At 62.2% G+C, this 55,840-nt stretch carries 55 protein-coding genes, 1 tRNA gene and 1 pseudogene (1 of these 57 cut by a window edge); 29 read left to right on the top strand and 28 right to left on the bottom strand.

Annotated features, from left to right (window positions below):
• Positions 1-149, bottom strand: partial view of a tRNA (cytosine(32)/uridine(32)-2'-O)-methyltransferase TrmJ gene (trmJ, locus tag FFS12_RS00280; RefSeq protein WP_137885015.1) — the 5' portion only. Its footprint begins 631 nt before the window's first position; the window shows 149 of its 780 coding nt (coding positions 1-149); it begins with the start codon at positions 147-149; the stop codon falls past the left edge of the window.
• A 145-nt stretch (positions 150-294) separates the two neighbouring features.
• On the opposite strand from trmJ, the gene suhB reads away from it, so the two are divergent.
• The gene (gene suhB / locus FFS12_RS00275; protein ID WP_137885014.1) at positions 295-1,110 is read left to right on the top strand and encodes an inositol-phosphate phosphatase; all 816 of its coding nucleotides are present in this window, start codon (positions 295-297) and stop codon (positions 1,108-1,110) included.
• Between the two features lie 96 nt (positions 1,111-1,206).
• Here suhB and FFS12_RS00270 read toward each other — a convergent pair whose 3' ends face one another.
• The 6 genes from FFS12_RS00270 to queA form a co-directional block, all read right to left on the bottom strand.
• Positions 1,207-1,749 (bottom strand): glycine zipper 2TM domain-containing protein, encoded by a 543-nt coding sequence (locus FFS12_RS00270; RefSeq protein ID WP_137885013.1) that lies wholly within the window; start codon positions 1,747-1,749, stop codon positions 1,207-1,209.
• 128 nt (positions 1,750-1,877) lie between these two features.
• Entirely contained in the window at positions 1,878-2,789 is a 912-nt protein-coding gene (gene secF, locus FFS12_RS00265; protein ID WP_137885012.1) for a protein translocase subunit SecF, read from the bottom strand.
• A 9-nt stretch (positions 2,790-2,798) separates the two neighbouring features.
• A complete protein-coding gene (gene secD / locus FFS12_RS00260; RefSeq protein ID WP_137885011.1) occupies positions 2,799-4,667 on the bottom strand; it encodes a protein translocase subunit SecD in 1,869 nt (622 codons plus the stop codon).
• A gap of 62 nt (positions 4,668-4,729) precedes the next feature.
• Entirely contained in the window at positions 4,730-5,068 is a 339-nt protein-coding gene (yajC, locus tag FFS12_RS00255; RefSeq protein WP_137885010.1) for a preprotein translocase subunit YajC, read from the bottom strand.
• Positions 5,069-5,107: 39 nt separating this feature from the next.
• Positions 5,108-6,223 (bottom strand): tRNA guanosine(34) transglycosylase Tgt, encoded by a 1,116-nt coding sequence (tgt, locus tag FFS12_RS00250; protein WP_171011812.1) that lies wholly within the window; start codon positions 6,221-6,223, stop codon positions 5,108-5,110.
• 14 nt (positions 6,224-6,237) lie between these two features.
• Positions 6,238-7,287 (bottom strand): tRNA preQ1(34) S-adenosylmethionine ribosyltransferase-isomerase QueA, encoded by a 1,050-nt coding sequence (queA, locus tag FFS12_RS00245; RefSeq protein WP_137885008.1) that lies wholly within the window; start codon positions 7,285-7,287, stop codon positions 6,238-6,240.
• Between the two features lie 109 nt (positions 7,288-7,396).
• Here queA and FFS12_RS00240 point away from each other — a divergent pair.
• From FFS12_RS00240 to FFS12_RS00230, 3 genes are all read left to right on the top strand, one after another.
• Positions 7,397-7,481, top strand: a tRNA-Leu gene (locus FFS12_RS00240).
• A 330-nt stretch (positions 7,482-7,811) separates the two neighbouring features.
• Positions 7,812-8,024, top strand: coding sequence for a cold-shock protein (locus FFS12_RS00235; RefSeq protein WP_119955978.1), 213 nt, complete (start codon positions 7,812-7,814; stop codon positions 8,022-8,024).
• A gap of 115 nt (positions 8,025-8,139) precedes the next feature.
• Positions 8,140-8,637 (top strand): RDD family protein, encoded by a 498-nt coding sequence (locus FFS12_RS00230; protein WP_137885007.1) that lies wholly within the window; start codon positions 8,140-8,142, stop codon positions 8,635-8,637.
• Between the two features lie 55 nt (positions 8,638-8,692).
• Here the strand turns inward: FFS12_RS00230 and lptG are convergent, their stop codons facing one another.
• Together lptG and lptF are read right to left on the bottom strand one after the other, a co-directional pair.
• Positions 8,693-9,754, bottom strand: coding sequence for an LPS export ABC transporter permease LptG (gene lptG / locus FFS12_RS00225; protein WP_137885006.1), 1,062 nt, complete (start codon positions 9,752-9,754; stop codon positions 8,693-8,695).
• Positions 9,747-10,868 (bottom strand): LPS export ABC transporter permease LptF, encoded by a 1,122-nt coding sequence (lptF, locus tag FFS12_RS00220; RefSeq protein WP_137819555.1) that lies wholly within the window; start codon positions 10,866-10,868, stop codon positions 9,747-9,749. Before lptF ends, lptG begins: the two co-directional genes overlap by 8 nt.
• Before the next feature lie 140 nt (positions 10,869-11,008).
• Here lptF and FFS12_RS00215 point away from each other — a divergent pair, with 140 nt between their 5' ends.
• The 9 genes from FFS12_RS00215 to rlmF all read left to right on the top strand — a co-directional run bounded on the left by FFS12_RS00215 (position 11,009) and on the right by rlmF (position 18,930).
• On the top strand, positions 11,009-12,496 hold the full coding sequence (locus tag FFS12_RS00215; RefSeq protein WP_137885005.1) for a leucyl aminopeptidase: 1,488 nt from the start codon (positions 11,009-11,011) through the stop codon (positions 12,494-12,496).
• Positions 12,497-12,551: 55 nt separating this feature from the next.
• On the top strand, positions 12,552-12,971 hold the full coding sequence (locus FFS12_RS00210) for a DNA polymerase III subunit chi (RefSeq protein WP_137885004.1): 420 nt from the start codon (positions 12,552-12,554) through the stop codon (positions 12,969-12,971).
• A 9-nt stretch (positions 12,972-12,980) separates the two neighbouring features.
• A complete protein-coding gene (locus tag FFS12_RS00205; protein WP_137885003.1) occupies positions 12,981-13,388 on the top strand; it encodes a DNA polymerase III subunit chi in 408 nt (135 codons plus the stop codon).
• A gap of 138 nt (positions 13,389-13,526) precedes the next feature.
• Positions 13,527-16,376, top strand: a complete 2,850-nt coding sequence (locus FFS12_RS00200; RefSeq protein WP_137885002.1) for a valine--tRNA ligase — start codon at positions 13,527-13,529, stop codon at positions 16,374-16,376.
• A 56-nt stretch (positions 16,377-16,432) separates the two neighbouring features.
• Entirely contained in the window at positions 16,433-16,741 is a 309-nt protein-coding gene (locus FFS12_RS00195) for a hypothetical protein (protein ID WP_256657233.1), read from the top strand.
• Positions 16,722-16,898: a hypothetical protein gene (locus tag FFS12_RS20060; protein WP_256657232.1), complete on the top strand. Its 177-nt coding sequence runs from the start codon at positions 16,722-16,724 to the stop codon at positions 16,896-16,898. The genes FFS12_RS00195 and FFS12_RS20060 overlap by 20 nt, the downstream gene beginning before the upstream one ends.
• Positions 16,899-16,912: 14 nt before the next feature.
• Positions 16,913-17,206, top strand: coding sequence for a helix-turn-helix domain-containing protein (locus tag FFS12_RS00190; protein WP_137819560.1), 294 nt, complete (start codon positions 16,913-16,915; stop codon positions 17,204-17,206).
• Between the two features lie 100 nt (positions 17,207-17,306).
• Positions 17,307-17,867 carry a VTT domain-containing protein gene (locus FFS12_RS00185; protein ID WP_218568956.1) on the top strand — a complete coding sequence of 187 codons (561 nt, stop codon included), beginning with the start codon at positions 17,307-17,309 and terminating at the stop codon, positions 17,865-17,867.
• 46 nt (positions 17,868-17,913) lie between these two features.
• Positions 17,914-18,930: a 23S rRNA (adenine(1618)-N(6))-methyltransferase RlmF gene (gene rlmF, locus FFS12_RS00180; protein WP_137885001.1), complete on the top strand. Its 1,017-nt coding sequence runs from the start codon at positions 17,914-17,916 to the stop codon at positions 18,928-18,930.
• 272 nt (positions 18,931-19,202) lie between these two features.
• Here the strand turns inward: rlmF and FFS12_RS00175 are convergent, their stop codons facing one another.
• Positions 19,203-19,832, bottom strand: coding sequence for a glutathione S-transferase (locus FFS12_RS00175; protein ID WP_137885000.1), 630 nt, complete (start codon positions 19,830-19,832; stop codon positions 19,203-19,205).
• Positions 19,833-19,982: 150 nt separating this feature from the next.
• Here FFS12_RS00175 and FFS12_RS00170 point away from each other — a divergent pair, with 150 nt between their 5' ends.
• Positions 19,983-20,363, top strand: a complete 381-nt coding sequence (locus FFS12_RS00170) for a hypothetical protein (protein WP_137884999.1) — start codon at positions 19,983-19,985, stop codon at positions 20,361-20,363.
• A 47-nt stretch (positions 20,364-20,410) separates the two neighbouring features.
• A complete protein-coding gene (locus FFS12_RS00165) occupies positions 20,411-20,980 on the top strand; it encodes a DUF1415 domain-containing protein (RefSeq protein WP_137884998.1) in 570 nt (189 codons plus the stop codon).
• Between the two features lie 284 nt (positions 20,981-21,264).
• Here the strand turns inward: FFS12_RS00165 and FFS12_RS00160 are convergent, their stop codons facing one another.
• Genes FFS12_RS00160 through FFS12_RS00150 form a run of 3 tightly spaced genes read right to left on the bottom strand, consistent with a single transcriptional unit; the run spans position 21,265 to position 26,368 of the window.
• Positions 21,265-24,723: an AAA family ATPase gene (locus tag FFS12_RS00160; protein WP_137884997.1), complete on the bottom strand. Its 3,459-nt coding sequence runs from the start codon at positions 24,721-24,723 to the stop codon at positions 21,265-21,267.
• The gene (gene sbcD, locus FFS12_RS00155) at positions 24,720-25,940 is read right to left on the bottom strand and encodes an exonuclease subunit SbcD (protein ID WP_137884996.1); all 1,221 of its coding nucleotides are present in this window, start codon (positions 25,938-25,940) and stop codon (positions 24,720-24,722) included. Before sbcD ends, FFS12_RS00160 begins: the two co-directional genes overlap by 4 nt.
• An 8-nt stretch (positions 25,941-25,948) precedes the next feature.
• On the bottom strand, positions 25,949-26,368 hold the full coding sequence (locus tag FFS12_RS00150) for an Lrp/AsnC family transcriptional regulator (protein WP_137884995.1): 420 nt from the start codon (positions 26,366-26,368) through the stop codon (positions 25,949-25,951).
• A 131-nt stretch (positions 26,369-26,499) separates the two neighbouring features.
• On the opposite strand from FFS12_RS00150, the gene yjeH reads away from it, so the two are divergent.
• The 4 genes and pseudogenes from yjeH to FFS12_RS00130 all read left to right on the top strand — a co-directional run bounded on the left by yjeH (position 26,500) and on the right by FFS12_RS00130 (position 30,187).
• Positions 26,500-27,777, top strand: coding sequence for an L-methionine/branched-chain amino acid transporter (gene yjeH / locus FFS12_RS00145; protein ID WP_137884994.1), 1,278 nt, complete (start codon positions 26,500-26,502; stop codon positions 27,775-27,777).
• A 32-nt stretch (positions 27,778-27,809) separates the two neighbouring features.
• Positions 27,810-28,103: pseudogene (locus FFS12_RS00140) on the top strand (C4-dicarboxylate ABC transporter substrate-binding protein); the annotation flags it as partial.
• Between the two features lie 41 nt (positions 28,104-28,144).
• Entirely contained in the window at positions 28,145-29,152 is a 1,008-nt protein-coding gene (yejK, locus tag FFS12_RS00135; protein WP_137884993.1) for a nucleoid-associated protein YejK, read from the top strand.
• A 192-nt stretch (positions 29,153-29,344) separates the two neighbouring features.
• Positions 29,345-30,187, top strand: coding sequence for a DUF4344 domain-containing metallopeptidase (locus tag FFS12_RS00130; protein WP_137884992.1), 843 nt, complete (start codon positions 29,345-29,347; stop codon positions 30,185-30,187).
• 22 nt (positions 30,188-30,209) lie between these two features.
• Here FFS12_RS00130 and FFS12_RS00125 read toward each other — a convergent pair whose 3' ends face one another.
• The 3 genes from FFS12_RS00125 to FFS12_RS00115 form a co-directional block, all read right to left on the bottom strand.
• Complete coding sequence (locus tag FFS12_RS00125; protein ID WP_137884991.1) at positions 30,210-31,145, bottom strand: glutathione S-transferase family protein; 936 nt, start codon at positions 31,143-31,145, stop codon at positions 30,210-30,212.
• A gap of 65 nt (positions 31,146-31,210) precedes the next feature.
• A complete protein-coding gene (locus FFS12_RS00120; RefSeq protein WP_137884990.1) occupies positions 31,211-31,510 on the bottom strand; it encodes a GIY-YIG nuclease family protein in 300 nt (99 codons plus the stop codon).
• Positions 31,507-32,205, bottom strand: coding sequence for a glutathione S-transferase family protein (locus tag FFS12_RS00115; RefSeq protein ID WP_137884989.1), 699 nt, complete (start codon positions 32,203-32,205; stop codon positions 31,507-31,509). Before FFS12_RS00115 ends, FFS12_RS00120 begins: the two co-directional genes overlap by 4 nt.
• Positions 32,206-32,293: 88 nt before the next feature.
• Between FFS12_RS00115 and FFS12_RS00110 the strand changes: the two genes are divergently transcribed.
• Positions 32,294-32,782, top strand: a complete 489-nt coding sequence (locus FFS12_RS00110; RefSeq protein ID WP_137884988.1) for an asparaginase domain-containing protein — start codon at positions 32,294-32,296, stop codon at positions 32,780-32,782.
• A 227-nt stretch (positions 32,783-33,009) separates the two neighbouring features.
• Here FFS12_RS00110 and FFS12_RS00105 read toward each other — a convergent pair whose 3' ends face one another.
• Positions 33,010-33,480, bottom strand: a complete 471-nt coding sequence (locus tag FFS12_RS00105; protein ID WP_137884987.1) for a nuclear transport factor 2 family protein — start codon at positions 33,478-33,480, stop codon at positions 33,010-33,012.
• Positions 33,481-33,597: 117 nt separating this feature from the next.
• Between FFS12_RS00105 and FFS12_RS00100 the strand changes: the two genes are divergently transcribed.
• Positions 33,598-34,602 (top strand): GlxA family transcriptional regulator, encoded by a 1,005-nt coding sequence (locus FFS12_RS00100; protein ID WP_137884986.1) that lies wholly within the window; start codon positions 33,598-33,600, stop codon positions 34,600-34,602.
• Positions 34,603-34,864: 262 nt separating this feature from the next.
• On the opposite strand, the gene FFS12_RS00095 is transcribed toward FFS12_RS00100, so the two are convergent.
• The 4 genes from FFS12_RS00095 to FFS12_RS00080 all read right to left on the bottom strand — a co-directional run bounded on the left by FFS12_RS00095 (position 34,865) and on the right by FFS12_RS00080 (position 39,080).
• Complete coding sequence (locus FFS12_RS00095) at positions 34,865-35,632, bottom strand: amino acid ABC transporter ATP-binding protein (protein ID WP_137884985.1); 768 nt, start codon at positions 35,630-35,632, stop codon at positions 34,865-34,867.
• 25 nt (positions 35,633-35,657) lie between these two features.
• Positions 35,658-36,755: an amino acid ABC transporter permease gene (locus tag FFS12_RS00090; protein WP_137884984.1), complete on the bottom strand. Its 1,098-nt coding sequence runs from the start codon at positions 36,753-36,755 to the stop codon at positions 35,658-35,660.
• Between the two features lie 10 nt (positions 36,756-36,765).
• Positions 36,766-37,950 (bottom strand): amino acid ABC transporter permease, encoded by a 1,185-nt coding sequence (locus FFS12_RS00085; RefSeq protein WP_137884983.1) that lies wholly within the window; start codon positions 37,948-37,950, stop codon positions 36,766-36,768.
• 101 nt (positions 37,951-38,051) lie between these two features.
• Positions 38,052-39,080, bottom strand: a complete 1,029-nt coding sequence (locus FFS12_RS00080; RefSeq protein ID WP_137884982.1) for an amino acid ABC transporter substrate-binding protein — start codon at positions 39,078-39,080, stop codon at positions 38,052-38,054.
• A 483-nt stretch (positions 39,081-39,563) separates the two neighbouring features.
• Between FFS12_RS00080 and FFS12_RS00075 the strand changes: the two genes are divergently transcribed.
• From FFS12_RS00075 to FFS12_RS00040, 8 genes are all read left to right on the top strand, one after another.
• Entirely contained in the window at positions 39,564-40,220 is a 657-nt protein-coding gene (locus FFS12_RS00075; protein WP_137884981.1) for an alpha/beta hydrolase, read from the top strand.
• Between the two features lie 174 nt (positions 40,221-40,394).
• Positions 40,395-42,296, top strand: a complete 1,902-nt coding sequence (locus FFS12_RS00070; RefSeq protein WP_137884980.1) for an acyl-CoA synthetase — start codon at positions 40,395-40,397, stop codon at positions 42,294-42,296.
• A 286-nt stretch (positions 42,297-42,582) separates the two neighbouring features.
• Positions 42,583-43,521: a GGDEF domain-containing protein gene (locus tag FFS12_RS00065; RefSeq protein WP_137884979.1), complete on the top strand. Its 939-nt coding sequence runs from the start codon at positions 42,583-42,585 to the stop codon at positions 43,519-43,521.
• Between the two features lie 113 nt (positions 43,522-43,634).
• Positions 43,635-44,798, top strand: a complete 1,164-nt coding sequence (locus tag FFS12_RS00060; RefSeq protein ID WP_137884978.1) for a dipeptidase — start codon at positions 43,635-43,637, stop codon at positions 44,796-44,798.
• 114 nt (positions 44,799-44,912) lie between these two features.
• Positions 44,913-46,382: an ATP-dependent RNA helicase RhlB gene (gene rhlB, locus FFS12_RS00055; RefSeq protein ID WP_137884977.1), complete on the top strand. Its 1,470-nt coding sequence runs from the start codon at positions 44,913-44,915 to the stop codon at positions 46,380-46,382.
• A gap of 284 nt (positions 46,383-46,666) precedes the next feature.
• Positions 46,667-47,629 carry an ornithine cyclodeaminase family protein gene (locus FFS12_RS00050; protein WP_137884976.1) on the top strand — a complete coding sequence of 321 codons (963 nt, stop codon included), beginning with the start codon at positions 46,667-46,669 and terminating at the stop codon, positions 47,627-47,629.
• An 11-nt stretch (positions 47,630-47,640) separates the two neighbouring features.
• Positions 47,641-48,765: an FAD-binding oxidoreductase gene (locus FFS12_RS00045; RefSeq protein WP_137884975.1), complete on the top strand. Its 1,125-nt coding sequence runs from the start codon at positions 47,641-47,643 to the stop codon at positions 48,763-48,765.
• Between the two features lie 83 nt (positions 48,766-48,848).
• The gene (locus tag FFS12_RS00040; protein WP_137884974.1) at positions 48,849-49,484 is read left to right on the top strand and encodes a transcriptional regulator; all 636 of its coding nucleotides are present in this window, start codon (positions 48,849-48,851) and stop codon (positions 49,482-49,484) included.
• 172 nt (positions 49,485-49,656) lie between these two features.
• Here the strand turns inward: FFS12_RS00040 and FFS12_RS00035 are convergent, their stop codons facing one another.
• The 7 genes from FFS12_RS00035 to FFS12_RS00005 all read right to left on the bottom strand — a co-directional run.
• On the bottom strand, positions 49,657-51,018 hold the full coding sequence (locus FFS12_RS00035) for an ATP-binding protein (RefSeq protein ID WP_137884973.1): 1,362 nt from the start codon (positions 51,016-51,018) through the stop codon (positions 49,657-49,659).
• Between the two features lie 220 nt (positions 51,019-51,238).
• Positions 51,239-52,015 carry an ABC transporter substrate-binding protein gene (locus FFS12_RS00030; RefSeq protein WP_137884972.1) on the bottom strand — a complete coding sequence of 259 codons (777 nt, stop codon included), beginning with the start codon at positions 52,013-52,015 and terminating at the stop codon, positions 51,239-51,241.
• 417 nt (positions 52,016-52,432) lie between these two features.
• The gene (gene moaE / locus FFS12_RS00025; RefSeq protein WP_137884971.1) at positions 52,433-52,888 is read right to left on the bottom strand and encodes a molybdopterin synthase catalytic subunit MoaE; all 456 of its coding nucleotides are present in this window, start codon (positions 52,886-52,888) and stop codon (positions 52,433-52,435) included.
• A 2-nt stretch (positions 52,889-52,890) separates the two neighbouring features.
• Positions 52,891-53,139, bottom strand: coding sequence for a MoaD/ThiS family protein (locus FFS12_RS00020; RefSeq protein ID WP_137884970.1), 249 nt, complete (start codon positions 53,137-53,139; stop codon positions 52,891-52,893).
• Positions 53,139-53,627 carry a cyclic pyranopterin monophosphate synthase MoaC gene (gene moaC / locus FFS12_RS00015; protein ID WP_137884969.1) on the bottom strand — a complete coding sequence of 163 codons (489 nt, stop codon included), beginning with the start codon at positions 53,625-53,627 and terminating at the stop codon, positions 53,139-53,141. Before moaC ends, FFS12_RS00020 begins: the two co-directional genes overlap by 1 nt.
• Positions 53,628-53,749: 122 nt before the next feature.
• Complete coding sequence (locus FFS12_RS00010; protein ID WP_137884968.1) at positions 53,750-55,141, bottom strand: PhoH family protein; 1,392 nt, start codon at positions 55,139-55,141, stop codon at positions 53,750-53,752.
• Between the two features lie 273 nt (positions 55,142-55,414).
• Positions 55,415-55,840, bottom strand: a 426-nt coding sequence (locus FFS12_RS00005) for a cation transporter (RefSeq protein WP_137884967.1), incomplete at its 5' end; no start/stop codon positions are given.

Below are 55,840 nucleotides of genomic sequence, written 5' to 3'. Positions count from 1 at the left end.
GCCCGGGAGACAGCCTCGGCGCTGGGAAAATCTTCCGGATCCACCAGCACCAAACGCGACAAACCCATGTTCTTCATGGCGCGCGCAGCCCCGCCGATATTGCCGGGATGGCTGGTATTGACCAAGATCACGCGAATATTTTGCAGCAACGCAGGCGCTCACACAGACGGCAAAGGGGAGCAAATCTTACAGAACCCCCCCAGCAAACGCCATGCAAGGTACAGGCAGGCCTTCTTACTTGGGGGTTTTCTGCTAGAATGTTCGGCTTTCTTTAACGACCCAGGTGAAACCTCCATGCAGCCCATGCTGAATATCGCGCTGCGCGCAGCCCGCAGCGCCGCAGAACTGATTTTCCGCTCCATCGAGCGCCTGGACGTCATCTCGGTCGACGAGAAAGATGCCAAGGACTATGTGACCGAGGTCGATCGCGCCGCCGAACAAAGTATCATCGCCGCCCTGCGCAAAGCCTACCCCACCCATGGCTTCCTCGGCGAAGAAGGCGGCCTGATCGAAGGCAGCGGCGATGGCGCCGACTACCTATGGATCATCGACCCACTCGACGGCACCACCAACTTCGTGCGCGGCGTGCCGCACTTTGCCGTCAGCATCGCCTGCAAATACCGCGGCCGCCTGGAACACGCCGTAGTGCTCGACCCGGTTCGCCAGGAAGAATTCACCGCCAGCCGCGGCCGTGGCGCCGCCCTTAACGGTCGCCGCCTGCGCGTCAGCCCACGCAAAAGCCTGGAAGGCGCCCTGATCGGCACCGGCTTCCCGTTCCGCGACAGCCAGATCGACAACCTGGACAATTACCTGAACATGTTCCGTAGCCTGGTCGGCCAGACCGCCGGCATCCGCCGCGCGGGCGCCGCCAGCCTGGATCTGGCCTACGTCGCTGCAGGACGTTTCGACGCCTTCTGGGAGTTCGGCCTGTCCGAGTGGGATATGGCTGCCGGCGCACTGCTGATCCAGGAAGCCGGCGGCCTGGTCAGCGACTTCAGCGGCGGCCACGAATTCCTTGAGAAAGGTCATATCGTTGCAGGCAACACCAAGTGCTTCAAGGCCGTGCTGACAGCCATCCAACCGCACCTGTCACCCTCGCTGAAACGCTAGATCCGGCAACTTACAAGAAACCCGGCCTGACGCCGGGTTTTTGCTGCCCACAAAAAAGCGCCCCGCAGGGCGCTTTTCTATTTGGATCCAAGCCACCTACTGAGCAACCTGCCCCAGCACCAGCTGACCTTCTTTGGTGACCGGAATCTGGGCGCCCGGGTCGTGATCCATACGGACCTGCCCGACCTTACCGTCCAACTCATATTTAACGTTGTAACCAACCAGCTTGTCACTGGTATCGGTCACCGTATTGCAGCGCGTTTCGGTGGTGGTGTAAGTGTCGTTGGCCTGCATGTTTTCCTGGACTTTGTTGCCGGCATAGCCGCCGCCCACAGCACCAGCAACGGTGGCAATCTTCTTGCCACTGCCACCACCCACTTGATTCCCGAGCAAACCACCAGCTACGGCACCCAGCACGCTACCAACGACCTGATGCTGGTCCTTGACCGGTTTTTGCCGAGTCACGGTGACATCTTTGCAGACCTGACGCGGAGTCTTGATGGTTTCCTTGATCGGCTCTACAGCAAGCACCTCTGCATACTCGGGGCCGCCACTAACCAAACTGTAAGTAGCTACAGCACCACCGGCGGTAACTCCTACCGCACCCAGCACCGCACCAACGAGCATCGACTTGTTCACTTGAACCTCCTGACTGCACTCAAACAGGTATTTACACACCTTAGTCCCAGGGTTTGAGCGCAATAACACTCACCAAGTTCCCTACCCCTGCCCGCCGCTACGCCACCAGCGAGTTAAAGATCACAATCCTAGGGGCGCTCATCGACTTCCTCGGCGGCAACCGGCGGAATCAGATCCTCAACACCCAGACTCAGCCAGATCAGCACCACGTTGGCGATATAGATCGACGAGTAGGTACCCGCCATCACCCCCACGAACAGCGCGATGGAGAAGCCGAACAAGTTATCGCCACCCCACACCAACAAAGCCGCGATCGCCAGCAGGGTGGAGATCGAGGTCGCCATGGTCCGCAACAACGTCTGGGTGGTCGAGATATTGATGTTCTCGATCAGGTTGGCCTTGCGCAGCACGCGGAAGTTCTCGCGCACCCGATCGAATACCACGATGGTGTCGTTCAGCGAGTAACCGATGATCGCCAGCACCGCCGCCAGCACCGTCAGGTCGAAGGTGATCTGGAAGAATGAGAGGATACCGAGAGTGATCACCACGTCGTGTACCAGCGAGACGATGGCGCCGACGGCGAACTTCCACTGGAAGCGGAACGCCAGGTAGAGCATGACGCCGCCCAGGGCCAGCAGCATGCCCAGACCACCCTGATCGCGCAGCTCCTCGCCCACCTGCGGGCCGACGAACTCGGCGCGCTTGACCTGCGCCGGGTTGTCGCCATCCACCCGCTGCAACGCCTCGGCCACCTGACTACCCAGCTGCGGGTCGTCGCCCGGCATCCGCACCAGCACGTCGGTAGTGGCGCCGAAGCTCTGCACCACGGCCTCCTCGAAACCGGCCGCGACCAGCTGCTCACGCACCTGGCCGAGGTCCGCCGGCCGCTCATAGGTCAGCTCGATCAGCGTGCCGCCGGTGAAATCCAGGCCGTAGTTCAGCCCCTTGGTGAACCAGCTGAACAGCGCCAGCAGGGTCAGGAACAGGGTCACGGCGAACGCAAGATTGCGCACGCCCATAAAGTTAATCGTACGTTTCATGTTGGCCCCTTAAATCCACAGCTTCTTGAAGTCACGACCACCGAAAATCAGGTTGATCATGCCGCGGGTCACCATGATGGCGGTGAACATCGAGGTGAGGATGCCGAGCGACATGGTCACCGCGAAGCCTTTCACCGGGCCGGTGCCCATGGCGAAGAGGATGCCGCCGACCAGCAGGGTGGTCAGGTTGGAGTCGAGAATCGCCGAGTAGGCTCGATCGAAACCCTCATGGATAGCGCGCTGCACCGACATGCCGTTGGCGATCTCCTCGCGGATCCGCGAGAAGATCAGCACGTTGGCGTCCACCGCCATGCCCATGGTCAGCACTATACCGGCGATCCCCGGCAGGGTCAGGGTGGCGTTCAGCGCCGACATCAGCGCCAGCAGCAGGACCATGTTGAAGGCCAGCGCCAGGGTCGCCAGCACACCGAAGAACCGGTAAATGGCGATGATGAACAGGGAAACCAACAGCATGCCCCAAAGCGACGCATCGATCCCCTTGGTGATGTTGTCCGCACCCAGGCTCGGGCCAATGGTGCGCTCTTCGGCGAAGTACATCGGCGCCGCTAGACCGCCGGCACGCAGCAGCAGAGCCAGCTCAGAGGACTCACCCTTTCCCTCTAGGCCAGTGATGCGGAATTGGCTGCCCAATGGCGACTGAATAGTGGCCAGGCTGATGATCTTCTTCTCTTCCTTGAAGGTCTGTACCGCAACCTCCTTCTCGACGCCGTCGACCACCTGCTTAACGTAACGGGTCAGCGGTTTCTGCTCGATAAAGATCACCGCCATGCTGCGCCCGACGTTATTGCGGGTCGCGCGGTTCATCAGCTCGCCACCATGACCATCCAGACGGATGTTCACTTGCGGACGACCATTCTCATCGAAGCTCGCCTGGGCATCGGTGACCTGATCCCCGGTGATGATCAGACCACGCTCCAGCGGCACGGCCGGCCGGCCAGGCTCACGAAATTCGAAGGACTCGGTGGTCGCCTTGGTCGCATCCTGGCCAGCCGCCAGACGGAACTCCAGGTTGGCGGTCTTACCGAGAATCCGCTTGGCCTCGGCCGTATCCTGCACGCCCGGCAGCTCGACCACGATGCGATTGGCGCCTTGGCGCTGCACCAGGGGCTCGGCGACGCCCAGTTCGTTGACGCGATTGCGTACGGTGGTCAGGTTTTGCTTGATCGAGTACTCACGAATCTCCGCCAGCTTGGCCGGAGTCATCTCCAGGCGCAGCACCTGCAGGCCGTTACGCTCGCTCGACGTCAGCTGAAAGTCGGTGAAGTCCTTACGGATCAAGCTCTGCGCCTTTTCCAGCGTCGCCTCATCGGTAAAGCCCAACTGAATCGCACCGCCCTGCTCCGGCAGGCTGCGATAACGCAGACGCTCCTTACGCAGCAAGCTCTTTACATCACCCTCGTAAACCTTACGGCGCGCATCGAGCGCCTTGTCCATGTCCACTTCCAAGAGGAAATGCACACCACCGGACAAGTCCAAGCCCAGCTTCATCGGGCTCGCACCCAGACTACGCAGCCAGTTCGGCGTGGTTTGCGCCAGGTTCAGGGCCACCACATAGTCGTCGCCCAAAGCCTTACGCACGACATCCTTGGCCGGCAGCTGATCTTCTTTCTTGAGCAGCCGCACCAGCCCGCCCTTACCTTCTTTGGCCAGGGTCGCGACCTTGACCGCGATGCCGGCGTCATTCAGCGCCTTGCCCACGCGGTCCAAGTCAGCCTGCTCGACCTGCAACGCCGTGCTCGCCCCTGTGATCTGAATGGCCGGATCGTCCGGGTACAGGTTGGGCGCAGAATAAATAAAGCCGATCGCCAGCACTGCCAGGATCAGCAGGTATTTCCACAGAGGGTATTTGTTCAGCATGACGCCGCCCGCTTATGACGCGGGGCGCCTTTAGCGCCCCGTCGAATGGTAAAAATGTGAAGTTAGATGGCTTTCAGCGTGCCTTTGGGCAGCGTTGCGGCAATCGCCGCTTTCTGAATCTTCAGCTCGACGGTGTCGGACACCTCAATCACCACAAAGTCATCGGTAACCTTGTTGATCTTGCCCGCGATGCCACCGGAGGTGACCACTTCGTCGCCCTTTTGCAGGTTGCCCATCAGGCTCTTGTGCTCTTTGGCGCGCTTAGCCTGCGGGCGCCAGATCATCAGATAGAAGATCACCAGGAAGCCAGCCAGGAAAACAAACGACATGTAATCGGGAGCGGCGGCAGCGGCAACCGGCGCAGCAACATCCGCATAAGCGGCGGGAATCAGAAAGCTCATGTAACACTCCTGTTAAAAGGTCTTGGAAAGGTTGATTTATCAGTCCAGCGGCGGTGTGCTAAGGCCGCGTCGGGCATAGAAGGAATCGACGAAGGCGGCCAATGTACCCTGTTGAATAGCCTCACGCAAACCAGCCATCAGGCGCTGGTAATGGCGCAAATTGTGGATGGTATTCAACATGCTACCGAGCATTTCATCGCATTTATCCAGATGATGCAGATAGGCGCGGGAGAAGTGTTTACAGGTGTAGCAATCACAGGTCGGATCGAGCGTCGAGTCGTCGTGCTTATGCGCCGAATTACGAATCTTCAACACCCCGGTATCGACGAACAGGTGACCGTTACGGGCATTCCGGGTCGGCATCACGCAGTCGAACATGTCGACCCCACGACGCACGCCCTCGACCAGATCCTCCGGCTTGCCGACCCCCATCAGGTAGCGCGGCTTATCGGCCGGCATCTGTCCTGGTAGATAGTCCAGCACGCGAATCATCTCCTCCTTCGGCTCCCCCACCGACAGGCCGCCGATCGCCAGACCGTCAAAGCCGATCTCATTGAGCCCGTCGAGCGAACGCATGCGCAGATCCTGATGCATGCCCCCTTGAACGATCCCGAACAGAGCAGCCGTGTTGTCGCCATGGGCTATTTTCGAGCGTTTGGCCCAGCGCAGCGACAGCTCCATGGAGACTCGCGCGACCTCCACATCGGCGGGGTACGGGGTGCACTCATCGAAAATCATCACGATGTCCGAGCCCAGCTCGCGCTGCACTTGCATCGACTCCTCCGGCCCCATGAACACCTTGCTGCCATTCACCGGCGAGGCAAAGGTCACGCCCTCCTCCTTGATCTTGCGCATGGCCCCCAGGCTGAACACCTGAAAACCACCGGAGTCGGTGAGGATCGGCCCCTGCCACTGCATGAAGTCATGCAGATCGCCATGGCGCTTGATCACCTCGGTACCAGGCCGCAACCAAAGGTGGAAGGTATTGCCCAGAATGATCTGCGCTCCGATCGCTTCGATATCGCGCGGCAGCATGCCTTTGACGGTGCCGTAAGTACCGACCGGCATAAAGGCCGGAGTCTCGACAACGCCCCGCGGAAAGCTCAGGCGGCCACGACGGGCCTTGCCATCAGTGGCCAACAACTCGAAGGACATACGGCTGGTGCGAGTCATGCTTGATCCTCGGGTCCGCGTGGCGCGGGATTGCGGGTAATGAACATCGCATCACCGTAACTGAAGAAGCGGTAGCCGTGCGCCACGGCCGCCGCATAGGCGGCCATGGTTTCCGGGTAACCCGCAAACGCCGAGACCAACATCAACAAGGTGGACTCGGGCAGATGGAAGTTGGTGACCAGGGCATCGACCACATGAAAGGGTCGCCCGGGGTAGATAAAAATATCCGTATCGCCACAGAAAGGCTTGAGCTGACCATCCCGCGCCGCGCTTTCCAGCGAACGCACACTGGTCGTACCCACGGCAATCACCCGCCCACCGCGCCGACGGCAGGCAGCAACCGCATCCACCACGTCCTGGCCGACCTCGAGCCATTCGTTATGCATGTGATGGTCTTCGATACGCTCGACGCGCACCGGCTGAAAGGTGCCCGCGCCCACATGCAGCGTGACAAAGGCGGTCTCTATACCCTTGTCGCGAATCGCCGCCAGCAACGCCTGATCGAAGTGCAGCCCGGCCGTAGGCGCAGCGACAGCGCCGGCCCGCTCGGCATACACCGTCTGATAGCGCTCACGATCCGCCGCGTCGTCCGGACGGTCTATATAAGGAGGCAAAGGCATATGGCCGACGCGCTCCAGCAGCGGCAATACATCCTCACTGAAGCGCAACTCGAACAACGCATCGTGCCGCGCTAGCATCTCAGCCTCGGCACCGCCCTCGAGCAGAATCAGCGAGCCAGGTTTGGGGGATTTGCTCGAGCGCACATGCGCCAACACCCGGCGCGTATCGAGCACCCGCTCGATCAGTACTTCCAGCTTGCCGCCAGAGGCCTTCTGACCAAACAGCCGCGCGGGAATCACCCGGGTATTATTGAACACCATCAAATCGCCAGGACGCAGATGTTCCAGCAGATCGGTGAACTGGCGATGAGCCAGCGCGCCAGTCGCGCCATCGAGGGTCAGCAACCGACTGGCATGACGCTCGGCCAGCGGGTGGCGTGCGATCAGGGACTCAGGCAGCTCGAAGTTAAAATCGGCAACACGCATGATGGGAGGTCATTTTGCAGGGCCGCGAAGTTTAACGGAAATACCTAAAATTGACCACGCAACACGATTGACCAAGGGCAAACCTCTCCCTATACTGCGCGCCCATTGTGCCCCGGTGGCGGAATCGGTAGACGCGGCGGATTCAAAATCCGTTTCTTCACAGAGTGGGAGTTCGAGTCTCCCCCGGGGCACCATTAATCTCCCAGCGACTTTTTTACAGCCGCTCGCCAGACCCGCAATACCCCTCTCAAAAATGCAATTTTGCCCTCGCTGAATCGGCTCGAAAGCAGCGGAAACAGGCGCAAAATCACGCTCACAACTCGCCGTTTTCGGGGGTTGTTTTTCATCCTGAAGTTAGCGTAGAGTTCGCCCACTGTGTTTGCATGGGTCGCTTTGAATCGTGACCTGGTGCAGTAGATCCTTAGATTTGCTACATCCCGCCCGACTTCTCTTACTCTCTGCAACCAGTCCAGCCCTCTATTTGTAAGAGGCTGTCATCAACTCTAGTTCCAAGGAAATAAGATATGTCGAATCGTCAGAACGGTACCGTCAAGTGGTTTAACGACGAGAAAGGTTTTGGTTTTATCACTCCAGAAAGCGGTCCGGATCTGTTCGTGCACTTCCGCGCTATCGAAGGTAACGGCTTCAAGAGCCTGAAAGAAGGCCAGCGCGTTAGCTTCGTTGCGGTACAAGGTCAAAAAGGCCTGCAGGCTGACCAGGTTCAAGTCCTGGCCTAAGCCTCCGCCTGAACGAAAGAGCCTCTGATGGCAACATCAGGGGCTTTTTTGTGCCTAGGCTTTTTGTCAATCTGAGCCAGTAGAATCGCGCACCTCCTTGCGCAGCGAGCCCGCCATGCCGAACCATCAGCTACGCCCACAAGGCGACTTCCCCATTGCCGGCCTACCACGCCGCCTGGCGGCAATGTTTTACGACTCGCTGCTCTGCGTGGCGCTGTTAATGGTCGTGACCCTGGCCTACCAGCAGATTGTCTTGAGAATGCTCTTCGGTGCAGAACGCCTAAGAGAAATGGCCGACAGCGGCGCCTTGAACGGCGACCCGATTCTTTCCACCCTGCTGGTTTTCAGCCTGTTCGGCTTTTTCAGCAAGTTCTGGACTCACTCCGGCCAGACACTGGGCATGCAGGTCTGGGGGGTTCGCGTGCAGAACGCCGACGGTACTGCGATTAGCCTGTGGCAGGCGCTACTACGCTTCATCGTTGCCATCGCCTCCTGGCTGTGCCTGGGCCTGGGCTTCTTCTGGATGCTCTGGGACAAGCAAAAACGTAGCTGGCACGACATTTATTCCGACTCGCGCCTCGTACAGCTACCGAAGAACTCGCAGAAGAAATAAACACAGCACCCATGAGAAAGCCGGCGCAATGCCGGCTTTCTCATATCAGCACCAATCAACCCGCGCGGCGCAGCATCCAAATCCCCGCCAAGCCGCAGATCGCACTCGGGATCAGCACCGCCAGCAACGGCGGGAAGCCAAATACCAAGCTCGAAGGCCCCAACAGATCCTGGGCAATCCGAAACACAAAGCCAACCAGCACACCGGTGAACACCCGCTGCCCAAGGGTTACCGAGCGCAGCGGGCCAAAGATGAAGGAAATCGCCATCAACACCAGCGCCGCGGTCACCAGGGGTTGCAGCACCTTGGTCCAGAAGGCCAGCCAGTAACGGCCGTTATTCAGCCCTTGCTCGGCCAGATACTGGATGTAACGCCATAGCCCAGTGACCGATAACGCCTCTGGCTCCAGCACCACGGTGCCGAGCAGTTGCGGGCTCAACTCGACATCCCAGCGCTCACTAGGCGACTCGACCACCTCTGTAGTGCGCTCATGGAAATGCGTAGTCGCCACATCCTCCAACTGCCAATGATCACCCTGATACAGCGCGCGCTTCGAGAAGCTGGAAGAGAGCAAATGCCGCTGATCATCAAACCGGTAGCGTGTCACCCCGTAGAGCACGCCATTCGGCTGCACCGCGTTGATATGTACGAACTCATCACCTTGACGGTGCCAAAGGCCGCGCTTAGCGCTCTGTGCCGCCCCGCCACCCTGCGCCATGGAGCGACTGGCCTGCCCCAGATTCTCACTCCAGGGTGCCAAGTATTCGCCGATCAGGATGCCCACCAGCATCAACACCAGCATCGGTTTCATCACCGCCCAGACGATGCGCCCGACCGAGACACCCGCCGCCCGCATGATGGTCAGCTCGCTACTGCTCGCCAGATTGCCAAGACCAATCAAGCAGCCGATCAAGGCCGCCATCGGCAGCATGTCGTACACCTTGCGCGGCGCCGTCAGCAGCACATACCACGCCGCATCTGACAAGCCATAACCACCCTCGACATCACCCAACTCATCGATAAAGGCAAACAGCATGGCCAAGCCGACGATGATGCCCAGCACCGTGAGAATCGCGAAGAACACACTGGTGCCGATGTAGCGATCCAACCTAACCATGAGCCAGCTCCCGCGCAGCGCGACGACCCGCCCACTTCAGACGCAATGGCTCCCAATACAGCAGCGTAAGACCAATCAACAAGAACACCCCATGCACCCACCATAGCCCTAGATCCAAAGGAATCTTGCCCTTATCCAGCGCCCCGCGCGCGGCGATCAACAGAGACAGGTAAGCCATATAAAGAAGAATCGCCGGCAGCAGCTTGAGGAAGCGCCCTTGACGCGGATTGACCCGGGACAACGGCACCGCCAGCAAGGTGACGACAAAGACCAGCAACGGAAGTGAGAGACGCCACTGCAACTCTGCCTGGTACTTCGGGTTATCGCTGCCGATCAGCTCAGCCGTCGGAATCGCCTCGCGCTCACTGATCTCGCTACTGACCTCCGGCTTGAGCAACAAGACGCCGTAGGTGTCGTACTGAATCGCCCGGTAGTCGGCCTGGCCAGGATTGCCATCGTAGCGGTAGCCGTTTTCCAGAATCAGGTAACGACTGCCATCCGCCTGGATCTCCTGACGGCCCTTCTGCGCGACCAACACCGTGATGCCGCGCTCCTTGTCACCGGCCTTGGAAAGGCGCTTTTCCGAGATAAAGATACCGCCCAACTCACTGCGATCGTTCGACATGTCCTGGGTATAGGTGACCCGCGAACCACTCTTCATGGCCTGGAAGCGCCCAGGCACCAGCGTGTCGAACTCGGTCAGGGCATCCTGCTCATTGAGGATCCGCGCCACCTGAGTCACCCCTTGCGGCGCCAAGCCCAGGCTCAACCAGGCCACCAACAGCGCAACCAGCGTCGCCGGCACCAAGCTGTAGGCCAGCAGGCGCTGCCGGCTCATGCCGGTTGCCGACAGCACGGTCATTTCGCTGTCGAGATAGAGCCGGCCGTAAGCCAATAAAATACCGAGAAACAAGCCCAGCGGCAGGATCAACTGCAGGAAGCCTGGCAGTCGGAAGCCCATGATCAGGAACAACACGCCCGGATCGAGAGCCCCTTGCGCGGCCTGGGCCAGATATTTAATGAAGCGCCCGCTCATGATGATCACTAAGAGCACGGCACTCACCGCGCTCAAGGTCACCAGCACCTCGCGAGACAGATAACGGAAGACGATCAAACCAGACACTCCAGGGTTGTCAGGCTCAGGCGGCTAAGCTCAAACTAGCCGCCTGTTGCCGGCCCGCCTGAGGCGGGCCACCGAAAAAATACGCGGCATTATCCTGCAATACCGACCTGTTGTCTTGGGGACACCTCGCCATGGAATTTGTTGTCAAAAGCGCCCGCCCAGAATCTCTGAAAACCGCCACCCTGGTTGTCGCCATCGGCGAGGGCCGTAAACTCGGTGACGCCGCCAAGGCCGTGGACAGCGCCAGCGGCGGCGCCCTCACGACCCTGCTCAAGCGCGGCGACCTGGCCGGCAAGCTTGGCCAAACGTTACTCCTGCACAGCCTGCCCAATCTCAAGGCGGAGCGCGTACTGCTGGTTGGCACCGGCAAAGAGAGCGAACTCTCTGACCGCCAATTGCGCAAATTGATCACCGCCGTACAAGGCGTGCTGAAAAGCTTAGGCGGTAATGACGCGGTACTCGCCCTCGATGAGCTGCAAGTCAAAGGCCGCGACGCTTACGCGAAAACCCGCTTGCTGGTGGAAACCCTGGCCGACGGCGAATACGCCTTCGAACGCTTTAAGAGCCAGAAAAGCGAAGCCTGCGCCCTGAAGAAGCTGACCCTGCTGACCGAAAAAGTCACTCAGGCTGACGTCGAGCGCGGCGCAGCCCAGGCCCAGGCGATCGCCGCCGGCATGGCCTTCACCCGCGACCTCGGCAACCTGCCGCCCAACCTCTGCCACCCGAGCTTCATCGCCGATGAAGCCAAGGCTCTGGCCAAGGCGCACAAGAACCTCAAGGTCGAAGTGCTCGACGAGAAGAAGCTCAAAGAGCTGGGCATGGGGGCATTTCTCGCGGTAGCCCAGGGCAGCGAACAGCCGCCACGGCTGATCGTGCTCAACTACCAGGGCGGCAAGAAGGACGACAAGCCCTTCGTCCTGGTCGGCAAAGGCATCACCTTCGACACCGGCGGCATCAGCATCAAGCCGGCCACCGGCATGGACGAGATGAAGTACGACATGTGCGGCGCCGCCAGCGTACTCGGCACCTTCAAGGCCGTGCTCGAACTGCAGTTGCCGATCAACGTCGTCGGCCTGCTGGCCTGTGCCGAGAACATGCCGAGCGGCGGCGCCACCCGCCCCGGCGACATAGTCACCACCATGAGCGGGCAGACCGTGGAAATCCTCAACACCGACGCCGAAGGCCGCCTGGTGCTGTGCGACACCCTGACCTACGCCGAGCGCTTCAAGCCGCAAGCGGTGATCGACATCGCCACCCTCACCGGTGCCTGCATAGTCGCGCTGGGCAGCAACACCTCGGGGCTGATGGGCAATAACGACGCCTTGATCCAGCAGCTGCTCAAGGCTGGCCAGAGCGCCGACGACCGCGCCTGGCAACTGCCGTTGTTCGACGAATATCAGGAGCAACTGGACAGCCCCTTCGCCGACATCGCCAACATCGGCGGGCCGAAAGCCGGCACCATCACTGCTGGCTGCTTCCTCTCGCGCTTCGCCAAAAAGTACCACTGGGCGCATCTGGATATCGCCGGCACCGCCTGGGTCAGTGGCGGCAAGGAAAAAGGCGCGACTGGCCGCCCGGTTCCGCTACTGACCCAGTACCTGCTGGACCGGATCAAATAATGCTTTTTGGCCTTCAACGCAGCATAAGCAAGCGCAGTAGCTTTGAGGGCCAAAAATGACCCGCGTCGAGTTCTACGTCCTCTCCTCGGCCAACCCGGCGGATCGCCTGCGCGCGGCCTGCCAGCTGGCGAGCAAGGCCTGGCGCCATGGCCTGCCGGTCTTCCTGCGTTGCGCCGACCAGGCTCAATGCGCCGAGGTCGACGAACTGCTCTGGCGCTTCAAGGCGGAGACCTTTGTGCCGCATGGCCTGTATCGGGATGACCCACTGGCGCCCGTCGTGCTGGGGCTTAACGATGAGCCGGCGGCGCAGCAGGGCCTGCTGATCAACCTCGACCCGAGCCTTTCGCCGTTCATCGAGCGTTTCAGCCGAGTGATCGAGATCGTCAATCAAGAGCCCGAGCAATTGCACAGCTCGCGCGAGAATTTCCGTACCTATCGTCAGCGGGGCTATGACCCGCAACGAGTCGAACTGTAGCCTTACCCCATGGACACGCCAAAACCACCGCACAAGCCCACCCACTTGCTGGATGACCTCGAGTCGATCCGCGAGTTTCTGGCCGGCGACGAAAGCCTGGAACCACCGCTGCTCACCGACTCCATCGAGTTAGGCGAAATCCCCCTGTTGTCCGATATCGTCTCGCCAGGTGAAACGCCAGCGCCAGCGCCACCGCCCAGCGCAGCAGCCATCCCCACACCTCTGCCGGCAACGCTCGCTTCGAGCGTGCAACAGGCGGTGCTTAGCGACAGCTCCAGCGAACTGTCGCGCCTAGATAACGAACTGCGCGCCGCGGCGCAGTTGATCCTGCAGGATGTGATCGACGATTTCGTGCCGCAGATCGAGGCCGAACTCCAGCGCCGCCTGGAGCGTCTGCTGCCCCCGCGCAAGTTCTGAACTACGCCCCCCTAGGCTTGCTTGCCTGGCCAGCCGTCGCGACGGATAACGCCAGGCGTTATCCGTCTTACGCCCCGAACGCCATCCCCGTTATACTTGTCGGCTTTCCGATTAGCCGCCAATAGGGTCCCGCCCCGCATGGACAAGACCTACCAGCCGCACGCCATTGAAACCTCCTGGTATGAAACCTGGGAGGCGAAGAACTATTTCGCCCCGCAAGGCGCCGGCGACTCTTACACCATCATGATTCCGCCGCCGAACGTCACCGGCAGCCTGCACATGGGCCATGGCTTCAACAACGCCATCATGGACGCGCTGATCCGCTTCCGCCGCATGCAGGGTCGCAACACCCTGTGGCAGCCGGGCACCGACCACGCCGGTATCGCCACGCAGATGGTGGTGGAGCGCCAACTGGGCGCCGAAGGCATCAGCCGTCACGACCTCGGCCGCGAGAAGTTCCTCGACAAGGTCTGGGAATGGAAGGAAGAGTCCGGCGGCACCATCACCCGGCAGATTCGTCGCCTCGGTTCCTCCGTCGACTGGTCGCGCGAGCGCTTCACCATGGACGACGGCCTCTCCGAGGCGGTCAAGGAAGCCTTCGTCCGGCTGCACGAAGACGGTCTGATCTACCGCGGCAAGCGCCTGGTCAACTGGGACACCCAGCTGCACACGGCGATTTCCGATCTCGAAGTGGAAAACCACGACGTGGCGGGCCACCTGTGGAACCTGCGTTACCCGCTGGCCGATGGCGCCACGACCGCCGATGGCCAGGATTACCTGATCGTCGCCACCACCCGTCCGGAAACCATGCTCGGTGACAGCGCCGTCGCCGTGCATCCGGAGGACGGGCGCTACCAGGCGCTGATCGGCAAGTTCATCGAGCTCCCCCTGGTGGGCCGGCGCATCCCGATCATCGCCGACGACTATTGCGACCCCGAGTTCGGCACCGGCTGCGTGAAGATCACCCCGGCCCACGACTTCAACGACTATGAGGTCGGCAAACGGCACAACCTGCCGCTGATCAACGTGCTGGATAAAGACGCCGCCCTTCTCGCCACCGCCCAGGTGTTCCACCTGGATGGCAGCGTCAATGGCGCCTTCGATGCCCGCTTGCCGACGGAATACGCCGGGCTGGATCGCTTTGTCGCGCGTAAGCAGATCGTTGCGGCGCTCGACGCCCTCGGCCTGCTGGAAAAGGTCGACGACCACGCATTGAAAGTGCCGAAAGGCGACCGCTCCGGCACCGTGATCGAGCCGTGGCTGACCGACCAGTGGTACGTCTCCACCAAGCCGCTGGCCGAGCCGGCGATTGCCGCCGTGGAAGATGGCCGCATCCAGTTCGTGCCCAAGCAGTACGAGAACATGTACTTCTCCTGGATGCGCGACATCCAGGACTGGTGCATCAGCCGCCAGCTCTGGTGGGGCCACCGCATTCCGGCCTGGTACGACGAAGCCGGCAATGTCTACGTCGGCCGCGACGAAGCGGAGGTGCGTGCCAAGCACAACCTCGGCAACATCCCGCTGCGCCAGGACGACGACGTCCTCGACACCTGGTTCAGCTCGGGCCTGTGGACCTTCTCCACCCTCGGCTGGCCGGAACAGACCGAATTCCTCAAGACCTTCCACCCGACCGACGTGCTGGTCACCGGCTTCGACATCATCTTCTTCTGGGTCGCCCGGATGATCATGCTGACGATGCACCTGGTGAAGAACGACGACGGCACCCCGCAGGTGCCGTTCAAGACCGTGTATGTGCACGGTCTGGTGCGCGACGGCCAGGGCCAGAAGATGTCCAAGTCCAAGGGCAACGTCCTCGACCCGCTGGACCTCGTCGACGGCATCGAGCTGGAAACCCTGGTGCAGAAACGCACCAGCGGCATGATGCAGCCCAAGCTGGCCGAGAAAATCGCCAAGCAGACTCGCCAGGAATTCCCGGAAGGCATCGCCAGCTACGGCACCGACGCCCTGCGCTTCACGTTCTGCTCGCTGGCCTCCACCGGCCGCGACATCAAGTTCGACATGGGCCGCGTCGAGGGTTATCGCAACTTCTGCAACAAGTTGTGGAACGCCGCCAACTTCGTGCTGGAGAACACCGACAATCAGGACTGCGGCGTGAACGGCGAAGCCGTCGAGCTGTCCTCGGTCGACCGCTGGATCATCTCCCAGCTGCAACGCACCGAAGCCGAAGTGACCCGCCAACTCGACCAGTTCCGCTTCGACCTGGCCGCCCAGGCACTCTATGAGTTCATCTGGAACGAGTACTGCGCCTGGTATCTGGAGCTGGTCAAGCCGGTGCTATGGGACGAAAGCGCGCCTATCGAGCGCCAGCGCGGCACCCGCCGCACGCTGATCCGCGTGCTGGAAGTCATACTGCGCCTGGCCCACCCGTTTATGCCGTTTATTACGGAAGAAATCTGGCAGCGCATCAAGGCGCAAGCTGGCGTCAGCGGCGAAACCATCATGCTGCAAGCCTGGCCGGTGGCGAACGAAAGCCGCATCGATGCCGCCGCCGAAGGCGATATCGAGTGGGTGAAGGCGCTGATGCTCGGCCTGCGGCAGATCCGTGGCGAGATGAATATCTCCATGGCCAAGCGCATCGACGTGGTGTTGAGCAATGTCAGCGCCGAAGACCAGCGCCGCCTGAGCGAAAACGAGCCACTGCTGAACAAGCTGGCCAAGCTGGAATCCGTCAGCGTACTGGCCCAGGGCGACGAAGCCCCGATGTCCGCCACCGCCCTGGTTGGCGAGATGCACGTATTGGTGCCGATGGCCGGGCTGATCGACAAGGACGCCGAATTGGCCCGACTGGACAAGGAAATCCAGCGTCTGAGCCAGGAAGTCCAGCGCGTTGGTGGCAAGCTGGGCAACGCCAGCTTCGTCGACAAGGCGCCGCCGGAAGTGATCGCCAAGGAGCGCGCCAAACTCGCCGAAGCCGAACAAGCCGTCGGCAAGTTCAACGAGCAACGCGAACGTATCGCCAGCCTGTAACCCGCCACGAGGCCCGCATATGCGGGCCTCGTGCTTTCCGGGAAATGGAGTTCGTCATGCCATTGTCGTTACGCTTCGAGTCCACCCTCAAGGCCAGCCCGGAACAGGTCTGGCGCTGGATCACCGATGTGCGCTGCCTGCGCGCCGAAATGCGCCCATGGCTGTGGATGAGCATTCCCAGGGACATCCGCAGCCTCGAAGACCTCGACATCCAGCCCGGCCAGCCGCTGTTCACCAGTTGGCTCTGGTTGTTCGGCATCCTGCCACTGGGCACCTCGCGCCTGACCCTGCACGAACTCACCCACCACAGGCGTCGGCTTCATCGAACAATCACCGATGACCGGCATGCGCCTCTGGCGCCATGAGCGCAGCCTCGAACGCCTCGCCTGCGGCACCCGCGTCGTCGACCAGTTGACCGTTGAACCGCTGTTCGCCGCCCTGTTGGTCAAAGGCTTCCTGCGCCTATTCTTTGCCAGCCGCCACCGCGTCCTACGCCTGCGCGATGCACGCCTGACCCACTGACTCGAGGAGCGAAAATGGACGTCAGCAAAACCAAAACCAGCTTCTACCGCCGCCTCTACGTGGCCTATCTGATCGACACCGACGTGGCCAGCGTGCCCGCGCTGATGGACGCCACCGGCATGCCCCGGCGCACCGCCCAGGACACCATCGGCGCACTGGCCGAGCTGGATATCGACTGCGTGTTCGAACAGCAGGACGGCGCGCGCAATCATGCCGGGCGCTATGTGATCCGCGACTGGGGCGCCATCGATAAGCGCTGGATCGAAGCCAACCTGAAACAGATCAAAGCGGTGCTTGAATACCCCTGACAGGCATCACCCCGACGCAAGGGGGCTCATGCAGGGGAACGTGTTCAGCCCTTAATTCAACACCTGTGTTCCCCGAGCACTCATTGGCGAGAGCGAGACCGTGCACAAATACAAGCGACTGCTTATGGTGCTGCTGTTTCTCGTGGTGCTGCTCGCGGTGTTCCAGCTTTCCGGCCTGCGCGAACATTTCAGCCTGCAGTTCCTACGCGAGCAGTTGCTGGAAAATAAACTCAGCGGGCTACTCATCTTCATCCTGCTGTTCGCCCTGGGTAATCTGATCCAGCTGCCCGGCTGGATCTTCCTCGCCGCGGCAGTGCTGGCCTTCGGCCGCACCTGGGGCGGGCTGGCGACCTACGTGGCGGCTACGTTCTCCTGCACTGTGACCTTCTTCACCATCCGCTGGATGGGCGGCGATGCCTTGCGCGAGCTGAACAACCGCTTCGCGGTTAAAATCCTCAGCCAGCTCGACGCTCACCCAATCACCAGCATCGCCTTGCTGCGTGTGCTGTTTCAAACGGTGCCAGCGCTGAATTACGCCCTCGCCCTCTCCGGGGTAAAGTTTCACCAGTACCTGCTCGGCACCCTGCTCGGGTTACCCTTACCGATTTTTTTGTACTGCCTGTTTTTCGATTATCTGGCTAAAACGCTGCATCTGGTTTAGCCACACTCAAGCTCAAACTAAAGCTCAACAAACGCCTCAGGTTGTTATGCGAACTAAGCACCAAGGGAAACACCCCGCGAAGAACACCGCCGCCGTTGCGCCGGCCGAAAAATCTAGCCTGCACCCGCGCAACCGCCATCAGGGCCGCTATGACTTCCCGCAACTGATCAAAAGCAGCCCGGAGCTGGCTGCCTTCGTGATCATCAACCCGTACGGCAAAGAGAGCATCGACTTCGCCAACCCGGCGGCGGTGAAAGTCTTCAACCGCGCCCTGCTACAACAGTTCTACGGCATTCGTGGCTGGGATATTCCTGATGCCTACCTGTGCCCTCCTATCCCCGGCCGCGCTGATTACCTGCACTACCTAGCCGACCTGCTGGGTATCAGCCATGATGGCGTGATACCTCGCGGCCCAGCCCTGCACGCACTGGATATCGGCGTGGGCGCCAACTGCATCTACCCGCTGATCGGCCATCACGATTACGGCTGGCGCTTCGTCGGCGCGGATATCGACGCCGTCTCGCTGGCCTCGGCCGCGGCCATCCTGAAAGCCAATCCGCCGCTGACAGACGCCATCGAACTACGCCGCCAGACCGACGCGGGGCATATCTTCCAGGGTCTGATCGGGGCCGATGAGCGCTTCGATGTCACCCTCTGCAACCCACCCTTCCATGCCTCGCTGGACGAAGCCCGGCGCGGCAGCCAACGCAAATGGAAGAACCTCGGCAAGCTCGACCCGAGCCGCAAGCTGCCAGAGCTGAACTTCGGCGGTCAGGGTGCTGAACTGCATTGCGCAGGTGGCGAAGCCGCCTTTATCGCGCGGATGGCCGAAGAAAGCGCAGGTTTCGCCCAACAGGTGTTCTGGTTCAGCACCTTGGTCTCCAAGGCCAGCAACCTGCCAGCCATGCAGGCCACTTTGAAGGCCTTGGGCGCCAGCGATATTCGCGTAGTCGACATGGCTCAGGGACAGAAGCAGAGCCGCTTCATCGCCTGGACCTTCCTCGACAAGAATCAGCGCCGCGCCTGGCGCAAAGCACGTTGGGCCACGACTAGCCAGGGCTGACCGCTAGACCAGCAAGCTCGGCGCCTGATCAGGCTGCCAGCGTGGAAACGTGCGCATTGCCGCGGCAAATAGCGCCGACTGCAAGAATTCATCGATGGCTCCCGAGCGGGAACCCGCTTGGGACGCTCTGCGTCCGCTGGTAGAGCAGACGCGGAGCGTCTTCGGCTGCATTCCCGCAGGCGCGTGGGAACGATCAACTGCAGGCTAAAACCCGGCGGCGAGGGTCGGAGTGGACGCATCGGCGGCCGCTTGAACCGGCCACACCGCCCTGGCTACTGGGGCGCCTGCCAGACCGGGTGCTTGTGCATGCTGGCGAGAAACACCGGTGATGCCAGCCACACGGCCAGCCAACGCTGCAACCGTGGATAGGGGCTTTGCGCAAACCAGGCCGGGTCCACGCCCGCGAACTGGCGGACGAAGGGCATCAGCGCGCAATCGGCCAGGCTAGGCTGCGGGCTAACCAGGTAGGCCTGCCGGGTCAATTGCGCCTCCAGCGTCGCGAGAAAGCCGGCGCCCTGCTCGCGGTAGTGCTCGGCCGAGTGCTGGGGAAAACGCTCGGGGTACTTGTAGCGATCCAACTGGGCCTTGAAGACCTGGTCGTTGAGTCGGATCAGCGCATTGGCCTGGGCCTGCCCCGCCACGTTGTTGCTCAGCAGCCAGTCGTCCGGATCATCGCCGGCCAAGGCCCAGCGCATGATGTCCAGGCTTTCTTCGATCACCTGGCCCGCGCCCGTGACCAACACCGGCACCGTGCCTTTGGCCGAGCAGGCCAGCAGCGCGGCCGGCTTGTGCTTGAGGCTGACTTCGCGCAGCTCCACCGCGCAGCCCGCCTGGTGCAAGGCCATGCGCGCGCGCATGGCATAGGGGCAGCGGCGGAAGGAATAGAGGATGGGCAATGGCATCGGTCGACAGACTCAAGGGTTGAGCCCGCCAGTGTACGGCGCGCGCGCCAATGATCGGCTGACAGAGCCCGCTGTTGCGCAATCGAAGGGATTGTCGAACCTGTACACTCGCAGCTTTTTTCACTTACGCCCTGCGCAGGCCATCTCCCTATGAGCACCCGATTGGCACTACCCAACACCCTCAAAGGCTGGGCGCGCGAAGCGCTGCAGGCCCTCGACGAGGCCGAGGCGATTCGCCTGGAAAGCCCACAGCTGGAAGCCGAATCCCTGTTCAAGCTGGCCCCGGCGATCGCCGCCATTTATCGCGGCATCGAGGACCCCCTGCTCAAGGAGAGCATGCTCAAGCATGCCTGCGGCACGGTGTTTATGATCCAAGAACATATCCCCGGTTACAGCGCCCTGTATAAACGCTGCTTCGTGCACTGCTACCTGGACACCATGATCCTGATCAAGGCCATGAAGCTGGGCAAGGCCGAACAGGTGATCGACTACCTGGAAACCAAGGGTAAGGTCGAGGCCTGGCAGGTTTGACCGGCCCCTTGAATCCATCACTTCCCATGCTCGAATAGGCCACGCTCATGAACCCCTCGCACGACCCCGTCATCGCCGAGACCCGCGCCTGGGTCGATCGCGCCGTTATCGGCCTGAACCTCTGCCCTTTCGCCAAGGCCGTGCAGGTCAAAGGGCAGATCCGTTATCTGCACTGCCCCGCCGGCGATGCCGAGGCCCTACTCGCCGCCCTGTGCGAGGAGCTGCACTTCTTGGCCGAGGCCAAACCCGAGCAAGTCGACACCACCCTGCTGATCCACCCCGGCGTGCTGCAGGATTTTCTCGACTTCAATGACTTTCTCGCCGTCGCCGATGCGGCAGTGGACGAGCTGGGGTATGCCGGCATCCTGCAGGTCGCCAGCTTCCACCCGCACTTCCAGTTTGCCGACACCGCGCTGGACGACGTCGGCAACGCCACCAACCGCTCGCCCTACCCGACCCTGCATATCCTGCGCGAAGCCAGCATCGACCGCGCCGTCGCCGCCTTTCCCGACGCCGAAGTCATCTTCGAGGCCAATATCCAGACCCTGGAGCAGCTCGGCGCCGACGGCTGGGCGGCGCTGCAAGCGCAATGCCGCCAGGATGCCGAGCCCCGCTGAGACCTGCTCACGCTACCCGTCGTAGGGTGCGCCGTGCGCACCGAAAACCCAGCGTGAAACTGTGGTGCGCACAGCGCACCCTACGAGTGGCGCTGAAGCCCCCCCTGACCTTCGCCGAGCAGGTGTTCGACGCGCGCGCCTCGGCGAGCTGCTGGCCCAGGGCTGTGCAACAGTAATGGTGACAGCCTGCTCGCCCAAGGTGCCGGCCCGCACGCCAAGGACGCCAACGGCGCGACGCTGATGGGCGCGGCGGATACCCAGGCGCTGCTGAGTCGGCTCGGCGGCTAAGCCTGGGCGCGCGGGGCCGGGGGCACCGCATAGCGGGTGTCCAACGCGCTATAGCCCATGCCCACCGCCTTATGCACCTTGAGCTGCACCGGAATGCGCTCCTTCAGCGCCTCGACATGGCTGATCACGCCGATCATCTTGCCGCTGGCGTTCAAGGCATCCAGGGCGTCGAGGGCGACTTCCAGGGTTTCGCCGTCGAGGGTGCCGAAGCCTTCGTCGAGGAACAGCGAGTCGATGCTGGTCTTGTGGCTGACCAGGTCGGATAGGGCCAAGGCCAGGGCCAGGCTGACCAGGAAGCTCTCGCCGCCGGAGAGGGTCTTGCAGTCGCGGGCGACGTCGCCCTGCCAGGTGTCGATGACCTCCAGCTCCAGCTCGCCGGAGCTGCGCCGGCCCAGCTGGTAGCGCCCGTGCAGGCGCTCGAGCTGTTGGTTGGCCAGGTAGACCAGGTGATCGAGGGTCAGGCCCTGGGCGAACTTGCGGTACTTGGCGCCGTCGGCCGAGCCGATCAGGCCGTTGAGGTGCTGCCAGAGGTCGTATTCGCCCTCCTTGGTGGCGATCTCGGCGAACAGCGCTTGCTGGTTCTGCCGGCGCGCCTGGTCGCCTTGCAGTTGGGCGTGGAGTTCGCCCTGGCGCTGGCCGAGTTGGCGCAGTTGGGTCTTCAGCTCCTCCAGTTGTTCGTTCAGTTGCTCCAGGCCGAGATCGCTTTGCGGCGCGGCTTGTAGGGCGGCCAATGCCTGTTCGGCGGCAGCCTTCAGCGCCTGGGCGGCGGTGAGGGCTTGCTCCAGCTGGGTTTTCTGGCGCTGCAGGGCGCTGCGCTGTTCGTCGCCGAGCAAGGCGGCGTGGAAGGCGGCCTCGTCGGCGAAGGGGCTCTGCCCCAGGGCCAGGGCCCAGGCGCTGGCTTTGTCGCCGAGCTGGGCCTGTTCCTGTTGCAGGCGCTGGCTGAGGTTGTGTTGGGTGCCGGTCAGTTCGTCCGCGCGTTTTTGCGCGGCGGCCAGTTGGCTTTGCGCTTGCTGCAAGGCGCCTTCCGGGTCGGCCGTTGGGCTGGGGACGGGGGGCGCGCTCTGCTCCAGGGCTGACCAGCGTTGTTGCCACGAGGCCGCCTCTTTCTGCGCGGCGGTCAATGCGGGCTGCAGTTGGAATTGCGCGCGCTCCAGTTGCTGGCGTTGCAGCTGCGCCTGTTGCCAGTTGTGCCATTCCGCTTCGCGCTCGCGCAGCCAGCTCGGCCCGTCCGCCGGCAGGCTGTAGTCCAGGGCCGCGAGCGCGGCGGCCAGCTCGCTGTCGCGCCGATGCTGTTGCGCTTGCAGCTCGTTCAGCCGCTGGCCGCTCTCGAGCCGTTGCTGCTGGCGGTTGAGCAGATTCTGCTGCATCAGTTCCAGCTGCTGGGCGGCCTCGATGCTGGTTTTTTCGATAGTCTGCCGCGCCGCGCGGGCCTGTTCCAGGGCGGCCTTGAGCGCATCCAGCGCGCTCAGGGTTTGCTCGCTGGCGGCGAGCTGGGCGCCGTGCAGCCCTTGCTGGGCGGCCAGGGCGTCGTCGTCGGCCAGCTCGAGGCCGAGGCTGCGGCAGCGCTGCTGCCACTGCTCGGCCTGTAGGCCTTGCTCGCGCTGGTCTTGTTCCCACTGCCGCTGGTGCTGCTCGATTTGCGCGGCCAGGGTCGCCAGTTCGCCGCCGAGCTTCTGCCCCTGGCCGGCCAGCGCCTCCAGCTCGACCTTCTTGCCGTCGAGCGCGCGCTGCGTGGCGGAACTATCCAACACCTGATAAGCGCCGATCGCCGGATGCTCGTGGGAGCCGCACAGCGGGCAGGCTTCGCCGGGCTGCAAGGCGGCGCGATAGGCCTCCAGCGCCTGGATGCGCCGCTCCTGCTCCAGCAGTTTTTCCTTGTCGCGGATCTGCTGTTGCAGGTCCTTGTACTGCACGCGCAGGGCGCTCAGCTCAAGCTCTTTGGCGGCGTGCTGGCGGCGTTTATCGGCCAGCTGGGTGTCGATCTGAGCCAACTGCTGGCCGAGCTGCTGGCGTGACTGGCCGAGCTGCTGCAATTGCGCCAGTTCGTTGCCCTGGCCGTGCAGCCGCTGCCAGTGGGCACGCAGCTCGGCTTCAGCCTGGCCGCCCAGCAGCGCCTCCAGTTGCGCCTGCTGCGCGCTTTCCTGCTGCTGCGCGTTGCTCAAGCGGGCTCGCTCAGCGTTGAGCTTGGCTTCTTGCTCGGCCAGTTGGGCGGCGAGGCCGTGCGCGGCCTGGTCGTCCTGTTGCTGCTTGGCGATCAGCACGGCGATCTCCTGGCCGAGCCGTTGGCGCGCGTCGAGCTGGCTGCGCCAGACCTCGATTTGCCCGCCCAGCTGACTGCGCTGCGGGTGTTCGGCCAGTTGCGCGTCGAGTTGCCGGCGCTGCCGATCGAGTTGTTCCAGCTGCGCCTGCTGGGCCTCGGCGATCTGTTGGCTAAGCTGACTGGCCTGCCACAGACAGTGGCTGACCTGTTGCGCGGCCTGCCGCTGCTCGCTTTGCGCCTGGGCCAGGCTCTGTTCGGTATGGCTGAGCGCCTGTTGCGCCTGCTGCCAAGCCTGATGGACGGGCTGCAATTTGCCGGCCGGCTCGCTGGCGGCCAGCCGCTCCAGCTGCGGCCCGGCCTCGGCCAGCGCCTGCCGGGCCTGCTGCTCCTGCTGCACGGCCGCCTGCTGCCGGCTTTGCGCCTTGCCGAGCTCGGCGCGCCATTGGCGCTGCGCCTGCACGGCCGCTTGCTGGCTGTTGAGCGCCGCTTCCTCGCCGGTCAGTGTCGACGCTTCGGCTTCCAGGCTGGCACGTTGTTCGTCGCTCAGCAGTTCGACGCCGGAGGCCTTGGCGCGTAGTTGATCCAGCCCGGCCTTGACCTCACGGGTTTGCTCGAACACCCGCTGGGAAATCTGCCCGTAGATATCGGTGCCGGTCAGCTCCTCCAGCAGCTCGGCGCGCTGATTGGCGTTGGCTTCGAGGAAGGCGGCGAAACCACCCTGGGCCAGCAACATGGATTTGGTGAAGCGCTCGAAATCCAGCCCGGTGAGGCTTTCGGTCAGCTTGAGTTTCTCGCTGAGCTTGCTGGTGAGGATCTGGCCCGCGCCGCTCTCCGAGTCAATCTGCACCAACTCGGCCTTGGCCGGCTGCAAGTCGCCGGAAGCCTTATCGCGCGCCCGGCGCTGGCTCCAGAAAGCGCGGTAGCGCTGGCCTTTGACCTCGAACTCGACCTCCGCCAGGCAATCGGCGCAGTGTCGGGTCATCAGCTCGTTGCTGCTGGCCGACAAGCTGTTCATGCGTGGCGTGCGGTGGTACAGCGCCAGGCAGATGGCATCCAGCAGCGTGGTTTTACCGGCACCGGTCGGCCCGGTGATGGCGAACAGGCCATTGTCCTTGAAGGGTTCGGCATTGAAGTCGATCCTCCATTCGCCTTTGAGCGAGTTGAGGTTCTTCAGGCGCAGGCTGAGGATTTTCATGCCTTGCCCTCCTGCAACTCGCCGACCACCTGGCGGTACAAACCCCGCAAGCGGGTTTGCAAGGCCTCGTCCAATTCCTCACTGCTCAAGCGCTGGGCGAATACGTCGTCGGTGCTCAGTTCATCCAGGGTTTCTTTGGCGCTGACCTGCAAGCTGGCCTGGGCCGTGCCGCGTTCGCGGCGAATGCGCAGCACTTCGACCGGCAGACCTTCGGTAAAAGCCTGAATCCGCAGCTGCAAATCGCTCAGGTAATCGTCGGCACTGACCAGCACTTCCAGCCACACCGGTTGCTCCGTGCTGCCCTGTTGCGCCGCTTCGGCGATGGCACTTTGCAGTTCGCTCAACGAGCCGCGCAGCGACACCAGCGGCTGAAAGCGTGGCACCGTTAAGGCCTCGATGCTCTCTAGCTCGCGGCCGGTGAACGCCACCAACAGCACTTCCTTGCTCTGCTTGGCCTCATCGAAGCTCAGCGGAATCGGCGAGCCGCAGTAACGGATGTGTTCCAGGCCGCCGACTTTTTGCGGCCGGTGGATATGCCCGAGGGCGATATAGGCCGCCGGCGGAAAGGCACTGGTGGGGAAGGCTTCCAGCGCGCCGACGTAGATCTCCCGCACCGACTCGTTGGCACTGGCGCCGACCGTGGTCAGATGGCCGGTGGCGATGATGGGCAAGTCGCCGCCCAGCTCGTCACGCTTGGCCTCGGCCAGGGCATAGAGATCGAGGTAATGCTGCTGGATCGCCTGCTGCAGCGACAGCTGCTTGTCCTGCGCGCTCTGCCCGGCCTGGCTGTGCAGCACGTCGCGCGGGCGGATGAAGGGGATGCCGCAGAGGATCGCGCCGGGCCGGCCATCACGCCTGTGCAGCACCAGCAGTTGCTCCTCCAGCTGCGCACTGACGCCGGGGATCACCCGGGTATTGAGGTGGGCCAAGAGGCTTTTGCTCTCGCCGAGCATGGCCACCGAGTCATGGTTGCCGCCGAGCACCACCAGCTCCGTGCCGCTATCGCGCAGGGCGACGATGAACTCGTTGTACAACTCGCGGGCATAGCTGGGCGGCGCGCCGGTATCGAAGATATCGCCGGCGATGATCAAGGCATCCACGCAATGAACTGCACATTGTTCGATCAGCCAGGCGATAAACGCCTGGTGCTCGTCCTGGCGGGTTTTGCCCATGAAGTGCTGGCCAAGGTGCCAGTCGGAGGTGTGCAGAATGCGCATGCTCTGGCTCACATCAACCAATCTTTGACCAGCATGTGGGTCTTGACCTTCTGCATGCCGGGGAAGTTTTCGATCGCCCCGCGAACCTCGCTGAGCCGGGCCATGGAGGGCGCCTCGATATACACCAGCATGTCGGTCTCGCCGCTGATGCCGCTGCACCGACGGACCTCGACGAAAGCGCGCATGCGCTCGACGTAGTTCTCGCACCGCCCACCTTGATAGAACAGCTCCAGGTAGGCCTTGACCGCACTGCCGGCGGGCTCGACGACGCAGGCATGGTAGCCCTGGATGATGCCGCTCTGCTCCAGTTGGCGGATGCGCTCGCTGACCGCGGAACGCGACAGGTTCACTTCACGGGCGATCTGGCTGACGGCCAGTCGGGCATCGGCGCGCAACAGGGCGATGATCTGTTGATCGAACTTGTCCACTCGGGGATCTCACGCAAAACAGATTGACGGGTATTTCCGCCGCTTTGCCGGGTGATGCCGGCAATTCGCCGGGAACGCTCGGCCGGCGGGCGGCTTAACATGGGTTACGACGGATCGCACGAGCATACATCATGAGTCGCCTGAACCAAGAACTGAGCCTGCTACAGGGCATCGGCCTGCTGAGCACGTCGCTGCTCGGCACCGGCATTTTCGTCGTACCCGCCCTCGCCGCCACGGTCGCTGGCGGGGCTTCGCTGTGGGCCTGGTTGTGGCTGATTCTGCTGGTGCTGCCGGTGGCCTTCACGTTCGCCCAGCTTGGCCGTCATTTTCCCCACGCCGGCGGCGCGCCACACCTGATCGGCCGCGCCTTCGGCCCACGCATGGAACGCGTCAGCGCCTTGCTGTTTCTCGCCGTATTACCGGTCGGCCTACCGGCTGCGCTGAACATCGCCACCGGCTTCTGGCAGGCGCTATTCGATCTCGGCCGTGGCCAGGCGCTGGCCATCCAGCTCGCCACCTTGGCCGCCATGCTGCTGCTCGGGCAACGCCCGGCGAAGGCTTCGGGTCTGGTGCAGGGCGCCATCGCCCTGGCCATTATCGGCACCGTCGGCTTGATCTGGTGGCTCGGTGATCTGCCCCATGCCAACCAGCCGTTGCTGCCGCCCTTGCAGGGTTCCTGGCACCTGCTGCCCGCCGCGCTGGGGGTGATGTTCTGGTGTTTCGTCGGCATCGAAGCCTTCACCCACCTGGGCGAAGAGTTCAAACGCCCCGAGCGCGACTTTCCCCTGGCCCTGCTGCTCGGCGTGTTGCTCGCCGGCCTGGTGTATTGGGCCTGTTCGGTCGCCGTACTGAGTTTCCATGCCTATGGCGATGTGCACACCGATGCCGCGTCGCTGCCGCGCATGCTCGACCAATTGCTCGGGGCCAAGGCCCGCTGGCTGAGCGCGCTGATCGGCTACCTGGCCTGCTTCGCCTCGATGAATGTCTATATCCAGGGCTTCGCCCGGCTGATCTGGAGCCTGGCCGACGAAGGCAAACTGCCGCACAGCCTGGCCCGGCGCAATCATCATGGCGTGCCGGCTCGCGCACTGCTGCTGGTAGTGCTCTGCTGCGCCCTATGCGCCAGCCTGGCCGCGGGCTTGTCGCTGTCGGTCGACCAGTTGATCCGCTATGCCAATGGCAACTTCGTGCTCATCTATCTCTTCAGCATGGCCGCCGGCTGGGTGCTGCTCAAAGGGCTGTGGCGCTGGCTGGCCGGCTTCAGCGCCCTGCTCTGCGGACTGGTGTTGATGCTGCTGGGTATCGATGCCTGGTATGCCCTGGGCTTGCTGGGCGTTCTCGCACTGCTCGACTACGGGCGCACGCTGCGCTCGCGGCGGCTGGCGAGCGAGCCGCCACCCGTAAGCTGAAGCTGAGGCCCAAGCCCGCGCCCGGCCGATTCCCGCTGTTCAAAGCCATAGGCCCGCTGTATCGCTGGCGCATCCGCGCGCGGATCTATCGCTGATACAAGTACCTGCGCGAAGTCGACCGGCAGATCGACGCCGGCACGCTACCAGAACAGCTCGACGCCGAAATCGAGAGGCTGGAACAGTTGGAGGACAAGCTGGCCAAGGTCGAGGCGCCGCTCCCCTACTCCAACGAGCGGTACAAACTGCACGTGCACCTGCGTTATATGAGCGAACGCCGGCAGGCGTTGCAAAAGCGACGGGCGACCAAGGGCGAGCAGGTCGGGTAAACTGGCGCGCCTCGCCCTGTCCGCCCCGATATGAGAACACCATGCCGATCCGCCACTGCATCGTCCACCTGATCGAGAAAAAACCCGACGGCACGCCCGCCGTGCTGCACGCCCGCAGCACCGAGCTGGCCGAATCGCAGGCCATCGAGAACATGCTGGCCGACCTCAATGAGAGCTATAACGCCAAGCAGGGCAAGGCCTGGGGCTTCTTTCAAGCGGAGTCCGGCGCCTACCCGTTCAGCGGCTGGTTGAAGGACTACAACGAGGGCGACCAGGACTTCACCCAGTTCAGCCGCCAGGCGGTCGAGCATCTGCAAAAGCTGATGGAGGAGTCCAACCTCTCCACCGGCGGCCACGTGCTGTTCGCCCACTATCAGCAAGGCATGACCGACTACCTGGCGATCGCCCTGCTGCATCACAGCGAAGGGGTGGCGGTGAACGCCGCGCTGGACGTGACCCCGGCCAAACACCTGGACCTCGGCCAGCTGCACCTGGCGGCGCGGATCAATATCTCCGAGTGGCAGAACAACAAGCAGTCCAAGCAGTACATCTCGTTTATCAAGGGTAAGAACGGCAAGAAGGTCTCCGAGTACTTTCGCGACTTCATCGGCTGCCAGGAAGGCGTCGACTCGCCAAGCGAGACCCGCACCCTGCTGAAAGCCTTCAGCGACTTCGTCGAAAGCGAAGACCTGCCCGAAGAACAGGCCCGGGCGAAAACCGACACGCTGGTCGACTACGCCACCAGCCAGGCCAAAATTGGCGAACCCATGACCCTGCAGGAGCTCTCCGGGCTGCTCGACGAGGAGCGCCCGCGGGCCTTCTACGAGCATATCCGCAACAAGGACTACGGCCTGTCACCGGAGATCCCGGCGGATAAGCGCACGCTGAGCCAGTTCCGCCGCTTCACCGGGCGCGCCGAGGGCCTGTCGATCAGCTTCGAGGCGCACCTGCTCGGCTCGAAGATCGACTATGACGAAGCGCAGGACATCCTGACCATCCGCAACCTGCCGACCCAGCTGACCGATCAGTTGAAAAGACGCAAGAGCTGAGCCGCCCGTCCCTTCTCCCTCCGCCGGAGGCCCCACCTTTCGGCGGATCGCCCCGGCCGACGGGCAGTGCCCTGCTAGAGTCATTGGAGGCATACCCGTTCGCCCCCTCGCAGGGGAGCCGCTCATGCAGCGACCGGCCGACCGCTTCTCCGCTCCAGCGCCTGCCCCCGCAGGCATACTCGGCGCACGCCCATGAGTCCCCTGTGCCGCTGGCTGCCCCTGCTGCTCCTGCTCGCCGGCCCGTTGCCGGCCGAGCCGCCCCCCGAGAGCAGCCTGCCCCCCGACGTGACCCGCTTCATCCTCGCCAACAGCGAGTTCACCGTACTGCATGAGATGGGCCATCTGCTGATCGCCGAACTGGACCTGCCCGTGCTCGGCCGCGAGGAGGACGCCGCCGACCAACTCGGCCTCATCGGCCTGTTCCTGCTCCATGGCGAGCAGCGCGATGCAGACTTCTACGCCAAGCTGTTGGACATCGTCGACTTCTTGCGTCTGGAGTGGCAGCGACCGAAACCGGCCGCGGAGGAGGTGCCGGCCTGGGACTCCCACGGCCTGGATGCCCAGCGCTTCTACAACATCGCCTGCCTGGTCTACGGCAGCGACCCGGAGCGCCTGGAGTGGGTGCCGGAGCTGACCGGCCTGCCGATGGAACGCGCGCTCTACTGCGATCAGGAATACCAGCAGGCGCGCAAGGCGGTGGACTGGGTCAGGAGCCGTTACCGGCGCGCCGCGATCCAGACGACGCCGCGCTTCCAGGTGATCTACGACCCACCGCCGGTCAATGTGCCGGACGCCGAGCGGCTGATCGCCCAGGTACGAGCCGGTGGCAACCTGGAGACTCTGGCCCGGCGCGCCAGCGCGACCTTCGCCCTGCCCCGCACCCTGATCCTGCGCCTGAGCGGCTGCGGCACGCCGGACGCCTGGTACAACCGCAACACCGGCGAATTGACCCTCTGTTACGAGCGCCTGCAGCACTTTCGCCAACTGGCCGAGACCCTGCCGCGTCTGCGCCAGCCCGCAGCCCCCGGGCAGTGAGCCCGGGTGGCGCGCCCCTTGCTCATAGGGCCTGGATGTGGAAGCCCAGGCGCGGGAAATGCACGTGCAGAGTGCCGGCGCGCTCGTCTTCCCGGCGCAGGATCAGCTCTTCGCTGCCGGCAAAGACCAACTCCCCGGCCACCGGATCGATGCCATAGTCGGTCGCGGCCACAGCCACCTGCTGACCGACCTGGAAACCGTTGGGCTCATGGAATACCTCAACCGGCAGCGCCGTCGGAGTCGCCGCACGGGCGATTTCGATGGCCTCATCGGCCACCAGCTCACTGGCCGAACCGTGACCGAAACCCAGTACGCGACCGAGCCAGACAGCCACCGCCGGATAATCGTCCACCAACGGCGCGGTGACCGGCGTGGCCTTGAGGAACCACAACGGGTGCGCCAGGGCGAAGTCGGCCAGCGACGGTGCGCCGAACAGGAAGTCACCGTCTTCGCGGGCCAACTGCTGCTGCAGACGAGCCATCAAGGTCGGCCATTGGTGCTTGGCTTGCTCCAGCGGTAGGCGGGTTGCCGTGCCGCCACTGAATAGCCCGGCGCGGTCGGCCATGAAGCCTTTGACCACCTCGGCCGGCAGTTTGCCGAAGCGCGCGGCGATGGATTCCGGCTGGAACGCCAGGCTCACCGCATGCTGGAACACCAGCGAGTCGGCCCAACTGGCAAAACTGGCGACGTTGAACTCCTGGCCCTCTGGAAACAGCGCTGGAGTGGCTTTTTCGGCCTCCAGGCGGCGGGCGATCAGCGCGCTGTCACAGTAAATGTCAGCGCCGACTTGCAGCACCGGGGTCTTGCGGTAGCCGCCCGTCAAAGCCGTCAGGTCGGGCTTGGGCATCACCGGCGGAATCATTACCGAGCGCCAGGACAGTTGCTTGAAGCCCAGCATCAGCCGGACTTTCTCGGCGAACGGCGAGGTAGGGTAATGGTGCAGGATCAACTCGTGCATGCTGGGCTCCGCGACGGTGAGGGAAGCACCCAGCTTACTCGCCAGCGCCGCGGCGGCCTACCCGATCAGTCTGATAGGGCGCTATCAACAGCCCCGATAACGCCCACCTCGTTAACGAGGATTTCCTTGGCGCTTTTCTTCAGCTGTTTGATCGCCCGTTCGCGCCGTAGCGCCTCGCCCTTGTCCGCGCAGGCCTCCACATAGACCAAGGCCTGGGCCGGGCTGGAATGGAAGAAACGCGCGCCGCGGCCGCTCTGGTGCGCGGCGAAACGCCGCTGCGGATCATCGCTGATACCGCAATACAGCGCGCCGTTGGCGGCCCGCACCAGGTAGACAAACCAGGGCTTGGGCTCTACTGCACTCATGCCCAAAACTTGTCCCGCAGCCGTTCGCAATAGGCCACCAACGCGGGAAACTCGCGCGCCAGCCGGTTCAGCGGAGTGTCCAGGCTGCACAGGATCAAGTTGGCCAGCAAACCATAGGCCGCGGCGTCCGCACTGCACGGCTGCACGCCACCGAAGAACGGCGCAGCGCCGAGCAGGTCGCTGAGCGCCTGCAGGTCCTCGCGAGCGAAGGTCAGCGCCTCCTCCCGGTTATGCCGGCCGAGGCCTTGGCCGTGCAGGGCCTTGCGTATATTGCTGCGCGCCAGCCCCGGCACCAACCATTTGAGCGGGGCCGGCAGCCCACCGAAGAAGACCGGTTTGATCTGGTGCCAGCCCTCATCCTCGAGCCAGCGGAAATACACCAGCAGGAAGTACAGGTGCTCGTCGCACAGACGGGTAATCGCCAACGCCCGGCCACGGCCCGCGGCGTCCAGATGCCGATCCAGCGGCAGTTCCAGGCGTTCGCTCAAGGTCCGCAGGATCACCGCCGAATCGGCGATCAGCTCACCGTCCAGCTGAATAAACGGCAGCTTGCCTTTCGGCCCCTTACGCGGATCGAATAGGGTTTTCACCCGATAGTCCAAGCCGCACAGACGCAGAAAGGTTTCCACCTTGAGGCAGTACGGGCTGGGGTTGGGTACATTGAAAGCCGCGGGGAATTGGCACAGCGTGATCATCGGCAGCATCCTGCATGGAGTTCGTCGCCGAGCTTAGGCAATATTCACCCCCTCGGCCACAAGCCACCTTCGCAAATAGGAGCCTTGCATGAATATTCAGATCTTCACCACCGGCGGTACCTTCGACAAGGTCTATTACGACGCGCTCTCCGACTTCCAGATCGGCGAACCTATGGCCCCGGAGATTCTTCGCGAGGCCGCGGTGACCTTCGACTTCCAGGTCGAGAGCCTGGTGAAAAAGGACAGCCTGGAGCTGACCGCTGAAGACCGCGCGCTGATCCGCGCCAAGGTCGCCGCCTGCCCGGCCAAGCACATCCTGATCACCCACGGCACCGACACCATGACCTTGACCGCCGACGTGCTGAAGGACATCCCCGGCAAGGTGATCCTCTTCACCGGCGCCATGCAGCCCGCCCGCATGCGCAGCACCGATGCGCCGTTCAACCTCGGCGTGGCCATCGGCGCGCTGCAGTGCCTGGCCGAGGGCATCTATGTGGCCATGAGTGGGCGCATCTTCGAGGCCGGCAAGGTCAAGAAGAACCGCGCCGCCGGCCGTTTCGAGGACAGCGCCGACTGATCCCGCATCCTCCAGGCGCAAGGGTTTTGCCTGTACCCGCAGGGGCAACGCACCCTAGGGTTTTGTTGACGCTCTAGTGTGCTGTCTCAGAAATAACGGCCAGCACACAGGGCCTTTGCTCGCTCCTACATTTCCGGGCGCGGCAAGCGGCCTGCTACAAGACCAAATAAGGTGTGGCTTGAGCGCATACGGAAAAGAGAGCGTTATTCAGAGACTGCACTCTAGGCTCAACGTCCGGCCCGATAGACCTCCAAGCCCTTCATCGCCTGCTTACGGATCGCCGCCTGCACCGGCGGCAACCAACCCAGCAGCACGCCCTTCATGCCCAATGCCTGACGCGCCCAGCGCCACAGGTCGAAGTGGTCGTGATGCTCGATAATCTTGCCGTCACGAAAGACGAAGCGCGCCTGGATCTGATTGACCACGATGCGTCCGGTCTGGCTGAACAGGTAAGTCGCGACCCAGCGCGCACTGCCCTGCTGGTCGTCGGCCTGCACGTCGGAGTAAGTCAGGGAAAAGTTCTGCGCTCGGCTAGCCAGCATGCGCCACATGTCACCGGCCTCACGCCCCTGCAGATCGCTGAACACCGGGTCGCTGAAGCGCACATCTTCGGCATAACAGGCCGCCATGGCCTCGCCATCCAAACGCTGGAAGGCCTGGTAGAAACGACTGATCAACTCGGCGTTGGGGTGGCTCATGGAAGACTCCGACTCATGGGATGTTGGCCATTGTGGCTAGATAAGCTGTAGCCGACGATTGGCTATATCGACAGCTTTGTGTCAGAAATAGCCAAATCTCTTGATTGGCTGCCGAGCATGCTGAACGTCGCTATTTACGTGTGTCCGCAAACGGTTTGCTCCAGCCTGAGCATGGCCAACGATGCGTTTGTGCTGGCCAATCAACTGGCCGGACAAGCGTTGTTTAAGCTGCAGCGCTTCAGCCTGGACGCGCAGCCGGTAGAACTGGGCTTTGCCAGCATCCGGGTGGACGGTGGCTTGAGCCTGGCCGAGCACGCCGACCTGATCCTGCTGCCCGCGACCGGCAGCGCTATCGGGCAAACCCTGGCCGCCAACGCTGGCCTGCTGCCCTGGCTTGCCGCTCGTGGGCCAAACCAACAGCTGGCCAGTCTGTGCAGCAGTGCCTTTCTGCTGGCCGCCGCCGGCGTGCTCGATGGCCGCCGCGCCACCACCCACTGGGCCTTGGCTAAGCCATTCCGCCAGCGCTTCCCGCAGGTGCAGTTGGCGATAGACGAGCTGCTGACCCATGACGGCAACCTGCTCTGCTCGGGCGGCGCGCAGGCCGGCCTGGATCTGTGCCTGTATCTGATCGGCTGGCACGCTGGCGACTGGCTGGCTCAGCGAGTCGCCGCGGCGCTGGTGTTCGAAACCCAGCGCGGTCGCCAGTCACGCTTCGCCCCGCTGCTGCCGGAGCCGAACAGCAGTGACAGCCAACTTAATCCGCTGCTGCAGTGGTTACAGCGGCACTACGCCGAACCCATGGATTTACAGCGCCTGGCCGAGCGTGCGAACTGCTCGTCGCGTACCCTGCTGCGGCGTTTTCGCGCCAGCACCGGGCTGACGCCCAACGACTATCTGCAACGGCTGCGCATCAGCGCCGCGCAAACGGCCCTGCGTCATCCTTCCCGCTCCCTGGAACAGATCGCCGCCCAGGTCGGTTATGCCGACCGCGCGGCCTTCGCCAAGCTGTTCAAACAACTCTGTGGGGAAACACCAGGGGCGTTTCGCCGGCGCTTGCGCGATAGACCTGTAGGGGCGAATTCATTCGCTGCCCCGAACAACTCGGCCACGCCAGGTGAATAAATTGGCTCTGTCGGAGTTGGCTGTTACGCAATTGCCTGATAACAAGGCCGAACCCAGCTCCGGACAATGCTGGGTTTCGCCAAAAAACAGCTCTACCCAGCCTACCTTCTACCTGATAACAACGCCGAACCTGTAGGAGCTAGCTCTGCTAGCGAACACAGGCTTACGAGCTTCGCTAGCAGAGCTAGCTCCTACAAAGAGCTGCAGTTACGCCGGACAAAAAAAGGGAGCCGTTCGGCTCCCTTTTTCGACTCAGCGTTACTCAGTGCAGGATCTGACTGAGGAACAGCTTGGTCCTCTCGTTCTTCGGGTTGTTGAAGAACTCGTTCGGCGGCGCCTCCTCGATGATCTCGCCCTTGTCCATGAAGATCACCCGGTTCGCCACGGTGCGGGCGAAGCCCATCTCGTGGGTCACGCAGAGCATGGTCATACCGTCCTCAGCCAGGCTGACCATGGTATCCAGCACCTCCTTGACCATCTCCGGGTCGAGCGCCGAGGTCGGCTCGTCGAACAGCATGATCTTCGGCTTCATGCACAGTGCGCGGGCGATGGCCACCCGCTGCTGCTGGCCGCCGGAGAGCTGTCCCGGGTACTTGAGGGCCTGCTCGGGGATACGCACGCGCTCGAGGAAGTGCATGGCGGCTTCCTCGGCCTGGCGCTTGGGCATCTTGCGCACCCAGATCGGCGCCAGGGTGCAGTTCTGCAGCACGGTGAGGTGCGGGAACAGGTTGAAGTGCTGGAACACCATGCCCACCTCGCGACGGACCGACTCGATGTGCTTGAGGTCGCGGGTCAGCTCCACCCCGTTCACCACGATGCGCCCCTGCTGGTGTTCCTCCAGGCGGTTGAGACAGCGGATCGCCGTGGACTTGCCCGACCCCGAAGGTCCGCAAATGACGATGCGCTCGCCCGGCTTCACATCCAGGTTGATGTCCTTGAGCACATTGAACTGGCCGTACCACTTATGCACGCCCTGCATCAGGATCATGCTCTGATCGGCGCTGGCCGACTGCTTGATTGCTTCACTCATAACAAACTCCTAATTAAGCGTTTGGCTAACGCTTGTGGCCGGTGTCCAGCTTGCGTTCCAGGTGCATGGAGTAGCGGGACATGCCGAAACAGAAGATCCAGAAAATCAGGGCGGCGAACACATAGCCCTCGGTGGCCATACCCAGCCAGACGGGGTCGGTGGTAGCTTGCTTGATGCTGTTCAGCAGGTCGAACAGACCGATGATGATCACCAGACTGGTGTCCTTGAACAGGGCGATGAAGGTGTTGACTATGCCGGGGATCACCAGCTTGAGCGCCTGCGGCAGAATCACCAGGCCCATCATCCGCCAGTAGCCGAGGCCGAGCGCGCCGGCCGCTTCGTACTGGCCCTTGGGGATGGCCTGCAGGCCACCGCGCACTACCTCGGCGATATAGGCCGACTGGAACAGGGTCACGCCGATCAGTGCGCGCATCAGCTTGTCAAAGCTCAGCCCTTCCGGGAGGAACAGCGGCAGCATCACCGAGGACATAAACAGCACGGTGATCAAGGGTACACCACGCCAGAACTCGATAAAGGTGACGCTGATCACCCGGATCGCCGGCATGTCCGAACGCCGTCCCAGGGCCAGCAAGATGCCCAGCGGCAAGGCCCCGGTGATACCGACCGCGGCGATCACCAGGGTAAGCATCAAGCCGCCCCATAGGCTGGTGGACACAGTGCTCAGACCGAAGAAGCCACCGTGCAGCAGCCAGTAGGCCAGCAGCGGATAGACCACCAGGAAGCCCAGCCCATAGACAGCTTTGCGCGGCATCGCCGGAATGAACAGCGGCGCGGCGCCGATGACCGCCAGCCAAGCTGTCAGATCCACCCGCCAACGCAGCTCGGACGGGTAGAAGCCATACATGAACTGGCTGAAGCGCTCCTTGATGAACACCCAGCAGGCGCCCTCGCTGGTGCAGTCGGCACGGCTGGTGCCAGTCCAGTCGGCCTGAATAAACGCCCATTGCAACAGCGGCGGGATGATCAGCCAGACCAGGTAGATGGCGAACAGGGTCAGCAGGGTATTGAACCAACTGGAGAACAGATTGGCACGCAGCCAGCCGAGCACGCCGACACTCAGGAGCGGTGGCGGTAGATCCGGTTTGAAGGTATGAATCGTCATGCGCTTTTCCTCACCGCTCGATCAGCGCAATGCGCTTGTTGTACCAGTTCATCAACATTGAAATGCTGAGGCTGATGGCCAGGTACACGCTCATGGTAATGGCGATCGCCTCGATCGCCTGGCCGGTCTGGTTGAGCACCGTGCCGGCGAACAGCGAGACCATATCCGGATAACCGATACCGGCGGCCAGCGAGGAGTTCTTCGCCAGGTTGAGGTATTGGCTGGTCAGTGGTGGGATGATCACGCGCAGGGCCTGCGGGATGATCACCAGACGCAGCGTGGTCCTCGGCCTTAGGCCGAGGGAGCGGGCGGCCTCGGTTTGCCCGTGGCTGACCGCCTGAATCCCGGAACGCACGTTCTCGGCGATAAAGGCCGCGGTGTAGACCGTCAGCGCCAGGACCAGCGCCATCAACTCGGGAATCATCACCCAGCCGCCGCGGAAGTTGAAGCCTTGCAACTCGGGCACGCTCCAGGTGAAGGGGTTGCCAAACAGCAGCCCGCATAGCCCCGGCACCACCACTAGCATCGCCAGAGCAACCCAGGGCGTGGGGAAAATCGCCCCGCTCGCCTCGCGCCGCGCCTTGGCCCAACGCACCAGCACGACGATGCCGACCAGGGTCAGCAGCAGGGCGATCAGGAACGGCCAAAAGCCCTCGGCCGCCCCCGGCGAGGGCATATTGAGCCCGCGGTTGCTGAGGAAGAAGGTCTCACCGATGCTGATGCTCTGCCGCGGCCCCGGCAGCGGCAGCATCACCGCGAAGTACCAGAAGAAGATCTGCAGCAAGGGCGGAATATTGCGGAAGGTTTCGATATAGACGGTGGCCAGTCTGCTGATCAGCCAGTTCGGCGACAACCGGGCGACCCCCAGGATGAAACCGATAATGGTCGCAAAGACGATGCCGATGACCGACACCAGCAAGGTGTTGAGCAGACCGATGACGAACACACGGCCGTAGGTATCGCTTTCCGTGTAGTCGATCAGGTGTTGGGCGATGCCAAAACCGGCACTGTTCTGCAGGAAACCGAAGCCGGAAATAATCCCCCGTTGGTCCAGGTTGTGTTGCGTGTTGTCGAACAGGTACCAGCCGAACGCCACGACGGCGATAACGGCAATAATCTGGAATAGCCACGCGCGCACCTGTGGATCGGTCCAGACCGAACCTCTAGGACGCGAGGCATTAGTAGTAGTTTGCATAGCAGCCCTCTTGGAAGCCCCACGCCCGCAGGAGCGGGCGCAGAGTTCACGGAATCAAGAACAACAGCAGCGCTCCAGAACCGGAGTGCTGCTGCAGAAGGTCAACGCACCGGCGGTGCGTATTGCAGACCACCCTTGTTCCACTGGGCATTAAGGCCACGTTCGATCTTCAGGTCGCTGCCGGCACCGACGTTGCGATCGAAGATCTCACCGTAGTTACCGACTTGCTTGACGATCTGTACCGCCCAATCTTTCGGCAGTTTCAGATCCTTGCCGAACTCACCTTCGGTACCGAGCAAGCGGGCGATGTCCGGGTTCTTGGTGGATTTGGCCATTTCCTCGACATTCTTCGAGGTGATGCCCAGCTCTTCGGCGTTCAACTGTGCGAACAGCGACCAACGCACAATTTTGAACCACTCATCATCACCCTGACGCACTGCCGGGCCGAGCGGCTCCTTGGAGATCACTTCCGGCAACACCACGTAGTCGTTCGGGGACGCCAGCTTGATACGCTGCGCATAGAGTTGCGACTGGTCCGAGGTCAGCACGTCGCAACGACCGGCTTCCACAGACTTGGCGCTCTCATCGGAGGTGTCATAGGTGATCGGGGTGTACTTCAGGCCATTGGCGCGGAAGTAGTCGGAGAGGTTCAGCTCGGTGGTGGTGCCGGCCTGAATGCAGACGGTGGCGCCATCGAGTTCCTTGGCACTGGAGACGCCCAGTTTCTTGTTCACCAGGAAGCCCTGGCCGTCGTAATAGGTCACACCGGTAAAGCTCAGGCCCATGGCCGCATCACGCGAGCTGGTCCAGGTGCTGTTACGCGAGAGGATGTCGACTTCACCAGACTGCAACGCCGTGAAGCGTTCCTTGGCGGTCAGTGGGCTGAACTTGACCTTGCTGGCATCGCCGAACACCGCGGCGGCCACCGCACGGCAGACATCCACGTCGATCCCCAGGTAGTTGCCCTTGGCGTCGGCGTAGGAGAAGCCCGGCAAGCCATCGCTAATACCGCACTGCACGAAGCCTTTCTTCTTCACTGCATCCAGGGTTGCGCCCGCCTGAGCGAAGCTGCTGACGCCGAGCACCGCTGCAGCGGTCAGCACAGCCAGGGTGGATTTCACCATCTTCATTAAAACCTCCAGTTGCTGTTGTTGTGTTTGGAGTCTCGGCCCCACCGCCGTACCCTTATGAGGCACGCTCAACCCTCTCGATAGCAGCAGGGTCAACCGGGGTGCAGACCTAAGGAGTGAGTCTAGCTGGCGATAGTCCTCTCGGCCAAAAACTCACCCCCGCCCATTGTTCGAATGGACTGGAGAGGGATCATCTCGTTCGCTTGTGCGCCAAACTGCAGCGCTTGACGAATCTGTTGGGAATCTCCCATCGCTTGTTTTGTCTGTGGCAGCGCCCAGAAATCCGCAGTGTTACCGCCGCTGGGCCTTGCGATCAGTCAGCGCAAGACTTAGCAAAGCCCGTACCAACGCCTCTTGAAAAGCACTATTCGGGCAGGTCAAGGGCAAAACTTGTAACCTTGCGACAACTTCTTCACTGATTCGCCAAGCCCTCGGCGAATCCACGCCCTGTCTGAGGGCGCTCGCACCGTACCGGAGTCGCTCATGCACGAAACCCTGATACTTCAGCCCACACACGCCGCCGATGCGTGCGTCATCTGGTTGCACGGCCTGGGCGCCGACCGCTATGACTTTCTGCCGGTGGCCGAGGCGTTGCAGGAACGCCTGCTCAGCACCCGCTTCGTGCTGCCGCAAGCACCGACCCAAGCGGTGACGATCAACGGTGGCTATGCCATGCCCAGCTGGTACGACATCCTCGCCATGAGCCCGGCTCGGGCGATCAACCGCGAGCAGTTGGAAGCCTCGGCACAGAAAGTCATCGACCTGATCGAAGCGCAACGCGACAGCGGTATCGATCCGGCACGGATTTTCCTCGCCGGTTTCTCCCAGGGCGGCGCAGTCGTGCTGCATACCGCCTTTTTGCGCTGGCAGGGGCCGCTGGGCGGGGTGCTGGCACTGTCCAGCTACGCACCGACCTTCAGCGCCGAACTGCAGCTGCCGGATACAAAAAAACAACTGCCGGTTTATTGTTTGCATGGCACTTTCGATGAGGTGGTGCTACCTGCGATGGGCCGCGCCGCCCATGATTGCCTGGTCACCCAGGGGGTGCCAGTGACCTGGCAGGAATACCCGATGAGCCACGAGGTGTTGCCGGAAGAGGTGCGCGATATTGGCACTTGGCTGGCGGCGCGCTTGGGCTGAAACCTTTAGAGTCTGTTCACGATCTCGCGAGCTAAGGTCAGGCAAGGCGAAGTCGGGCGAAAAAGCGCAGTTTACGAGTTGTAAATGAGCATTTTGAGCCCGATTTCAACGCCGCATGGCCGACGCGCAGCAGATCAGGAATAGGCTCTTACAAACAGGCCAGCAAAAACCACCATGAGCCAAACCGCCGTTGCCGCTATCGGTTCGCTGCGCGATACCGAGTCGATCGAACAGGTCTCCCTCCAAGATCGCGCCATGCCGCCCAGCACTTACGAGCTGCTGCGCCGCAGTGCGGCACGCAGCCCAGATGCCACGGCGTTGACCTTCCTGTTACAGGGTAATAATGAAGAGACGCCCTGCCGGCTGAGCTACGCCGAGTTGTTCGGCAAAATCACCCAGACCGCCAACGCCTTCCATCGCCTCGGCGTACGCCCAGGCAAGGCGGTGTCGTTCCTGTTGCCGAACCTGCCCCACACGCACTTCACCCTCTGGGGTGGCGAGGCCGCGGGGATAGTCAATGCGATCAACCCGCTGCTGGATGCCGAGCACATCGCCGAACTGATCCGCGCAGCCGATTCCGAGGTGCTGGTGACCCTGGCGCCCTTCCCCGGCACCGATCTGTGGGACAAGGTCGCCGGCCTGCGCGAGCAACTGCCGGAGCTGCAAGCGATTGTCACCGTCGACCTGGCCAACTACCTGCCGGAGCCGCAGCGCAGTGGCTTGCAAGCCCAGCGCGGCGGGTTACCGACGGGCGTGCTGGACTTCGACGACTTGATCGCCGCCTGCCCGGACGATCACCTGGAAAGCGGCCGGGTGATTCAGCCCGACGACATCGCCTCCTACTTCCACACCGGCGGCACCACCGGCACCCCCAAGCTGGCGCCGCACAGCCATCGCAACGAGGTGGCGATGGCGATGATCCTCGCCATGGCGATCGACCTGAACGAGCAGGACATTACCCTCTGTGGGCTGCCGTTGTTCCACGTCAACGGCGTGATGGTCACCGGCCTCGCACCTTTCTATGTCGGCGCCGAAGTACTGCTGGCGACCCCGCAGGGCTATCGCAACAGCAGCCTGATCGAGAACTTCTGGAAGATCATCGAACGCTACCGCGTGAGCTTCTTCAGTGGCGTACCGACCATCTATGCCGGCCTCTTGCAAGTGCCGAGCGCCGGCCACGATCTGTCCAGCCTGCGCTATGCCCTGTGTGGCGCGGCGCCGATGCCGGTGGAGCTGATTCGGCAGTTCGAAGGTAAAACCGGGCTCAAACTCATCGAAGGTTACGGCCTCACCGAAGGCACCTGCGGCAGTTGCGGCAACCCCCCGGCGGGCGAGCGACGGCCCGGCTCGATTGGCCTGCGCATGCCCTATTGCGAAGTGAAGATCGCCGTACTCGACGAGCAGGGCCAGTACCTGCGCGATGCCGCAGAGAACGAGATCGGCAACCTCTGCCTGCGCGGCATCACGGTGTTCGGCGGCTACCTGCAAGCCGACAAGAACCAAGGTATCTGGGTCGACGGCGACTGGTTCAATACCGGCGACCTCGGCCGTATCGACGCCGATGGTTACATCTGGCTGACCGGCCGCAGCAAGGATCTGATCATCCGCGGCGGACACAACATCGACCCGCAGATGATCGAAGAGGCCCTGCACAAACACCCGGCCGTGGCCATGGCCGCCGCCGTGGGTAAACCCGACGTGAAGGCCGGCGAGTTGCCGGTGGTCTACGTCCAGCTCAAACCTGGGGTGACGGCAAGCGAAGCCGAACTGCGCAAGCATGCCGCCGCGCATATCCCAGAACGCGCGGCGATCCCGAAAGAGGTGTGGATCATCGACGCGATCCCGGTCACCGCGGTGGGCAAGACCTTCAAACCGGCCCTGCGTTTCGATGCCATTCGTCGCGTCTTCGAGGAGTCTCTGCGCCACCTTGATCCGACTATCCGGGTCGAAGTCATCGCCGATGATCGGCATGGGCAACTGGCCCGGATCCATGTCACACAGCTGGATACGGCGCGGCGGGCGGCTATAGAAAGCTGCTTGTCCGGCTTTGCGGTGAGGTGCGAGCTAGTGGACTGAGCGGTTGATTCGTTTCCCTATCGCGGTATCCGTAGGCTGGGTAGAGCCGCCCTCTCCCCCGGGCCTAGCTCCGCCCCATAAATGGGAGCGGGGAGACAAGTAGGCTCCGCGCTCGTCAGAAATCCGCTAAGCGCCTGAGCGACCACTGGTCGGCCCGACTTTGCGCGAGGATTGTCAGCCTGACACGGCTCGAATACTGTCGGGCCAGGTGTTCGCCCAAACGAAAGGAAGCGTACGCGATGCCCCCCACCTCTCGCAGCCAGCCCGGCCAACCACCCTCCTTGCGATGAAAACCGCGCATTGGCAGGCAGACCTGCAGCAAATACGGCAACTGCGACTGTTTCACAACGTCGCTGCCAGTAACCTCGCACTGCTCCTCAAGGAATTTCGCGCCTGCAAATTAGAGGCCGATGAAGTCCTGCTTTCGCCGTTCAAGCGCAATCAGCACCTCTATCTTCTGCTCGCAGGCCAGCTCCAGGTCTACCTCGGCTCGCTGGATAACCAGGCGGTCAGCACCCTAGAAGCGGGGGAGTGCGTCGGCGAAATCAGCTTTATCGACAACGACCGCCCCTGCGCCTATGTGGTCGCCGCGGTGCCGAGCCTCGTGCTGCGCCTGCACCGGGAATCCTTGCTCAAGCTGCTCACGCAATCGCCGCAACTGCTGCAGAACCTGCTGGAGCTGCTCTGCGAGCGCGTGCGCCAGGGCAACCAAATCATCCTCGACCGTGAGCAAAACGCCAATATCGACACCCTCACCGGCTCCTTCAACCGCCGCTGGTTGGAGCCTGTGTTTGCGCGCGAGAACACTCGCTGCGCCTTCAACGGCCAACCGATGTGCCTGTTGATGCTGGATGTCGACCACTTCAAAGCCTACAACGACCAGCATGGCCATCTGGCCGGTGACTATGCCTTGTGCCTGGTCGCGCATACCCTGCGTAACCAGTTACGGCCGAAGGACAGCCTGACCCGCTATGGCGGTGAGGAGTTCGTCATCCTGCTGCCGGAAATTGCCGCAGAGGAAGGCCGCAGCATCGGTGAACGGCTGCGCCGGAGCCTGGAACAAGTCAGCGCCTTCTACTCCCCAGTCGGCGTATTGCCCGGTGTCACCATGTCCATCGGGCTGGCGCAAGTGCGCGCCAAAGATAGCCTGCAAAGCCTGATCGCCCGCGCCGACAGCGCGCTTTACCAAGCCAAGCAACAAGGTCGCAACTGCCTCTGCGGCTAAAAACGTGCCTATAGTGGCTGCGCCGAATCGATGCTGCGTCGCGTTTTTAACTCATTCCTATGCCCGTAGCTTTGCTAGAGTGCCCGGCATAACAACAAGCTCGGATGCTACCCATGCGCAAACTCTCGATGGCCCTGATCACCCTGCCAGTCATCGGCCTCGCGATCTTCTTCAGCCTGCCTAACCTGCTCGACCGCAAGCTCAATAGCGTTGCTACGCCTGCGCCCTACCCGGCCAGCGCCGATGCAAAGCAGTTGCACAACAGCTTGTTTATCGCCGACCTACACGACGATGCGCTGCTCTGGGAACGCGACCTGCTCAAGCGTGTGGATTACGGCCACTCGGACCTGCCGCGGATGCTCGAAGGCCGGGTGGGCCTGCAGGTGTTTTCCACCGTGACCAAGACCCCGCGCGGCCTGAATTACGAGAAAAATGCCAGCGACAGCGACAACATCACCCTGCTGGTCATGGCCCAGCGCTGGCCGCGCGCGACCTGGACCAGCCTACTCGAGCGCGCCCTCTACCAAAGTCAGAAACTGCATCAGGCCGCTGCCGATAGCGCTGGGCGCCTGGTGCTGGTGAGAAATCGCGCTGAACTGGCCGCCTTTATCCAAGCCTGGAAACAGGACCCACAGCGCCTCGCCGCCATTCTCGCCACCGAAGGCCTGCACCCGCTGGAGGGCCAGCTGGCGAACGTCGACCGCCTGTATGACGCGGACTTTCGCATCGCCGGGCTCACCCACTTCTTCGACAACGAAGTCGGTGGCTCCGCCCACGGCCTGGAAAAGGCTGGGCTGACGCCCTTTGGTCGCCGCGTGATTGCCCGCCTGGAAGAGAAAGGCATGCTAGTCGACCTGGCCCACGCCTCGCGACCACTGATCGACGACGTGCTGGCCATCGCCACACGCCCAGTACTGGTCTCCCACACCGGCGTCGAAGGCACCTGCCCAGGCACACGCAACCTCAGCGACGAACACCTCCAGCGCATTGCGGCCACCGGTGGGGTGATCGGCATCGGCTACTGGGACACCGCGGTGTGCGCCACCTCAGTCGCCGCTATCGTCAAAGCGATTCGTTACACGGTCGATAAAGTCGGCATCGAGCATGTGGCCCTGGGCTCTGACTTCAATGGCACCATCCACGCGCCCTTCGATGCCACGGGCCTGGCCCAACTGACCGAAGCTCTGCTGCAGGCGGGCTTCAGCCGCACGGATATCGCCGCGATCATGGGCGGCAACGTGCAACGCTTGCTCCTGCAAAGCCTGCCGCAAGGCTGAGCAGCGCCGGAGCTTAAGGGCTTCTGGCACGCAAGCAGCCGCAACATTTCGCCACACCGGTTTCTTGCTTTACACTGGCGAGCGTTCATTCCTTAATCAATTGAAGAGATTCCCGTGCTCAAAGCACTCAAGAAAATGTTTGGCAAAGGCGAGGGCGAACTGCCCGCGTCTGGCCCCGTTGCAACCTCTTCCGCCGCCACTACCGCCGCCGAGGGTGCCGCCCACCAGCGTCAACCTAAGCCTGCGCAAACCGCCCGCGAGCCGCAAGCCGCCCAAACCGACCGCCAGCCACGCAGCACCACGGCCAAGAGCGACAGTCCGAAAACCGAGAAGCCGCGCCGCGCACGCCCCGCGAAAGCACCGGTCAGCACCTGGAAGCTGGAGGACTTCGTCGTCGAGCCGCAAGCCGGCAAGACCCGCTTCCATGACTTCCAGCTCGCGCCAGAGCTGATGCACGCCATCCACGACCTCGGTTTCCCTTATTGCACGCCGATCCAGGCGGGCGTTCTGGGCTTCACCCTGCAAGGCCTGGACGCCATCGGCCGGGCGCAGACCGGCACCGGAAAAACCGCGGCCTTCCTGATCTCGATCATCACCCAACTGCTGCAAACCCCACCGCCAAAAGAGCGCTACATGGGCGAACCGCGCGCGCTGATCATCGCGCCAACCCGCGAGCTGGTGGTGCAGATCGCCAAGGACGCGGCCTTGCTGACCAAGTACACCGGTCTCAACGTGATGACCTTCGTCGGCGGCATGGACTTCGACAAGCAGCTCAAACAGCTGGAGGCCAAGCACTGCGACATCCTGGTCGCCACTCCCGGCCGCCTGCTGGACTTCAACCAGCGCGGCGAAGTGCATCTGGACATGGTCGAAGTAATGGTGCTGGACGAAGCCGACCGCATGCTCGACATGGGCTTTATCCCGCAGGTACGGCAGATCATCCGCCAGACCCCGCACAAGGGTGAGCGCCAGACCCTGCTGTTCTCCGCGACCTTCACCGAGGACGTGATGCACCTGGCGAAGCAGTGGACCACTAACCCGGCCATAGTCGAGATCGAACCGGAAAACGTCGCCAGCGATACCGTTGAGCAGCATGTCTACGCGGTGGCGGGCAGCGACAAGTACAAGCTGCTGTATAACCTGATCGCCCAGAACGACTGGGAGCGGGTGATGGTCTTCGCCAACCGCAAGGACGAGGTACGGCGCATCGAAGAACGCCTGGTCAAAGACGGCGTCAGCGCCGCGCAGATGTCCGGCGATGTGCCGCAGCACAAGCGGATCAAGACCCTGGAAGACTTCCGCGAAGGCAAGATCCGCGTGATGGTCGCCACCGATGTCGCCGGCCGCGGTATCCACGTCGACGGCATCAGCCACGTGATCAACTTCACCCTGCCGGAAACCCCGGACGACTACGTGCACCGCATCGGTCGGACGGGTCGCGCCGGCGCCAGCGGCACCTCGATCAGCTTTGCCGGTGAGGACGACGCCTACGCCCTGCCGCCGATCGAAGCGCTGCTGGGGCGCAAGATCAATTGCGAAACCCCGCCGACCGAGCTGCTCAAGCCGGTGCCGCGCAAGCACTAAGCGTGGCGCTAAGGAGAAAGCGGCGCAGGGCAACCTGCTCCGCTTTTTTTATGGCCGTGGTTCGGGCCACGAAGCCTAGGCTGGGTAGAGCCGTTTTTTAGCGAAACCCAGCGAGGCCTGGCTGGGCTTCGCTCTACTCCAGCCTACAGATACCGCGACAGCTATCCCCTAACCTTGCAGGGACGCGTCATTCCCTTACAAGCGTCCACCTGTCCGCTTGCCGAAAAATACTTAAAAGTCCAATATGGACAAATAAGTTTGTTTTTCAGCCCCGGAGCGGAACTATGTCCAGCGCCACACCCTATGTGATCCAGCACGCCGAGGCCGAGCAATTGCTCGCCAGAGTCGACGTGCGCCAGGCCATGAGCAAGATGTTCCGCGACCTGGCCGCCGCTACTGCCGTGCAACCGGCACAGCAGTTGGTGGAGTTCCCCAACGCCGCCGGCGACTTTATCAATTACCTGGGAGTCCTGGCGGCAGAGCGGGTCTACGGGGTCAAGACCTCGCCCTATATCAAGGGCGAACAGGGTGCACTGGTCACCGCCTGGACCCTGCTGATGTCCATGGACAGCGGTCAGCCCTTACTGCTCTGCGATGCCGGCGCACTGACCACCGCGCGGACGGCCGCCACCACCGCCGTGGCGATCGACGCCTTGGCTGCACCGCAGGCCAAACGTCTCGCGGTGATCGGCAGCGGTCCCGTGGCGCGCGCCCATGTGCGCTATGTGCAGGGCCTGCGTGACTGGCAGAGCATTCACCTCTACGCCCCCGGCCTCGCCCTGCAAAGCGCCGCGGCGCACACAGAACTGAGCCGCCTCGACCCACGCCTGCACCTGAGCGCCAGCCTGGCAGAGGCGGTCACAGACGCCGATGTGATCATGCTCTGCACCTCGTCGGCCAGCCCGGTACTGGACCCGAGCACGCTGAGCAAACCGGCGCTGATCACCTCGATCAGCACTAATGCCGTGCGCGCTCACGAGGTGCCGCCGCAGGCGCTGGCGCAGATGGATGTGTACTGCGACTACCGCGCCACCACCCCAGACTCTGCCGGTGAAATGCTCCTGGCCAGCAGCCAGCATGGCTGGAGCAACAGCGCCATTCTCGGCGACTTGCCGGAACTGCTGAGCGGCACGGCGCGGCTGCCCGACTACCAGCGCTCGGTATTCTTCCGCTCCATCGGCCTGGGCCTGGAAGACATCGCGCTGGCCAATGCGCTCTACCATCTCAAGCACACCCACAACCTATAGGGAGCCCTGCGATGCAACAGGTTGATTTCCTCATCATTGGCGCCGGTATTGCCGGGGCCTCCACCGGGTTCTGGCTGTCCCCGCATGGCCGGGTACTGGTCCTCGAACGGGAGTCGCTGCCCGGTTATCACGCCACCGGCCGCTCCGCCGCACTCTATACCGTGGCTTATGGCAGCCCGCAGGTACGCGCCCTGACCGCCGCCAGCCGCGCCTTCTTCGATATGCCGCCGGCAGGCTTCAGCGAACACCCGCTCCTCAGCCCCCGCGGCGAGATGGTGGTGGATTTCAACGGTGATCCAGAGGAGCTGGAGCGCCAATACCTGAGCGGCAAGACCAGCGTCCCCGAGATGCAATTGCTCAGTGCCGACCAGGCCTGCGCCATCGTGCCAGTACTGCGCCGGGAAAAGGTGCACGGCGCCATGCTCGACCCGAGCGCCGCCGATATCGATACCGATGCCTTGCATCAGGGCTACCTGCGCGGAATCCGCCGCAATAACGGGCAGATCCACTGCGACAGTGAAGTCACGAGCATCGAGCGCCTAGACGAGGTCTGGGAAGTACGCACGGGCAAGGAGACCTACCGAGCGCCGGTGCTGATCAACGCCGCTGGTGGCTGGGCCGACAAACTGGCCGAACTGGCCGGCGTGCTGCCCCTGGGACTGCAACCCAAACGCCGCGCGGCGTTCATCTTTGCGCCGCCGGAAGGTCTGGATACCCATACCTGGCCGTGCCTGGTGAGCCTCGACGAATCCTTCTATTTCAAACCGGACGCCGGCATGCTGCTCGGCTCGCCCGCCAACGCCGACCCGGTCGAACCCCATGATGTACAGCCGGAAGAGCTGGATATCGCCATGGGCATCTACCAGATCGAAGAAGCCACCACGCTGAGCATCCGCCGGCCGACGCGCACCTGGGCCGGCTTGCGCTCCTTCGTCGCCGATGGCGATCTGGTCGGCGGCTACGATCTGCAAGCACCGGGTTTCTTCTGGGTGGCGGGTCAAGGCGGCTATGGCATCCAAACCTCCGCGGCGATGGGCGAAGCCTGCGCCGCGCTGATCCGCCAACAACCGCTGCCCGAGCACCTGAGCCGCTTCGGGTTGAGCGCGGCCATACTCTCCCCGGCGCGCTTGCAATGACGCTCACAACGCTTTGCGGCACACTAACAACATCCACCGCGCTTGATGCGCGGCTGCCGCAATCACCTGGAGCCCCGCCCCGCATGAAGCCAGCGCACCACCAAGACCCCGCCCTGGATAACTTCAGGGCGATTGCCGACGCCATTGCCACCTTGTTCTACCCCCATGCCGAGGTGGTGCTGCACGACTTGCGCAGCCAACGGGTGGACTACATCGCCAACAATATCTCCAAGCGCGAAATCGGCGACGACGCAGCGCTGGAGGATTTGCTCAGCGAAGAGCGCGGCGAGCGCAATATCGGCCCCTACGAGAAGCTCAACTGGGACGGTCAGAAGATTCGCTCGGTCAGCAGCGTGCTGCGCGATGCCCAGGGCGCTCCGCTGGCCGTGCTCTGCATCAACCTGAACATCTCCCTGTTCGAGAGCGCCAAGGCCGCGCTGGACCTGTTCCTCTCCTCCAGCAAGCTGATCCCGCAGCCGGACGCACTGTTTCGCGACGACTGGCAGGAGCGGATCAACACCTTCCTGCACAACTGGCTACGCCAGCGTCAACTCGGCCTCAACCTGCTCACCCGCGAGCACAAGCGCGAACTGGTCGAAGCCCTGTACGGCGAAGGTGCGTTCCGTGGCAAGAGTGCCGCCAACTACGTGGCGAATGTCCTGAATATGGGCCGTGCCACGGTCTACAAGCATTTGAAAGAGATCAAGGGCGAAGGCTGACGAGGTGTTTGCCTGGCGGGCTGGGCTATGGATTGGATGGCAGATTTCGGCCAGAAGCGGCCGCTCAGCAGCGCGAATAGCACCAGATCGACTTCACATACACCGGCGAGTTTAGTATCAGGCACCATGTGGCTCTAAAAATCACTTCAATGAACCGGCGGATAGCATCTTCCTATTTTTTCCGGTACTTGGTGCCGCCGCGCTGAGTGCCTTCCACGGGTTCAAGTAGCTGCTGTTGCACCATCCTCTGAATGATTGCCCTCATCCGGTGCTGTGTTTCAACGGGGTAGAGCTTCCTCGCTTGTTTGTTAGTAATCGTGTCGTTTTCACCCAGGTATTCGAGGATCATTTCCTCAGCCGTAGCGAGCGACTCATGAGGAATGGTCACAAGAAAAGCCGTCTCTAGCTCTCGGAACATTGGATCCTTCAGTCTTACGCTTCGCATTGCTTCAACAGCGGTGTTCAATCCTTCTCCCATGTCCTTATTAGGTGGGTCAGGGAATTTATTAATCAGACGATTGATCTGGCCATTACGAATGGCCCGAGCATCCAGAATGTTATCGATAGTGACCTGACCTGCTAGGCGCCCAGGGCTCTCTACTTCAATTCGATTGTCGAAGACTCTGATATGCACATGATCCGGACGGCTGTAGTCGCGGTGAATAATTGCGTTCGTGATGATTTCGTGGAGGGTTTCATGGGGGTATTTAGCAAGCTCAAGGCCATCTCGCCCCTGAACTTGGTGCGCTTCCACCATTCTCTTGGTTTTCTCAACCGCTCGGTGGATCAAGTCGTAAAGTGGCCCCTCAATCGTCTCGGCAGCGTCAATCAGTGCCTCGCGCTGGGCAGCTCCAGAGGTTCGGTATCTAGCCAGCTTTACGCTGCTTCTATCTGGTAGGGCCGCTTGCGGTAAATCGGAGAAAAGGAGGACGCCTGCAACCTTCGGTAATCCACGACGGATTAATAGCTCCATGCGCAGAAAGTCCAAGGACTTTCGCTTAGGAATATTGGCTGTGAGAAAACGCCCAATGATTTCTGAGTCGGAAATTAGCTCGACATCTACGTCGACTGTTTCACCTTCGAAAGAGTAAATCCCTTTGTCGAGTTCAAGTCTGCGCCGTAGCTCTTCCGTATCGATCTTAATCTTTTGAGCATTTCTTCTGAGATAAGGAAAACCATCGCTCGCGATCACAATTCGCGAAGTCTTTCTTGCGGCTACGTGCAGTACAAGCCCATCGCGTCCAGCACAAGAAAGGAATTCATAGGTGAAGTCATCGCCTATGGGGAACAGTTGCTCGAAAACGTGAATGAACGGATTGGCGTCTTCAGCGTCATTGAAGCCCCGCCACGAGAAACCAGCTTGACTCTCAGCAATGCCGATGTAGATGTCACCGCCTTCTGCGTTAGCAAATGCAGAGATCGATCGTGTCAGTTTGGCGGGCGCAATTTCTTTGGCCTTGAAGTCGAGGAAGTGGCCCTCACTTTGCGCGAGAAGGCGTTGCGCTTCCTCCTCGCTGATCTCCATGGTCTGCATTGACTGAATTCCCTTATCCCGGCTGTCAAATGAGCCCAAGGGTACCTGAATCGCTAAGTTAGAAGAAACTCTAGTAAGTGCGGTCCCTTTAATAACGAGCAGAGCCCTTGAGCACGGCTGCTGAAGGGGGCTGCAACTGACCGCTTAGGGTCGAAAGCAGCCACTCACCTTCCCCCAACAAATAGCCCCGCAGATGCGGGGCTATTTTCTTCCTGCAGGCTTACTTGCCGTAGATATCGAAGTCGAAGTACTTACTCTGAATCGTCTGATATTTACCGTTGGCGCGGATCGCCTTGATTGCATCGTTCAGCTTATTCAGCAGCGTGGTATCGCCTTTACGCACGGCGATACCGGCGCCTTCACCGAAGTAATGCGGATCGGTGAAATCCGGGCCGACGAAGGCGAAGCCCTTACCACTGTCGGTCTTCAGAAATCCCTCATTCAGCGGGATGGCATCCGCCAACACGCCGTCCAGTCGCCCGGACAGCAAGTCCAGATAGATCTCGTTCTGCGTGCTGTAGCGCACCACCACCACGCCCTTGGGCTGCAGCACCTCGGTGGCGAAGCGATCGGTGGTGGTCGAGCGTTGCACCGCGATGCGCTTGCCCTTGAGGCTCTGGAAGTCGGCATCGACCTCAGTGCCGGCCTTCATCGCCAGGCGCGCCGGGCTGTAGTAGTACTTGCCGGTGAAATCCACCGACTTGCGGCGCTCATCGGTGATGCTCATCGACGACAGAATCGCATCGACCTTGCGCACCTTGAGGGACGGAATCAAGCCATCGAACTCCTGCTCGACCCACTGGCATTTGACCTGCATCTGCTCGCACAGCGCATTACCAATATCATGGTCAAAGCCCTCGATCTCCCCCGCCGGCGTTTTATAGGCGAAGGGTGGATAGGCCGCCTCGATGCCCAGCCGCAAGGGCTTATCGGCGGCGAACAGGCTGGAGGCCATCAGGCCGAGGGCGATGCTGCCCAGTAGTGCGATTTTTCTCATGGTTGCGACTCCCGCTGTACGTAGACGTATAGGACTACTCGCTGCCGGCACGGGCCTAGCAGTTAAGTTCGGTTTGGGTATTACGTTGCAAGGCAGAAGAAAGGGCACCAGCGGTGGGCAGGTGCTCAAACAGATTGGCTGATGACTGACGGTGAGGGTTCATGGCTCGCCACTGTATTGTACTTGTGAGTCCATACTGGACTTAAAAGTACATATCGTCAACAGTCCAAAACCTTCCCGCATTCCGCTGCGGGATCCTGGGCAATAGCGCTAAACAGTGAGGTGGGGTCAGGCGCCAGAGTGCCAAGACTGGCGCCGCTCGCCGCCACGCTGGAGCGGCGCTGCGAGGCGGTGAGTCAAACGGCAGCGAAGCCAATGGACAGCAGTTCTAGGAGGCCTAGAAATAAGACTGTTTCCCTAGTTTTTCTGCCAACGCTCAGCTGCTTGCTGATCGCTGCACCGTCCCTCGACCCAGCGCGGGCCGTCGGCGGTGTCTTCCTTCTTCCAGAACGGAGCGCGGGTTTTCAGGTAGTCCATGATAAAGGCGCAGGCATCGAATGCCGCCTGGCGATGGGCGCTGGCGGTGCCGACAAAGACGATCGGCTCGCCGGGCTCCAGCCGGCCGATGCGGTGCAGCACTTCAATCTTCAGCAGCGGCCAACGCTGTTCGGCTTCGCTGGCGATCTTGGCCAAGGCTTTTTCGGTCATACCGGGGAAGTGTTCGAGGAACATCCCGGCCACCTCGCGGCCCTCGTTAAAGTCGCGCACATAACCGACGAAGCTGACCACCGCACCGACGCCGACGTTAGCTGCGTGCAAAGCGTTGACTTCAACACCCGGATCGAACGCTTCGAGCTGCACCCGAATGGCCATGCTCAGCCTCCAGTCACGGTGGGGAAAAACGCCACCTCGTCGCCATCCGCCAGTGGCTCATCGAGACTGCACAGCTCCTGATTGCGCGCGCACATCAGGTTCTGCTCGGCCAACACCGCCCAGACGCCGCCGCGGGCCAGCAGGTGCTGACGCAACGCGTCGAGGCTGGCGAACGTCTTGTCGCCGCCCAGTTGCTCGGCGTCTATACCCAGCGCCTCACGATAGCGGGCGAAATACTGCACGCGAATCATCATTGCTCCTCGGCCTTGGGCTCGTCCACCTTGAAGGCGCCACTCTTACCACCGAGCTTTTCCAGCAGGCGCACGCTTTCGATGACCATGCCGCGATCCACCGCTTTGCACATGTCGTAAATGGTCAGTGCCGCAACGCTGGCCGCAGTCAGCGCCTCCATCTCGACCCCGGTCTGTCCGGCCAGCTTGCAACGGGCGAGGATACGCACCGCATCCGTGCCTTCTGCCGTCAGTTCGACTTTGACGCTGGTCAGCATCAACGGGTGGCAGAGCGGAATCAGATCCGCGGTTTTCTTCGCCGCCTGAATGCCGGCGATGCGCGCCACGGCAAACACATCGCCCTTGGGGTGGCCGCCGTCCTGGATCAGCTGCAGGGTTTCCGGGCGCATGCGCACCCAGGCTTCGGCGACGGCTTCACGGGAAGTCACCGCTTTTTCGGTGACGTCGACCATATTGGCGCGGCCTTGGGAGTCGAGATGAGTTAACACTGCCTTACTCCTGATGAGGAGTGGCGATTGTAAACCCGCGGGTCAGATTCCGGCACGCCTGAATAACGGCCAATTGACGAGAAGGGGGCGGGCGGCGCCTAACCGCCCGGCAATCGACAGATTTACATATTGGCTTCGGCGTACTCCGCCAGCACCGAGCGCGGCACCCCTTGCAGGGTGATGTGCACGCCGTGGGGGAAGTCCTTGAAGCGTTCGGTGAGGTAGGTCAGGCCTGAACTGGGCGCCGACAGATAAGGCGTATCGATCTGCGCCAGGTTGCCCAGACAAACCACCTTAGAGCCGGTCCCGGCGCGGGTGATGATGGTTTTCATCTGGTGTGGAGTGAGGTTCTGGCACTCGTCGATCAGGATCAGGCTCTGTTGGAAACTGCGACCCCGGATGTAGTTCAGCGATTTGAACTGCAACGGCACCTTGCTGAGGATGTAATCGACGCTGCCATGGGTGCTTTCATCATCCATGTGCAGGGCTTCCAGGTTATCGGTGATGGCGCCGAGCCAGGGTTCCATCTTCTCCGCCTCGGTGCCCGGCAGAAAGCCGATCTCCTGATCCAGCCCCTGCACGCTGCGGGTGGCGATGATGCGCCGGTAGCGCTTGCTGACCATGGTCTGCTCGATCGCCGCGGCCAGCGCCAGAATGGTTTTACCCGAACCGGCAGCGCCGGACAGGTTGACCAGGTGGATGTCCGGATCGAGCAAAGCGAACAGCGCCAGGCTCTGGTATACATCCCGCGGACGCAGCCCCCACGCCTCTTGGTGCAGCAGCGGCTCCTGATGCAGATCGAGGATCAGCAGTTCGTCGGCCTTGATACCCTTGATCCAGCCGACAAAGCCCTGCTCATCGACGATGAACTCGTTGATATGCACCGCCGGCAGGTTGTCGGTGAGCTGCACACGGTGCCAGGTGCGACCATGATCCTGACGGGTTTCCACCTTGCTCACGCGGTCCCAGAACGAGCCGTTAAGCGTGTGATAGCCACGCGGCAACAGCGAGATATCGTCGACCAGCTGGTCGGTGTGATAGTCCTCGGACTCGATACCGCACGCGCGCGCCTTCAGGCGCATGTTGATGTCCTTGGTCACCAGCACCACGGACAAACCGGGCTTACGCGATTTCAGCTCCACCAGCTGATTGATGATTTTGTTGTCGTTGAGGTCTTCCGGGAGCCAGGTGATGGGCTCGGCACGCCGGCTCATGAGGATCGACAAAAAGCCACAAGGCCCACTCTTGTCGCGCTGAATGGGTACCCCATGCTCCACTTGTTCCGGTGAGGCTTCACCGAGAATGTTATCGATCAGGCGAATGGCCTGACGGCACTCGGCGGCGACTCCCAGCTTGCCGGTTTTCAGCTTATCCAGTTCCTCCAATACGGTCATCGGGATGGCAACGTGGTGTTCCTGAAAGTTGAGCAACGCGTTGGGATCGTGGATCAGGACGTTCGTATCGAGGGCGTAGAGGGTTGGAGCGGTAGGGCTGGAGCGTCCGTGGTCATCCATACTCGGTCACCTTCTTATAGGAGCCAAGCGACGGAATGCCAGAACGGCGCTCCGCCGCGGAGAGGCCGCCGGCTTCTCGGGCCGCGGCGCGAGAAGCTGCAAACGAGGTATGGGCCAATGGCCGCCACCTGTGTTGCAGGGTTCGACGGTCTGTCTTTTAGATACTCCAAAAAACGTGACAGGAAAAAGTAATTTTTGCGTTTTCAGGGTTTATTTGTCGGCACGACGAAAAGCGCTTGGCGCCACCCGGGTAGCTGGTTAAAGTCAGAAGTCCTACCGCCTCGCAGCAGGCTCCTCCGCGCGGCAACGATTCACCTCCACGGTCACATGCACCAGCTCGGTAAAGCCCGCCAGGCGCGCCTTATAGCGATCTGCCGAGGTGTCGCCATGGGTCACCAGACTCAAGATACAGGCGTATTGCCCCTGACCGACTCGCCACAGGTGCAGATCGGCCACTTCGGTGTCCGCTTCCCGCGCCAAGGCGCTGCGCACACGCTCGACTAGGGGGCTGTCCATTTCCCGGTCGAGCAGCACCTTGCCGGTTTCGAGCAGCAGGCCTTTGGCCCAGACCCCGATGATCAGCGCCCCGACCAGGCCCATCATCGGATCCAGCCAGCTCCAACCCAACAGCTTGCCGCCGAGCAGTGCGACAATCGCCGCGACGGAAGTCAGGGCATCGGCCAGCACATGCATAAACGC

This window comes from Pseudomonas sp. 2FE (genome assembly GCF_005503735.1).
Taxonomy (GTDB): domain Bacteria; phylum Pseudomonadota; class Gammaproteobacteria; order Pseudomonadales; family Pseudomonadaceae; genus Aquipseudomonas.
Note: the sequence above shows the minus strand (reverse complement) of the source record. Positions and strands in the feature narration are given on the sequence as shown.

What these genes read in the sequence shown, in the direction of transcription:
- FFS12_RS00235 (WP_119955978.1), top strand. Translation starts at nt 7,812, where the DNA reads ATGTCGAATCGTCAGAACGGTACCGTCAAGTGGTTTAACGACGAGAAA.
- FFS12_RS20060 (WP_256657232.1), top strand. Translation starts at nt 16,722, where the DNA reads ATGCGCCTCTGGCGCCATGAGCGCAGCCTCGAACGCCTCGCCTGCGGC.
- FFS12_RS00200 (WP_137885002.1), top strand. Translation starts at nt 13,527, where the DNA reads ATGGACAAGACCTACCAGCCGCACGCCATTGAAACCTCCTGGTATGAA.
- yejK (WP_137884993.1), top strand. Translation starts at nt 28,145, where the DNA reads ATGCCGATCCGCCACTGCATCGTCCACCTGATCGAGAAAAAACCCGAC.
- FFS12_RS00105 (WP_137884987.1), bottom strand. Translation starts at nt 33,480, where the DNA reads ATGAGCCACCCCAACGCCGAGTTGATCAGTCGTTTCTACCAGGCCTTC.
- FFS12_RS00065 (WP_137884979.1), top strand. Translation starts at nt 42,583, where the DNA reads ATGAAAACCGCGCATTGGCAGGCAGACCTGCAGCAAATACGGCAACTG.
- FFS12_RS00170 (WP_137884999.1), top strand. Translation starts at nt 19,983, where the DNA reads ATGAGCACCCGATTGGCACTACCCAACACCCTCAAAGGCTGGGCGCGC.
- yajC (WP_137885010.1), bottom strand. Translation starts at nt 5,068, where the DNA reads ATGAGCTTTCTGATTCCCGCCGCTTATGCGGATGTTGCTGCGCCGGTT.
- tgt (WP_171011812.1), bottom strand. Translation starts at nt 6,223, where the DNA reads ATGTCCTTCGAGTTGTTGGCCACTGATGGCAAGGCCCGTCGTGGCCGC.
- rlmF (WP_137885001.1), top strand. Translation starts at nt 17,914, where the DNA reads ATGCGAACTAAGCACCAAGGGAAACACCCCGCGAAGAACACCGCCGCC.
- FFS12_RS00115 (WP_137884989.1), bottom strand. Translation starts at nt 32,205, where the DNA reads ATGATCACGCTGTGCCAATTCCCCGCGGCTTTCAATGTACCCAACCCC.
- secF (WP_137885012.1), bottom strand. Translation starts at nt 2,789, where the DNA reads ATGAAACGTACGATTAACTTTATGGGCGTGCGCAATCTTGCGTTCGCC.
- FFS12_RS00050 (WP_137884976.1), top strand. Translation starts at nt 46,667, where the DNA reads ATGTCCAGCGCCACACCCTATGTGATCCAGCACGCCGAGGCCGAGCAA.
- yjeH (WP_137884994.1), top strand. Translation starts at nt 26,500, where the DNA reads ATGAGTCGCCTGAACCAAGAACTGAGCCTGCTACAGGGCATCGGCCTG.
- FFS12_RS00125 (WP_137884991.1), bottom strand. Translation starts at nt 31,145, where the DNA reads ATGCACGAGTTGATCCTGCACCATTACCCTACCTCGCCGTTCGCCGAG.
- FFS12_RS00035 (WP_137884973.1), bottom strand. Translation starts at nt 51,018, where the DNA reads ATGCAGACCATGGAGATCAGCGAGGAGGAAGCGCAACGCCTTCTCGCG.
- FFS12_RS00070 (WP_137884980.1), top strand. Translation starts at nt 40,395, where the DNA reads ATGAGCCAAACCGCCGTTGCCGCTATCGGTTCGCTGCGCGATACCGAG.
- FFS12_RS00165 (WP_137884998.1), top strand. Translation starts at nt 20,411, where the DNA reads ATGAACCCCTCGCACGACCCCGTCATCGCCGAGACCCGCGCCTGGGTC.
- FFS12_RS00085 (WP_137884983.1), bottom strand. Translation starts at nt 37,950, where the DNA reads ATGCAAACTACTACTAATGCCTCGCGTCCTAGAGGTTCGGTCTGGACC.
- secD (WP_137885011.1), bottom strand. Translation starts at nt 4,667, where the DNA reads ATGCTGAACAAATACCCTCTGTGGAAATACCTGCTGATCCTGGCAGTG.
- FFS12_RS00120 (WP_137884990.1), bottom strand. Translation starts at nt 31,510, where the DNA reads ATGAGTGCAGTAGAGCCCAAGCCCTGGTTTGTCTACCTGGTGCGGGCC.
- sbcD (WP_137884996.1), bottom strand. Translation starts at nt 25,940, where the DNA reads ATGCGCATTCTGCACACCTCCGACTGGCACCTTGGCCAGCACTTCATG.
- FFS12_RS00020 (WP_137884970.1), bottom strand. Translation starts at nt 53,139, where the DNA reads ATGATTCGCGTGCAGTATTTCGCCCGCTATCGTGAGGCGCTGGGTATA.
- FFS12_RS00210 (WP_137885004.1), top strand. Translation starts at nt 12,552, where the DNA reads ATGACCCGCGTCGAGTTCTACGTCCTCTCCTCGGCCAACCCGGCGGAT.
- FFS12_RS00040 (WP_137884974.1), top strand. Translation starts at nt 48,849, where the DNA reads ATGAAGCCAGCGCACCACCAAGACCCCGCCCTGGATAACTTCAGGGCG.
- FFS12_RS00110 (WP_137884988.1), top strand. Translation starts at nt 32,294, where the DNA reads ATGAATATTCAGATCTTCACCACCGGCGGTACCTTCGACAAGGTCTAT.
- FFS12_RS00190 (WP_137819560.1), top strand. Translation starts at nt 16,913, where the DNA reads ATGGACGTCAGCAAAACCAAAACCAGCTTCTACCGCCGCCTCTACGTG.
- FFS12_RS00215 (WP_137885005.1), top strand. Translation starts at nt 11,009, where the DNA reads ATGGAATTTGTTGTCAAAAGCGCCCGCCCAGAATCTCTGAAAACCGCC.
- FFS12_RS00195 (WP_256657233.1), top strand. Translation starts at nt 16,433, where the DNA reads ATGCCATTGTCGTTACGCTTCGAGTCCACCCTCAAGGCCAGCCCGGAA.
- FFS12_RS00090 (WP_137884984.1), bottom strand. Translation starts at nt 36,755, where the DNA reads ATGACGATTCATACCTTCAAACCGGATCTACCGCCACCGCTCCTGAGT.
- queA (WP_137885008.1), bottom strand. Translation starts at nt 7,287, where the DNA reads ATGCGTGTTGCCGATTTTAACTTCGAGCTGCCTGAGTCCCTGATCGCA.
- moaE (WP_137884971.1), bottom strand. Translation starts at nt 52,888, where the DNA reads ATGGCCATTCGGGTGCAGCTCGAAGCGTTCGATCCGGGTGTTGAAGTC.
- suhB (WP_137885014.1), top strand. Translation starts at nt 295, where the DNA reads ATGCAGCCCATGCTGAATATCGCGCTGCGCGCAGCCCGCAGCGCCGCA.
- FFS12_RS00045 (WP_137884975.1), top strand. Translation starts at nt 47,641, where the DNA reads ATGCAACAGGTTGATTTCCTCATCATTGGCGCCGGTATTGCCGGGGCC.
- FFS12_RS00080 (WP_137884982.1), bottom strand. Translation starts at nt 39,080, where the DNA reads ATGAAGATGGTGAAATCCACCCTGGCTGTGCTGACCGCTGCAGCGGTG.
- FFS12_RS00160 (WP_137884997.1), bottom strand. Translation starts at nt 24,723, where the DNA reads ATGAAAATCCTCAGCCTGCGCCTGAAGAACCTCAACTCGCTCAAAGGC.
- FFS12_RS00095 (WP_137884985.1), bottom strand. Translation starts at nt 35,632, where the DNA reads ATGAGTGAAGCAATCAAGCAGTCGGCCAGCGCCGATCAGAGCATGATC.
- FFS12_RS00060 (WP_137884978.1), top strand. Translation starts at nt 43,635, where the DNA reads ATGCGCAAACTCTCGATGGCCCTGATCACCCTGCCAGTCATCGGCCTC.
- FFS12_RS00205 (WP_137885003.1), top strand. Translation starts at nt 12,981, where the DNA reads ATGGACACGCCAAAACCACCGCACAAGCCCACCCACTTGCTGGATGAC.
- FFS12_RS00010 (WP_137884968.1), bottom strand. Translation starts at nt 55,141, where the DNA reads ATGGATGACCACGGACGCTCCAGCCCTACCGCTCCAACCCTCTACGCC.
- FFS12_RS00030 (WP_137884972.1), bottom strand. Translation starts at nt 52,015, where the DNA reads ATGAGAAAAATCGCACTACTGGGCAGCATCGCCCTCGGCCTGATGGCC.
- FFS12_RS00230 (WP_137885007.1), top strand. Translation starts at nt 8,140, where the DNA reads ATGCCGAACCATCAGCTACGCCCACAAGGCGACTTCCCCATTGCCGGC.
- FFS12_RS00130 (WP_137884992.1), top strand. Translation starts at nt 29,345, where the DNA reads ATGAGTCCCCTGTGCCGCTGGCTGCCCCTGCTGCTCCTGCTCGCCGGC.
- lptG (WP_137885006.1), bottom strand. Translation starts at nt 9,754, where the DNA reads ATGGTTAGGTTGGATCGCTACATCGGCACCAGTGTGTTCTTCGCGATT.
- FFS12_RS00100 (WP_137884986.1), top strand. Translation starts at nt 33,598, where the DNA reads ATGCTGAACGTCGCTATTTACGTGTGTCCGCAAACGGTTTGCTCCAGC.
- FFS12_RS00175 (WP_137885000.1), bottom strand. Translation starts at nt 19,832, where the DNA reads ATGCCATTGCCCATCCTCTATTCCTTCCGCCGCTGCCCCTATGCCATG.
- FFS12_RS00075 (WP_137884981.1), top strand. Translation starts at nt 39,564, where the DNA reads ATGCACGAAACCCTGATACTTCAGCCCACACACGCCGCCGATGCGTGC.